Annotated in this window: 47 protein-coding genes (1 of these 47 running past the window's edge); 17 read left to right on the plus strand and 30 right to left on the minus strand. The window is 57.0% G+C overall.

Annotation, left to right across the window (positions count from 1 at the left end; translation table 11 throughout):
• Nucleotides 1-29: 29 nt before the first annotated feature.
• Together rcsC and gyrA are read right to left on the minus strand one after the other, a co-directional pair.
• A complete protein-coding gene (gene rcsC, locus AK59_RS0100005) occupies nt 30-2,876 on the minus strand; it encodes a two-component system sensor histidine kinase RcsC (RefSeq protein WP_020690666.1) in 2,847 nt (948 codons plus the stop codon).
• A gap of 135 nt (nt 2,877-3,011) precedes the next feature.
• Nucleotides 3,012-5,648, minus strand: a complete 2,637-nt coding sequence (gyrA, locus tag AK59_RS0100010) for a DNA topoisomerase (ATP-hydrolyzing) subunit A (protein ID WP_013098009.1) — start codon at nt 5,646-5,648, stop codon at nt 3,012-3,014.
• Between the two features lie 146 nt (nt 5,649-5,794).
• Between gyrA and ubiG the strand changes: the two genes are divergently transcribed.
• The 7 genes from ubiG (at nt 5,795) to AK59_RS0100045 (ending at nt 14,871) form a co-directional block, all read left to right on the plus strand.
• Entirely contained in the window at nt 5,795-6,523 is a 729-nt protein-coding gene (gene ubiG, locus AK59_RS0100015; RefSeq protein WP_020690665.1) for a bifunctional 2-polyprenyl-6-hydroxyphenol methylase/3-demethylubiquinol 3-O-methyltransferase UbiG, read from the plus strand.
• Nucleotides 6,524-6,871: 348 nt separating this feature from the next.
• Nucleotides 6,872-9,157: a class 1a ribonucleoside-diphosphate reductase subunit alpha gene (nrdA, locus tag AK59_RS0100020; protein WP_020690664.1), complete on the plus strand. Its 2,286-nt coding sequence runs from the start codon at nt 6,872-6,874 to the stop codon at nt 9,155-9,157.
• Between the two features lie 107 nt (nt 9,158-9,264).
• Nucleotides 9,265-10,395: a class Ia ribonucleoside-diphosphate reductase subunit beta gene (nrdB, locus tag AK59_RS0100025; protein WP_013098012.1), complete on the plus strand. Its 1,131-nt coding sequence runs from the start codon at nt 9,265-9,267 to the stop codon at nt 10,393-10,395.
• Complete coding sequence (yfaE, locus tag AK59_RS0100030; protein WP_013098013.1) at nt 10,395-10,649, plus strand: class I ribonucleotide reductase maintenance protein YfaE; 255 nt, start codon at nt 10,395-10,397, stop codon at nt 10,647-10,649. The genes nrdB and yfaE overlap by 1 nt, the downstream gene beginning before the upstream one ends.
• A gap of 119 nt (nt 10,650-10,768) precedes the next feature.
• Nucleotides 10,769-12,460: a GMC family oxidoreductase gene (locus AK59_RS0100035; protein WP_029881721.1), complete on the plus strand. Its 1,692-nt coding sequence runs from the start codon at nt 10,769-10,771 to the stop codon at nt 12,458-12,460.
• Nucleotides 12,390-13,910 carry a GMC family oxidoreductase gene (locus tag AK59_RS0100040; RefSeq protein ID WP_029881722.1) on the plus strand — a complete coding sequence of 507 codons (1,521 nt, stop codon included), beginning with the start codon at nt 12,390-12,392 and terminating at the stop codon, nt 13,908-13,910. The genes AK59_RS0100035 and AK59_RS0100040 overlap by 71 nt, the downstream gene beginning before the upstream one ends.
• 31 nt (nt 13,911-13,941) lie before the next feature.
• Nucleotides 13,942-14,871: a LysR family transcriptional regulator gene (locus AK59_RS0100045; protein ID WP_013098016.1), complete on the plus strand. Its 930-nt coding sequence runs from the start codon at nt 13,942-13,944 to the stop codon at nt 14,869-14,871.
• Nucleotides 14,872-14,895: 24 nt separating this feature from the next.
• On the opposite strand, the gene glpQ is transcribed toward AK59_RS0100045, so the two are convergent.
• Nucleotides 14,896-15,954: a glycerophosphodiester phosphodiesterase gene (gene glpQ, locus AK59_RS0100050; RefSeq protein ID WP_013098017.1), complete on the minus strand. Its 1,059-nt coding sequence runs from the start codon at nt 15,952-15,954 to the stop codon at nt 14,896-14,898.
• A gap of 11 nt (nt 15,955-15,965) precedes the next feature.
• Nucleotides 15,966-17,318, minus strand: coding sequence for a glycerol-3-phosphate transporter (glpT, locus tag AK59_RS0100055; RefSeq protein ID WP_013098018.1), 1,353 nt, complete (start codon nt 17,316-17,318; stop codon nt 15,966-15,968).
• Nucleotides 17,319-17,573: 255 nt separating this feature from the next.
• Here glpT and glpA point away from each other — a divergent pair, with 255 nt between their 5' ends.
• Genes glpA through glpC form a run of 3 tightly spaced genes read left to right on the plus strand, consistent with a single transcriptional unit; the run spans nt 17,574 to nt 21,596 of the window.
• Nucleotides 17,574-19,202: an anaerobic glycerol-3-phosphate dehydrogenase subunit A gene (gene glpA, locus AK59_RS0100060; protein ID WP_013098019.1), complete on the plus strand. Its 1,629-nt coding sequence runs from the start codon at nt 17,574-17,576 to the stop codon at nt 19,200-19,202.
• Nucleotides 19,192-20,409, plus strand: coding sequence for a glycerol-3-phosphate dehydrogenase subunit GlpB (gene glpB / locus AK59_RS0100065; RefSeq protein WP_029881723.1), 1,218 nt, complete (start codon nt 19,192-19,194; stop codon nt 20,407-20,409). The genes glpA and glpB overlap by 11 nt, the downstream gene beginning before the upstream one ends.
• Nucleotides 20,406-21,596 carry an anaerobic glycerol-3-phosphate dehydrogenase subunit GlpC gene (glpC, locus tag AK59_RS0100070; protein ID WP_020690658.1) on the plus strand — a complete coding sequence of 397 codons (1,191 nt, stop codon included), beginning with the start codon at nt 20,406-20,408 and terminating at the stop codon, nt 21,594-21,596. Before glpB ends, glpC begins: the two co-directional genes overlap by 4 nt.
• A 32-nt stretch (nt 21,597-21,628) precedes the next feature.
• Here the strand turns inward: glpC and AK59_RS0100075 are convergent, their stop codons facing one another.
• The 4 genes from AK59_RS0100075 to tctD form a co-directional block, all read right to left on the minus strand.
• The gene (locus AK59_RS0100075; RefSeq protein ID WP_029881724.1) at nt 21,629-22,828 is read right to left on the minus strand and encodes a nicotinamide mononucleotide deamidase-related protein YfaY; all 1,200 of its coding nucleotides are present in this window, start codon (nt 22,826-22,828) and stop codon (nt 21,629-21,631) included.
• A gap of 93 nt (nt 22,829-22,921) precedes the next feature.
• Nucleotides 22,922-23,461 (minus strand): YfaZ family outer membrane protein, encoded by a 540-nt coding sequence (locus AK59_RS0100080; RefSeq protein WP_013098023.1) that lies wholly within the window; start codon nt 23,459-23,461, stop codon nt 22,922-22,924.
• A 131-nt stretch (nt 23,462-23,592) separates the two neighbouring features.
• Entirely contained in the window at nt 23,593-25,002 is a 1,410-nt protein-coding gene (locus AK59_RS0100085) for a sensor histidine kinase (protein WP_029881725.1), read from the minus strand.
• A complete protein-coding gene (tctD, locus tag AK59_RS0100090; protein ID WP_013098025.1) occupies nt 24,989-25,663 on the minus strand; it encodes a transcriptional regulator TctD in 675 nt (224 codons plus the stop codon). Before tctD ends, AK59_RS0100085 begins: the two co-directional genes overlap by 14 nt.
• Nucleotides 25,664-25,806: 143 nt before the next feature.
• Between tctD and AK59_RS0100095 the strand changes: the two genes are divergently transcribed.
• The 3 genes from AK59_RS0100095 to AK59_RS0100105 are packed head-to-tail and all read left to right on the plus strand — an operon-like array spanning nt 25,807 to nt 28,753.
• Nucleotides 25,807-26,787, plus strand: coding sequence for a Bug family tripartite tricarboxylate transporter substrate binding protein (locus tag AK59_RS0100095; RefSeq protein WP_029881726.1), 981 nt, complete (start codon nt 25,807-25,809; stop codon nt 26,785-26,787).
• 11 nt (nt 26,788-26,798) lie between these two features.
• Nucleotides 26,799-27,230 carry a tripartite tricarboxylate transporter TctB family protein gene (locus AK59_RS0100100; RefSeq protein WP_013098089.1) on the plus strand — a complete coding sequence of 144 codons (432 nt, stop codon included), beginning with the start codon at nt 26,799-26,801 and terminating at the stop codon, nt 27,228-27,230.
• 11 nt (nt 27,231-27,241) lie between these two features.
• Nucleotides 27,242-28,753 (plus strand): tripartite tricarboxylate transporter permease, encoded by a 1,512-nt coding sequence (locus tag AK59_RS0100105; protein WP_029881727.1) that lies wholly within the window; start codon nt 27,242-27,244, stop codon nt 28,751-28,753.
• Here AK59_RS0100105 and menE read toward each other — a convergent pair whose 3' ends face one another.
• From menE to AK59_RS0100145, 8 genes are all read right to left on the minus strand, one after another.
• Complete coding sequence (menE, locus tag AK59_RS0100110) at nt 28,754-30,115, minus strand: o-succinylbenzoate--CoA ligase (RefSeq protein WP_029881728.1); 1,362 nt, start codon at nt 30,113-30,115, stop codon at nt 28,754-28,756. It lies immediately after the preceding gene.
• A complete protein-coding gene (gene menC, locus AK59_RS0100115) occupies nt 30,112-31,077 on the minus strand; it encodes an o-succinylbenzoate synthase (protein WP_029881729.1) in 966 nt (321 codons plus the stop codon). Before menC ends, menE begins: the two co-directional genes overlap by 4 nt.
• Nucleotides 31,077-31,934, minus strand: a complete 858-nt coding sequence (gene menB, locus AK59_RS0100120; RefSeq protein ID WP_013098093.1) for a 1,4-dihydroxy-2-naphthoyl-CoA synthase — start codon at nt 31,932-31,934, stop codon at nt 31,077-31,079. The genes menC and menB overlap by 1 nt, the downstream gene beginning before the upstream one ends.
• Complete coding sequence (gene menH, locus AK59_RS0100125; protein WP_029881730.1) at nt 31,931-32,707, minus strand: 2-succinyl-6-hydroxy-2,4-cyclohexadiene-1-carboxylate synthase; 777 nt, start codon at nt 32,705-32,707, stop codon at nt 31,931-31,933. Before menH ends, menB begins: the two co-directional genes overlap by 4 nt.
• A complete protein-coding gene (menD, locus tag AK59_RS0100130; protein WP_029881731.1) occupies nt 32,704-34,374 on the minus strand; it encodes a 2-succinyl-5-enolpyruvyl-6-hydroxy-3-cyclohexene-1-carboxylic-acid synthase in 1,671 nt (556 codons plus the stop codon). The genes menH and menD overlap by 4 nt, the downstream gene beginning before the upstream one ends.
• 88 nt (nt 34,375-34,462) lie before the next feature.
• Complete coding sequence (menF, locus tag AK59_RS0100135; protein ID WP_013098096.1) at nt 34,463-35,758, minus strand: isochorismate synthase MenF; 1,296 nt, start codon at nt 35,756-35,758, stop codon at nt 34,463-34,465.
• A 95-nt stretch (nt 35,759-35,853) separates the two neighbouring features.
• On the minus strand, nt 35,854-36,159 hold the full coding sequence (gene elaB, locus AK59_RS0100140) for a stress response protein ElaB (RefSeq protein ID WP_028028061.1): 306 nt from the start codon (nt 36,157-36,159) through the stop codon (nt 35,854-35,856).
• Nucleotides 36,160-36,212: 53 nt separating this feature from the next.
• On the minus strand, nt 36,213-36,674 hold the full coding sequence (locus tag AK59_RS0100145; protein ID WP_029881732.1) for a GNAT family N-acetyltransferase: 462 nt from the start codon (nt 36,672-36,674) through the stop codon (nt 36,213-36,215).
• A gap of 70 nt (nt 36,675-36,744) precedes the next feature.
• Here AK59_RS0100145 and rbn point away from each other — a divergent pair, with 70 nt between their 5' ends.
• The gene (gene rbn, locus AK59_RS0100150) at nt 36,745-37,662 is read left to right on the plus strand and encodes a ribonuclease BN (RefSeq protein ID WP_029881733.1); all 918 of its coding nucleotides are present in this window, start codon (nt 36,745-36,747) and stop codon (nt 37,660-37,662) included.
• Nucleotides 37,663-37,726: 64 nt separating this feature from the next.
• Nucleotides 37,727-38,731, plus strand: a complete 1,005-nt coding sequence (locus AK59_RS0100155) for a chemotaxis protein (RefSeq protein WP_013098100.1) — start codon at nt 37,727-37,729, stop codon at nt 38,729-38,731.
• Nucleotides 38,732-38,823: 92 nt separating this feature from the next.
• Here the strand turns inward: AK59_RS0100155 and nuoN are convergent, their stop codons facing one another.
• The 14 genes from nuoN to lrhA all read right to left on the minus strand — a co-directional run bounded on the left by nuoN (nt 38,824) and on the right by lrhA (nt 55,332).
• Complete coding sequence (gene nuoN, locus AK59_RS0100160) at nt 38,824-40,281, minus strand: NADH-quinone oxidoreductase subunit NuoN (RefSeq protein ID WP_014832756.1); 1,458 nt, start codon at nt 40,279-40,281, stop codon at nt 38,824-38,826.
• Between the two features lie 6 nt (nt 40,282-40,287).
• Nucleotides 40,288-41,817: an NADH-quinone oxidoreductase subunit M gene (gene nuoM / locus AK59_RS0100165; protein ID WP_013098102.1), complete on the minus strand. Its 1,530-nt coding sequence runs from the start codon at nt 41,815-41,817 to the stop codon at nt 40,288-40,290.
• A 76-nt stretch (nt 41,818-41,893) separates the two neighbouring features.
• Nucleotides 41,894-43,735 carry an NADH-quinone oxidoreductase subunit L gene (nuoL, locus tag AK59_RS0100170; protein WP_014832758.1) on the minus strand — a complete coding sequence of 614 codons (1,842 nt, stop codon included), beginning with the start codon at nt 43,733-43,735 and terminating at the stop codon, nt 41,894-41,896.
• Entirely contained in the window at nt 43,732-44,034 is a 303-nt protein-coding gene (nuoK, locus tag AK59_RS0100175) for an NADH-quinone oxidoreductase subunit NuoK (RefSeq protein WP_003861496.1), read from the minus strand. The genes nuoL and nuoK overlap by 4 nt, the downstream gene beginning before the upstream one ends.
• A complete protein-coding gene (gene nuoJ / locus AK59_RS0100180) occupies nt 44,031-44,585 on the minus strand; it encodes an NADH-quinone oxidoreductase subunit J (RefSeq protein ID WP_008500212.1) in 555 nt (184 codons plus the stop codon). Before nuoJ ends, nuoK begins: the two co-directional genes overlap by 4 nt.
• Before the next feature lie 10 nt (nt 44,586-44,595).
• Nucleotides 44,596-45,138, minus strand: a complete 543-nt coding sequence (gene nuoI, locus AK59_RS0100185) for an NADH-quinone oxidoreductase subunit NuoI (protein WP_003861491.1) — start codon at nt 45,136-45,138, stop codon at nt 44,596-44,598.
• 13 nt (nt 45,139-45,151) lie between these two features.
• Nucleotides 45,152-46,129, minus strand: a complete 978-nt coding sequence (nuoH, locus tag AK59_RS0100190; RefSeq protein ID WP_013098104.1) for an NADH-quinone oxidoreductase subunit NuoH — start codon at nt 46,127-46,129, stop codon at nt 45,152-45,154.
• The gene (gene nuoG, locus AK59_RS0100195) at nt 46,126-48,849 is read right to left on the minus strand and encodes an NADH-quinone oxidoreductase subunit NuoG (RefSeq protein WP_023621514.1); all 2,724 of its coding nucleotides are present in this window, start codon (nt 48,847-48,849) and stop codon (nt 46,126-46,128) included. Before nuoG ends, nuoH begins: the two co-directional genes overlap by 4 nt.
• 54 nt (nt 48,850-48,903) lie before the next feature.
• Nucleotides 48,904-50,241, minus strand: coding sequence for an NADH-quinone oxidoreductase subunit NuoF (gene nuoF / locus AK59_RS0100200; RefSeq protein WP_003861487.1), 1,338 nt, complete (start codon nt 50,239-50,241; stop codon nt 48,904-48,906).
• Nucleotides 50,238-50,738, minus strand: coding sequence for an NADH-quinone oxidoreductase subunit NuoE (gene nuoE, locus AK59_RS0100205; protein WP_003861486.1), 501 nt, complete (start codon nt 50,736-50,738; stop codon nt 50,238-50,240). The genes nuoF and nuoE overlap by 4 nt, the downstream gene beginning before the upstream one ends.
• Nucleotides 50,739-50,740: 2 nt before the next feature.
• Entirely contained in the window at nt 50,741-52,543 is a 1,803-nt protein-coding gene (gene nuoC / locus AK59_RS0100210) for an NADH-quinone oxidoreductase subunit C/D (protein ID WP_013098106.1), read from the minus strand.
• A gap of 89 nt (nt 52,544-52,632) precedes the next feature.
• Nucleotides 52,633-53,307, minus strand: coding sequence for an NADH-quinone oxidoreductase subunit NuoB (nuoB, locus tag AK59_RS0100215; RefSeq protein WP_003861482.1), 675 nt, complete (start codon nt 53,305-53,307; stop codon nt 52,633-52,635).
• 15 nt (nt 53,308-53,322) lie between these two features.
• Complete coding sequence (gene nuoA, locus AK59_RS0100220; RefSeq protein ID WP_014171000.1) at nt 53,323-53,763, minus strand: NADH-quinone oxidoreductase subunit NuoA; 441 nt, start codon at nt 53,761-53,763, stop codon at nt 53,323-53,325.
• A gap of 630 nt (nt 53,764-54,393) precedes the next feature.
• Nucleotides 54,394-55,332, minus strand: a complete 939-nt coding sequence (gene lrhA, locus AK59_RS0100225; RefSeq protein WP_029881734.1) for a transcriptional regulator LrhA — start codon at nt 55,330-55,332, stop codon at nt 54,394-54,396.
• A gap of 946 nt (nt 55,333-56,278) precedes the next feature.
• Here lrhA and alaA point away from each other — a divergent pair.
• Together alaA and yfbR are read left to right on the plus strand one after the other, a co-directional pair.
• The gene (alaA, locus tag AK59_RS0100230) at nt 56,279-57,493 is read left to right on the plus strand and encodes an alanine transaminase AlaA (protein ID WP_013098109.1); all 1,215 of its coding nucleotides are present in this window, start codon (nt 56,279-56,281) and stop codon (nt 57,491-57,493) included.
• Nucleotides 57,494-57,610: 117 nt separating this feature from the next.
• Nucleotides 57,611-57,671: the 5' end (the start) of a 5'-deoxynucleotidase gene (yfbR, locus tag AK59_RS0100235; RefSeq protein ID WP_013098110.1), read on the plus strand. The gene runs 539 nt beyond the window's last position; only the first 61 of its 600 coding nucleotides appear in the window; the start codon lies at nt 57,611-57,613; the stop codon falls past the right edge of the window.

A 57,671-nucleotide genomic window follows, 5' to 3' on the forward strand; every position in this document is an offset into this window, starting at 1 on the left:
GAAAAGTAAAAGGCCCTTACGGGCCTTTTTTATGTCCGCGTTTTTCTCACGCGATCCGCGTATATCGACAATGTCTGTTTTAATACGTCCAGCGTAACCGGTTTCGACAGACAGCTGTCCATTCCTGACTCCAGGCAGCGCTGTTTCTCTTCCGCCAGCGCATTCGCCGTGACGCCAACCACCGGCAACGTCAGACCAAGCTGGCGGATACGCTGCGTCAGACGATAGCCGTCCATATTGGGCATATTCACGTCGCTGAGAACGATATCAATATGGTTTTTACTGAGCACATTCAGCGCATCCACACCGTCATTGGCGGTTTTGCATTGATAACCCAGCGAGCCCAGCTGGTCAGCCAGCAGGCGACGGTTAATCGGATGGTCATCCACGACCAGAATCATCATATCGTCGTTCACCGACGCCAGCGATTCCGGTGACGGCAGGGTCGCCGCGCCATCGTTCTCTTCGAGCTGCACGCTGTAGATGCGCGCCAGCAGCCCCAACAGCTCATGTGGCGTCGCTACACTGTGAACCCACTCGCCCGGCGCACGCTCAACCGGAATACCGATGTGGCGACGACAGAACATCACCACGCCCCTTCCCTGCCACGGTTGCGCCAGCGTGTCATCGGTGATCAGCACATCGTCCACGTCCGGCGTCTGGCCTTCATAACGGGAAACCCGCACGCCGCTGTGGTTCAGCAGTGCCGTCAGATAATCATTCAGCGAGGCGTTGTGCACCGCCAGCCAGCAGCGCTTATCGCTCAGGCCGTCAACCGTCGTTTTCGCCGGATACTGCGCAGAATAGAGCGGAATACGAATGGTGAACTGGCTGCCCATACCGGGTTCGGTATCCACCGAGATATCGCCGTCCATCATGCTGACGAGCTTCTCACAAATTGCCAGCCCCAGTCCGGTCCCCTGGAAGTTACGCTGCACGCCGGTACCAACCTGGAAGAACGGGTCAAACAGACGAACCACTTCCTTCGCCGGGATCCCAACGCCGGTATCCCGCACGCGAATGCTCAGGTAGTCCCCTGCCCGGCATACATGCAACACGATACAGCCGATGTCGGTGAACTTGATGGCGTTACTGAGCAGGTTCGAAATGACCTGCTGCAGACGCATAGGATCGCCATGCAGCGTCAGCGGTACGTCTGGCTCAATAAAGCAATAGAGACCCAGCTGTTTACGTACCACCAGCGGCAGATAGTTGGCGCTGATGTGGTTCATCACCTCGCGCGGAGAGAACTCTCGCGGTTCAATTTTCAGCTGCTCGGACTCAATTTTCGAGAAATCGAGAATGTCGCTGATGATTTTCAGCAGCAGGCTTGAGGAGTTGTTCATCGCCGTCACCAGGCGATCAACGCCTTTCGGCAGCTCTTTGGTTTGCAGCAGATCGAGGTTGCCGATAATCCCGTACAGCGGCGTACGCAGTTCGTGACTGACGGTGGCAAGGAACATGGATTTCGACTGGCTGGCCTGCTCTGCCGCCTGGGCCATCTCCTGCAAAGACTCTTCCATCTTCACACGTGCGGAGACATCCACCAGCACGCAAATCGCCACGTTTTCATTGCGATAGCGCGAATGCACGAAGCTTATCTGTAAGTTGGTGTGGGTGCTGGTCAGCACGTCGACAAAATTCACCTGCTGACCACAGATAATTTGCGTCAGCCTTTGCCGGTCCTCGTGCGTCAGCATGTTCAGGTAGTTATGCGCCAGTTCATTACTGAGGATATTGGTGCCGTCCTGGGTGCGCAGGATACAGATCCCCACCGGTGCGGAGGCAACAATCTTACGGTTAAACTGCTCGTGTTCCTCCAGACGCTGGGCATCGCTTTCAGCGGGGATAAAAATCTTCCGCTCATACATCCGCGCCAGGGTAAACAGCGCGCCACCGGCCAGCACGTTCAGTAGGATGGCATTCATGATAAGAATACGGATCCGCTCAAGCACCATATCCACCGGCAGGGAATAGACGATACTCAGCGACGATGGCGGTAAGCTTTTCTTCAGCACCAGCTCACGGAATCCTGAGGTATAGCCAAACCACGAACGCTCCTGCATCCAGTGCGGATCGACGTTCAGGCGATTATCCGGCCCGGTGAGTGAAATCAGGGGATGGCCGTTCTCATCCAGAATGGTCACTCCCATCGGCAGGCTGCCCGGCGTGAAGAAGTTTTCCATGCGGATGGTCTGTTCAATGCCCAGTAGCGCCTGCAGGCGATTGCCCAGATAAACTGGCGTCAGCGCATAGAAATAGCCCACGCCCATGCGCGGCCCCTGGCTTATCCAGAAGATGTTATTCCCGCGCTCGTCCTGCGGCGCATTGCGGTATTTCAAAATGCGTTCATGCAGGCTTTTCAGCGCATCATCACGTTCGACGGGCACATCGCGCAGGCCAAAGTCGGCCATACAGAGGTTTTCGCTGCCAATCAGGAACACGCGGTTCAGGTCATAGGCGGCGGAGAAGTTGTCGCGCCAGTAGCGCATAAACCAGGAGAGCGATTCCAGGGAACCGCGCCAGGTGTTGCTCATGGCGGAGCAGTCGGAATCCGGGAACAGCGGCTCGAAATCCGGTACTTCGGTTTTGTCATTACGCCCGCGGATGGCAAGAATACCGTTTTCCGCCGTCAGGCGATTTTCGGCAATGTACTTCAGCTCCTTCATCACGTCGGAGGTGCGCTGAATATAGCGCTGGGCCTGATCGGAACTTAGGTTAAATTCCTGACGGATCTCCGCTTCTTTCTGGTGCAGCGCGTTGACGATGTAAAACACCGAGGACAAGGCCACCAGTAACCAAAGCAAGAGCGCCAGCGCCCGAAACAGATAGCGAGAGACTTTCAGCGTGGTTCGAAAGGAGACGAGGTATTTCAAAGGGGCGAGGCTCCGCCGTCGGGGTCAAAAAGAATGTGGTTAAGGTAGCGGTAAACGCGGCTTGTCGCAACGTTGACTTGTCTGCATCTGCAAAAGAAAAGGGCCGGAATCCGGCCCTTTATGCGTCAGGAGACATTACTCGTCAGCATCATCCGCTGCATCATCGTCGGTGTCCACTTCCGGTGCGATATCATCATCACCTTCCGCGACGCTACCGTCGATGGAGTCGAGCTCTTCGTCGTCCACTGGCTCAGCAACACGTTGCAGACCCACCACGTTTTCATCTTCCGCCGTACGGATGAGGATAACGCCCTGGGTATTACGACCCACCACGCTAATCTCCGACACGCGGGTACGCACCAGCGTACCGGCATCGGTGATCATCATGATCTGGTCGGCATCGTCTACCTGCACCGCGCCCACAACGGAACCGTTGCGCTCGGTCACCTTGATAGAGATAACGCCCTGCGTGCCACGCGACTTGGTTGGGTATTCCCCTTCCGCGGTACGTTTACCGTAACCATTCTGCGTCACGGTCAGGATAGCCCCTTCCCCGCGCGGAATAATCAGAGAAACGACGCTGTCTTCGCCCGCCAGTTTGATACCGCGAACGCCCGTTGCGGTACGACCCATTGCGCGGACGGCGTCTTCTTTGAAGCGCACCACTTTACCGGCTGCGGAGAAGAGCATGACTTCATCTTTGCCTGAAGTCAGATCGACGCCAATCAGCTCATCGCCTTCGTTCAGGTTCACCGCGATGATACCGGCAGAACGTGGACGGCTGAACTCGGTCAGCGCGGTTTTCTTCACGGTACCGCTGGCAGTCGCCATAAAGACGTTCACGCCCTCTTCGTACTCGCGTACCGGCAGAATGGCGGTGATACGTTCGTTCGCTTCCAGCGGTAGCAGGTTAACGATCGGACGACCACGTGCACCACGGCTCGCTTCCGGCAACTGGTAGACCTTCATCCAGTACAGACGACCCCGGCTGGAGAAGCAGAGGATGGTGTCATGGGTGTTCGCCACCAGCAGACGGTCAATAAAGTCTTCTTCTTTAATACGTGCCGCAGATTTGCCTTTACCACCACGACGCTGTGCTTCGTAGTCAGTTAACGGCTGATACTTCACGTAGCCCTGGTGAGACAGGGTCACAACAACGTCTTCCTGGTTGATCAGGTCTTCGATGTTGATATCTGCGGAGTTGGCGGTGATTTCGGTGCGACGCTCATCGCCGAACTGATCGCGGATCAGCTCCAGCTCTTCGCGGATCACTTCCATCAGGCGCTCTGCGCTGCCCAGGATGTGCAGCAGTTCAGCGATCTGCTCCAGCAGCTCTTTATATTCGTCGAGCAGTTTTTCATGCTCAAGGCCGGTCAGTTTCTGCAGACGCAGATCCAGAATCGCCTGGGCCTGCTGTTCAGTCAGGTAGTACTGACCATCACGCACGCCGAATTCAGGTTCCAGCCACTCAGGACGCGCGGCGTCATCACCGGCACGCTCCAGCATTGCCGCAACGTTGCCCAGATCCCACGGACGGGAAATCAGCGCGGTTTTCGCTTCCGCCGGGGTTGGCGCGCGACGGATCAGTTCAATGATCGGGTCGATGTTGGCCAGCGCCACGGCCAGTGCCTCAAGGATGTGGGCACGGTCACGCGCTTTGCGCAGTTCGAAAATAGTACGACGGGTCACCACTTCGCGGCGGTGACGGACAAACGCGCTCAGGATCTCTTTCAGGTTCATGATCTTCGGCTGACCATGGTGCAGTGCAACCATGTTGATACCGAAGGAGACCTGCAGCTGAGTCTGGGAGTACAGGTTGTTCAGCACAACCTCGCCCACCGCGTCGCGTTTGATTTCAATCACGATGCGCATACCGTCTTTATCAGACTCGTCGCGCAGCGCGCTGATGCCTTCAACACGTTTTTCTTTTACCAGCTCGGCGATTTTTTCAATCAGTCGCGCTTTGTTCACCTGATACGGGATCTCGTGAACAATGATGGTTTCACGGCCGGTTTTGGCATCTGCTTCCACTTCGGCGCGGGCACGGATGTAAATCTTGCCGCGACCGGTGCGGTACGCTTCTTCAATACCACGACGACCGTTGATGATGGCCGCCGTCGGGAAGTCCGGGCCCGGGATGTGTTCCATCAGCCCTTCAATGCTGATGTCTTCATCGTCGATATAGGCCAGGCAGCCGTTGATCACTTCGGTGATGTTGTGCGGCGGAATGTTGGTCGCCATCCCTACGGCGATACCGGACGAACCGTTCACCAGCAGGTTAGGGATCTTCGTTGGCATGACGTCAGGAATTTTTTCCGTGCCATCGTAGTTATCAACGAAATCAACCGTCTCTTTTTCCAGGTCGGCCATCAGCTCATGGGCAATTTTCGCCAGACGGATTTCCGTATAACGCATTGCCGCGGCGGAGTCGCCGTCGATAGAACCAAAGTTACCCTGACCATCTACCAGCATGTAACGCAGCGAGAAAGGCTGCGCCATACGAACGATGGTGTCGTACACCGCGGAATCACCATGGGGATGGTATTTACCGATTACGTCACCAACGACACGGGCAGATTTTTTGTAGGCTTTATTCCAGTCATTGCCCAATACGTTCATGGCGTATAGTACGCGACGGTGTACCGGCTTCAGGCCATCGCGGACGTCCGGCAGCGCACGGCCAACAATGACCGACATCGCATAGTCCAGATAGGAGCTCTTCAGCTCTTCCTCGATGTTAACCGGTGTAATTTCTCTCGCAAGGTCGCTCATCTAACCGCTATCCCTCTACTGTATCCCGGATTCAAAGGTCGCAAATTATAACACAGCCGCGGTGATACAGGTAAACCTATACGCTTTATTCACAGGGATTGCCTGATATACTCATTCGTCTTGCTAAATAAGGAGTAAAAGCGCCCATGAATGCCGAAAAATCCCCGGTGGCTCACAACGTAGACCACGAAGAGATTGCCAAATTTGAAGCGGTGGCGTCCCGCTGGTGGGATCTCGAAGGTGAGTTCAAACCTCTGCATCGCATCAACCCGCTGCGTCTGGGCTATATCGCGGAGCGTTCCGGCGGTCTGTTCGGTAAAAAAGTGCTCGACGTCGGCTGCGGCGGCGGCATCCTGGCAGAGAGCATGGCGCGCGAAGGGGCCACTGTCACCGGCCTGGATATGGGTTTTGAACCGTTGCAGGTTGCCCGTCTGCATGCCCTGGAGTCCGGGATTCAGGTGGAGTACGTGCAGGAAACCGTTGAGGAACACGCGGCAAAACATGCGCACCAGTACGACGTGGTCACCTGCATGGAGATGCTGGAGCACGTTCCCGACCCGCAGTCCGTCGTCAATGCCTGCGCAAAACTGGTGAAACCGGGCGGCCAGGTCTTCTTCTCCACCATCAACCGTAACGGCAAAGCCTGGCTGATGGCCGTCGTCGGCGCAGAATATGTACTGCGCATGGTGCCCAAAGGTACACACGACGTGAAGAAATTCATCAAGCCTGCCGAGTTACTGGGCTGGGTTGACCAGACGTGGCTCAAGGAGCAGCACATCACCGGTCTGCACTACAATCCGCTGACCGATAAATTCAAACTCGCCCCGGGCGTGGATGTTAACTATATGTTGCACACCACCGCCAAAAACGACTAACGTCATCCATTATTCTTATAAAGATTGCGCGACATCATGTTGCGCAATTCTGACCTCCCGTTGAAGAAATCAGCACTCGATCAAATTTTGAATTTTTTTTCTTAATTATTGACATCTCTTCCAGGCCTTACAGCATGAGGACTTAGCCTTTTTTACCCTTTCACAACCTCAATTTAACGTCAAAATCAACCCTTGTACTGAAAAGAATCCTTACTAGAATACTCACCATATAGCGTTTCTCTTATCGCAAACCCCCTATATGTAGTATTTATCCACAGAGTTAGTCACAAGGCGGATCTGTGGATAAACGGGGGATATTTTTTTATTTCACGGACAGGTAAAACCCACATGAATCAGAGTCTGCTGGTGACAAAGCGCGACGGTACTACCGAGCGTATCAATCTGGACAAAATCCATCGAGTTCTCGACTGGGCAGCAGAAGGCCTGAACAACGTATCTATCTCCCAGGTTGAACTGCGTTCCCATATTCAGTTCTACGACGGCATCAAAACGTCTGATATCCACGAAACCATCATCAAAGCGGCGGCGGATCTGATCTCCCGCGAAGCGCCGGATTATCAGTACCTCGCTGCACGTCTGGCGATTTTCCACCTGCGTAAAAAAGCCTACGGCCAGTTCGAGCCGCCTGCGCTTTACGACCACGTGGTGAAAATGGTTGAGCTGGGTAAATACGACACGCATCTGCTGGAAGACTATACGGAAGAAGAGTTCGAGCAGATGAACGGGTTTATCGATCACTGGCGTGATATGAACTTCTCCTACGCAGCGGTGAAACAGCTCGAAGGCAAATACCTGGTTCAGAACCGTGTCACGGGCGAAATCTACGAGAGCGCCCAGTTCCTCTATATTCTGGTGGCCGCCTGCCTGTTCTCTAACTACCCGCGTGACACCCGTCTGGAATACGTTAAGCGTTTCTATGATGCGGTCTCTACGTTCAAGATTTCTCTGCCGACGCCGATTATGTCTGGCGTGCGTACCCCAACCCGTCAGTTCAGCTCCTGCGTACTGATCGAGTGCGGTGACAGCCTGGATTCCATCAACGCGACCTCCAGCGCGATTGTCAAATACGTCTCCCAGCGTGCCGGTATCGGTATCAACGCCGGTCGCATTCGTGCCTTGGGCAGCCCAATTCGCGGCGGTGAAGCGTTCCATACCGGTTGTATCCCGTTCTACAAGCACTTCCAGACGGCAGTAAAATCCTGCTCTCAGGGCGGCGTGCGCGGTGGTGCGGCAACCCTGTTCTACCCAATGTGGCACCTGGAAGTCGAAAGCCTGCTGGTACTGAAAAACAACCGTGGGGTTGAAGGTAACCGCGTGCGTCACATGGACTACGGCGTGCAGATCAACAAACTGATGTACACCCGTCTGCTGAAAGGTGAAGACATTACCCTGTTCAGCCCGTCCGATGTCCCGGGTCTGTATGACGCGTTCTTCGCCGATCAGGACGAGTTTGAACGTCTGTACACAAAATACGAAAAAGACGACAGCATCCGTAAACAGCGCGTGAAGGCGGTCGATCTGTTCTCCCTGATGATGCAGGAACGTGCCTCTACCGGCCGTATCTACATCCAGAACGTTGACCACTGCAACACCCACAGCCCGTTTGATCCGGTTGTTGCGCCAGTGCGCCAGTCTAACCTGTGCCTGGAGATCGCCCTGCCGACCAAACCGCTGGAAGACGTGAACGACGAAAACGGCGAAATCGCGCTGTGTACGCTGTCTGCGTTCAACCTGGGCGCGATTAAGAGCCTGGACGAGCTGGAAGAGCTGGCAGTGCTGGCCGTCCGTGCGCTCGACGCCCTGCTGGACTACCAGGATTACCCAATCCCGGCGGCGAAACGCGGCGCAATGGGCCGTCGTACGCTGGGTATCGGCGTCATCAACTTCGCCTACTGGCTGGCGAAACACGGTAAGCGTTACTCCGACGGCAGCGCGAACAACCTGACCCACGAAACGTTCGAAGCGATCCAGTATTACCTGCTGAAAGCGTCTAACGAGCTGGCAAAAGAGCAAGGCGCATGCCCGTGGTTTAACGAAACCACCTATGCGAAAGGCATTCTGCCAATCGACACCTACAAGAAAGACCTGGATGCGATTGCAAACGCGCCGCTGCATCTGGACTGGGAAGCACTGCGCGAGTCCATTAAGACTCACGGCCTGCGCAACTCCACGCTCTCTGCCCTGATGCCGTCTGAGACCTCTTCGCAGATCTCTAACGCCACCAACGGTATCGAGCCGCCGCGCGGTCACGTCAGCATTAAAGCGTCGAAAGACGGCATCCTGCGCCAGGTGGTGCCGGATTACGAGCTGCTGAAAGACAACTACGAGCTGCTGTGGGAAATGCCAAACAATGACGGCTATCTGCAGCTGGTGGGTATCATGCAGAAATTCATCGATCAGTCGATCTCTGCCAATACCAACTACGACCCGACGCGTTTCCCGTCTGGTAAAGTGCCCATGCAGCAACTGCTGAAAGACCTGCTCACCGCGTACAAATTTGGCGTGAAAACTCTGTATTATCACAACACCCGTGATGGTGCAGAAGACGCGCAGGACGATCTGGCACCGTCAATTCAGGATGATGGCTGCGAAAGCGGCGCATGTAAGATCTAATAAATCCCCTCACCCTAACCCTCTCCCACAGGGAGAGGGAACTCTTTCCCCCTCTCCCTGTGGGAGAGGGCCGGGATGAGGGGGAAATAACACCACAGGACACACTCATGGCATATACCACCTTTTCACAGACGAAAAACGACCAGCTCAAAGAGCCGATGTTCTTCGGCCAGCCGGTCAATGTGGCACGCTACGATCAGCAAAAATATGACATCTTCGAAAAGCTGATTGAAAAGCAACTCTCCTTCTTCTGGCGTCCGGAAGAAGTGGACGTTTCCCGCGATCGTATCGATTTCCAGGCGTTGCCGGAGCATGAAAAACACATTTTCATCAGCAACCTGAAGTACCAGACGCTGCTGGACTCCATTCAGGGCCGCAGCCCGAACGTTGCCCTGCTGCCGCTGATCTCCATTCCGGAACTGGAAACCTGGGTGGAAACCTGGGCGTTCTCGGAGACGATCCACTCCCGCTCTTACACCCACATTATCCGCAACATCGTTAACGATCCGGCGGTGGTGTTTGACGATATCGTCACCAACGAGCAGATTCAGAAACGCGCGGAAGGGATTGCCCACTACTACGACGAGCTGATCGAGATGACCAGCTACTGGCACCTGCTGGGCGAAGGGACCCACAACGTGAACGGCAAAACCGTCACCGTGAACCTGCGCGCGCTGAAAAAGCAGCTGTACCTGTGCCTGATGAGCGTTAATGCCCTGGAAGCCATCCGCTTCTACGTGAGCTTTGCCTGCTCCTTTGCGTTTGCCGAGCGCAAGCTGATGGAAGGTAACGCCAAAATCATCCGTCTGATCGCCCGTGACGAAGCCCTGCACCTGACCGGCACCCAGCACATGCTGAACCTGCTGCGCAGCGGTGCAGACGACCCGGAGATGGCGGAAATCGCTGAAGAGTGCAAGCAGGAGTGCTACGACCTGTTCGTGCTGGCCGCACAGCAGGAGAAAGAGTGGGCAGACTACCTGTTCCGCGACGGCTCCATGATTGGCCTGAACAAAGACATTCTGTGCCAGTACGTTGAGTACATCACCAACATCCGTATGCAGGCGGTCGGTCTCGATCTGCCATTCCAGACGCGCTCCAACCCGATCCCGTGGATCAACACCTGGCTGGTGTCCGATAACGTGCAGGTAGCGCCACAGGAAGTGGAAGTAAGTTCTTACCTGGTCGGTCAGATTGATTCTGAAGTCAACACTGACGACCTGAGCAATTTCCAGCTCTGATGACGCGCGTAACGCTGAGTCTTTCGGGCACAGAAGTGCTGTGCCAGGAAGAGCACCCTTCCCTGCTGGCAGCCCTTGAGGCGAATCAGGTGACGGTAGAGTATCAGTGTCGTGAAGGCTATTGCGGCTCCTGCCGCTGCCGCCTGGTCACCGGCCAGGTGGACTGGCTGACCGAACCGCTGGCCTTTATCAATGAAGGGGAAATTTTGCCCTGCTGCTGCCGGGCAAAAGGTGATATTGAAATAGAAATATAGCGCCAACCCCTCCTTTCGGGTTCGTGATTTACGAACCCGTGATTCGCCTTTCCTCACCTGTTCACCCCTCCTCATGCCGCTTACTCTAACGGTATATCCACCTGAGGAGGCCATCAGCAATGTCCGTTTTATCCTTAGAACAGTTCATGACCACATCCCCTGAGCAGATGCCCTACGATATTATTATCGTTGGCGCGGGCTCTGCCGGGGCAGTGCTGGCAGCACGTCTTAGCGAAGATGAGCAGACACGTGTTCTGCTGCTGGAATATGGTCCGTCATTTGATCCCGATGGCTATCCGGAACTGCTTTACAGCGGCAATATTATCGCGGCGAATGGCGATCAGCGATATGAATGGGGCTATTACGCCAGCCCGGTCAGCCAGCCCGATCCCGTCTATACTCCGCGCGGCAAAACCCTCGGCGGAAGTTCAGCCATTAACGCCGCCGTCGCCTGCCGGGCGCTCCCCTGGGATTTCGAACGCATCACGGCAAAAGGGCTTAAGGGCTGGAAATATGAAGATGTGCTGCCCTACTACAAAAAGATGGAAACCTACCCTTTGGGTGAGGATAAATATCACGGTCGTGAAGGTCCACTTCCGATCCATCAGATGACGTTAGAGGAGATCACCCCAGTTCAGCGGGCCACCCTGGAAGCGGCGTGGCAGCTGGGTTTTGCGCGGGTTGAAGACTTTAACCACCCAGAAGCCAACAACGGCGCCGGGCCCAATCCGATGAATATCATTAACGGCGTTCGGGTGAATACCGGAATGGCATGGCTTACCCGCAAGGTGCGCCAGCGCCCGAACCTGACCATCGTGTATGGGGCGCTCACGGACAAGCTGATCGTTGAGGAGAACCGGGTCAAAGGCGTGCAGCTTGCCGACGGGGAACAGTGCTTTGCCCGCCAGACAATCCTCAGCGCCGGCGCCTATGGTTCCGCCGCGATATTGCTGCGCTCAGGCATCGGCCCACGCCACCATCTGGAATCGCTGTCGATCCCCGTCGTGAAAGAGGCCCCGGTGGGTGAGCGTCTGCGGGATCACGCCTTCTACTGGATAAACTTCGCCGGAAAAGCCGAACTTAAGGGCCACGAGCATCCGGTTGTCGCCGCCCAGATCTGGACGAATTCAAGCTTTGCCAAATCAGCCCGCGAAATGGACATTGCCATTTCCCCTTCGCATCTGTTACCTGCAGACCTCAGCCCAACCGGCGTCGCCTTCTCCCTCGGGCTGGAACTCATGCATTGCAGCTCCACAGGCTACATCCGCCTGAAGAGCCGTGACCCTCACGATGCACCAGAAATAGCGCTTAATCACCTGACGACAGAAGATGACATGCGCCGGATGGTCGAGTGTTTTCGTCTGGCACGCCTGCTGGCGGATATGCCGCCGCTGCGCCAGCTCATTGAGTACGAAATCAGCCCCGGAGCCTCGGTCGGGGATGATGAATCTGACATTCGCCAGGCTCTGGCGCAGGGGGTTAGCACCCTCCAGCACCCCTGCTCCACCGCACCGATGGGGTCCCCTGATGACCCCTATGCCGTGGTGGATGAAAACGGGTGCCTCTATGGTCTGCATGACTTACGGGTCATCGACGCATCGATCTTGCCCGAAATCCCGCTCATCAACCTCAATCCGACCATCATCATGATGGCAGAAAAACTGGCTGATGCGCTGCGTAACGATATTCATGAGGAGAGGAAAAATGGTATCCATCAAGCCGGAAAACAGCGCCAGGATAATGAAACAATCGTACGACGTCATAGTCGCAGGCGGTGGTTCAGCGGGTGCGGTTCTCGCCGCACGTCTTAGCGAGAACCCTGACTGCCAGGTATTGCTGCTGGAGGGCGGCCCCGTCTTTGCCCCCGATGGCTGGCCGGACGAACTGGCGCAAAGCCACTCTGTTGGCGGCGGTGATTACGTCTGGGAACACGGCGCGGCAACGGGAACCGATCATACCTCTGGTCATCTGCGGGCCAAAGTGCTCGGTGGCGGCTCCACGATCAACGCAGGCGCGTTTGTTCGCGCCCCTAAATTCGATTTTGACCGCTGGGTAAAGCGCGGACTGAGCGACTGGTCGTTTGATAGGGTCTTACCGTGGTTCAAACGGCTTGAAAATGCCGACTATGGCGACGATCGCTGGCATGGCCGCCACGGCCCCGTTCCGGTGCGATTACCTGCGCTGGAGACACTCAGTCCGGCAAGTCAGGCGTTTTATCACGCCTGTCGCGCTCACGGCTTTGCCGCCATTGACGATATTAACGGCGCACAACAACACGGCGTCGCCATCTATCCACTGAATGTTGTCAACGGCATCCGGCAAAACACCGGCATGGTCTACCTGACGGCGGAGGTTCGGGCGCGCAAGAATCTGTCAATTGTCGGCATGACGGTTGTGGATAAAGCGCTGATAGACAATTCGCGGGTGAACGGCATACAGCTTGCGGATGGGACACGGATCGCTGCCGACTGCGTGTTCCTTTGTGCCGGTGCGGCCGGTACGCCAGCCATTCTGTTACGCTCCGGCATTGGTCCTGCTGACGATTTACGCCGTCTGGAAATCCCGCTGAAACAGGATCTCCCCGTTGGCCGCAATTTGCAGGAACAACCCGTGAACGGGATCATGCTGGCGACCTCTGCAGAACATGCCAGCTATCCCCCAATAGGTGCAACGCTCTGGACGCAATCTTCGCTGGCCGCAGCCGACGAACTGGATCTGTATATCAGCAATAACCACTTCGTCGATCCAGGACTGTTTCCACACGGGGCGGGTTTCCAGCTCTTTTTCACCGTGGCTCGCCCCTGTGCCCGTGGGCGTCTGACACTGACGAGCCGCAATCCGCTGCTCGCCCCCAGTATCGATCTCAATCTGCTGGGCGACGAGCGCGACGTCATGCGGATGGTCGAAGCGGTGAAGTTGTCCCGGGCACTGGTGCAGGAAGGTCCATTGCAGGCACTGGTTACTGGCGAAGTCCCGGCAGTTAAAGGCGGTAAACTCGCCAAAACAGACCAGCAGATAGCTGAGGAGCAGCGTGCGACGGTGAAAAGCAATCTACACCTCAGCGCGACAGCACCGATGGGTAAAGAAAGCGATCCGGCAGCAGTCGTGGACGCGAGCGGCAACGTCTTCGGCATTAACGGGCTGTTTGTCGTCGATGCCTCGCTGTTCCCGGACGTTCCCTCTCAGGCGACTAACCCGGATGTGATCATGGCGGCAGAATATCTCGCCAGCCGTTTTTCCGGCTCCCTGAACGGCGCATAGTAAACCGAATAAGCCATAAAGGAGCGCCTGTGTGAACAAGTTCGTGGAGATGAGCACGTTTGTTTCGGTTGTTGAGTCGCAAAGCTTTGTTGGCGCGGCGGCAAAGCTGGGAACATCAAAATCGGTGGTCAGCCAGCGCGTCAAGATGCTGGAGAAACGGCTTGGCGCAAGCTTGCTGGAGCGTGGGCCCCGCCTTAGCCTGACGGAAGCGGGTCTGCTTTTTTATCAGGAGTGCGTGCGTATCCTTGACGAAGTCACACAGGCGGAAGAAGCCGTGGCACCCTCACGCAGCGAGCTTCACGGCGAGCTGCGTATCGCCACCTCGCATACCTTTATGACCACCCATTTGTCGACGATCCTGGCCGGATTTATTGGCGCTCATCCGGGGCTGTCTCTCGATATCTCGACAGAAGATCGGCAGATTAATATGCATCAGCCCGACTTTGATATCGCCATCCGCCTCGGTCTCGTCCCGGACTCTACGCTCATCGCCCGCACGCTGGCGCGCAATCTGACCTGGCTGTGCGCGAGCCCGGACTATCTGGCGCAACGGGGCACGCCTGTGCACCCCGTTGAGCTGGAGCAGCATGACGGACTGTTATATACCCACCGTGCGCCAGGCGGTTGCTGGCAGCTACTGCATAACGGGCAGCGCCAGAACTGGCGCGTCAGAAATCGTCTGCGTTCGGATAATGCTTTCAGCCTGCTGGAAGCCGCCAAAGCAGGGCTTGGGATTGTGGTCATGCCGTTATTTTTAGGTGCTGATGCGATATTGCGCGGAGAACTGAATATCATTTTACCCGGCTGGCAACCGGATGGTGGCAACATTGTGGCCCTGTATCGCCAGACGCGTCGCGCCTCGCCGGTGATCCAGGCGCTGGTCAACCTGGTCGCAGAACAGCTAGGGCCAGAGCCAGAATGGGAAAAAAAGCTAAGGCTGGCCGGCCTACTGCCCGAATAAAAAAGGGCCTTACGGCCCCTTGTATTACTTGTTATGCAGGAATGAAACTGCTTTATCCGGGAAATCCGTAAACAACCCGTCTACGTCCGCCTGCTTATACAACACCTCGTAAAGCTGATTCACGTCCGTGGCGTACGGCGGTAACTGGTCAGCACGCACCGTATACGGATGCACCTGCATCTTGCTGGCGTGTGCCTCTTTTACCATCGCCGTCAGCTTCACGTGGCCCGGGGTTGAACCTTCCGCCACCAGCATGTGGTAATCCGGCCCGATCCCGTCGGCGTACTGCGCGATCTGCTTCATGGCACCCGGTTTGAACATCCAGTCGTAGTTGTAGTTTACCCACTTGCCGTCTGCCTGCTTCTCCTGGGTTTCGTTCCAGTCGGTATAGGCAATCAGCTGGACCAGATTGAGATCCATCCCCATCTTAGGCTCCAGCTCGGTTTTGATGCGCTTCAGTTCTGCGGCGTCAAAACACTGGAGATATACTTTGTCCTTCTTGCTGGTGTAGCCGTATTGCTTCAGCACCTCCAGCGTCTTCGCGGCAATATCCTTCCCTTCCTGGTGATGGAACCACGGGGCTTTAATTTCCGGATAGATACCGATATTTTTGCCCGTTGAGTGGTTCAGCCCCTGAACAAACTCAATCTCTTCCTGGAAGGTATGGATACGGAAGTCAGATTTACCCATCGGGAAACGTCCCGGATAAACCTGCACCTTCTTGCCGTTTTCAATCTCGAAGCCTTCGGTAAACTTCAGAGAACGGATTTCATCCAGAGTAAAATCGATGGCGTAAAAACGACCATCTTTACGGGCGCGGTCCGGGAAACGCTCCGCCACATCGGTCACGCGATCAAGATAGTGGTCATGCAGGACGACCAGCTGGTCGTCCTTTGTCATCACCAGATCCTGCTCAAGATAATCGGCCCCCTGCGCGTAGGCCATCGCTTTCGCCGGTAGCGTATGCTCCGGCAGATAGCCGCTTGCGCCGCGATGGGCAATAACGATTTTATCCGCCGCCAGCGCGGAGCCGGTCATCAGGCCCGCCAGCAGCAGACCGGTCGCTAATTGAGTTAATTTCATGGCAATGCTCCTTATTGACGACGCGCCAGCACGTCCGCGTGGTGACGTTTTTCACCAATCATCACAACAATCAGCAGCAGTACCGCCAGCACGCTGCCGCCGATCATCACCATAAAGCCGCCGTCCCAGCCGAAGAAGTCAACGGTATAGCCCACGATGGCGCTCGCCGCAACCGAACCGCCCAGGTAGCCAAACAGACCGGTAAAGCCTGCCGCCGTACCGGCTGCTTTTTTCGGTGCCAGTTCCAGCGCATGCAGACCGATCAACATAACAGGACCATAAATCAGGAAGCCGATGACGATCATACAGGTCATATCCACGCCCGGGTTACCCGGCGGGTTGAGCCAGTAGACGACGGTGGCAATGGTCACGAGCGTCATAAAGAAGACGCCCGTTGCGCCACGGTTGCCCTTAAATACTTTGTCCGACATCCAGCCGCAAATCAGCGTCCCCGGGATCCCCGCGTATTCGTACAGGAAGTAGGCCCAGGAGGATTTATCCAGCGCGAAATGCTTCACCTCTTTCAGGTAGGTCGGTGACCAGTCGAGGATGCCGTAGCGCAGCAGGTAAACAAACACGTTCGCAACCGCGATGTACCACAGCAGTTTGTTTGGCAACACATACTTCATGAAGATCTGCTTTGCCGTCAGCTCTTCTTCGTGCTTCTCGCTGTAATCATCCGGATAGTCGTTTTTGTACTCCTCAATCGGCGGCAGGCCGCAGGACTGCGGTGTATCACGCATCAGCGCAAAGGCGATAATCGCCACCAGAATGGCGCCAAAGGCAGGCATATAGAGCGCAGCGTGCCAGTCGTTAAACCAGGCCATCCCCAGCAGGAACAGCAGAGGCGGAATGCCGCCACCCACGTTATGCGCGCAGTTCCACACCGACACGATGCCACCACGCTCCTTTTGCGACCACCAGTGCACCATGGTACGCCCGCATGGCGGCCATCCCATCCCCTGGAACCAGCCACACAGGAACAACAGCACAAACATAATGGCGATGCTGGACGTTGCCCATGGCACAAAGCCCATAAACAGCATCACCGCCGCCGCCAGGATCAGACCGGCTGGCAGGAACACGCGCGGATTCGAGCGATCCGACACCGATCCCATGATGAATTTCGAAAAGCCGTAGGCGATGGAGATCCCCGACAGCGCGAACCCGAGATCGCCACGTGAAAAGCCCTGCTCAACCAGATAAGGCATGGCGAGGGCAAAGTTTTTACGCACAAGGTAATACGCCGCATACCCGAAGAAGATCCCCAGGAAGATTTGCCAGCGCAGGCGGCGGTAAAGCGGATCTATTTCTGCCTCAGGCAGACGCGCCCGGTGCGGCGCAGGTTTAAAGATACTGAGCATGACAGCCTCCGTGGCCATGTATTGAATTTACAGGGGTTTAACTGCCCCAAACTCCAGCAAGGCGGGGATGTTAAGAAATCACGGTGATTGTTACTGTGAATCAACGCACAGATTGTTACAGAAATATGACAACATGCGCAAAAAAGCGCATGGAATCACGTTTCACTTTCGAATTTCGCTCGTTTGTGTTCGAAATCAAACAAACCACAGTTTTCATGTGGCTAAATGATAAAAAACGAACACAGAGGGATGACAATGACAATTCACGATCCACGCTACAGCGATGTGATTATCATTGGCGGGGGGGCGACCGGCGCTGGCATCGCACGCGACTGTGCGCTCAGAGGGCTGAGCGTCACGCTCCTGGAGCGCCATGATATTGCGACCGGCGCTACCGGACGCAATCATGGCCTGCTGCACAGCGGCGCCCGCTACGCCGTCACCGACGGCGAATCGGCACGCGAATGTATCGCCGAAAATCAGATCCTGCGACGTATCGCCCGCCATTGTATTGAACCGACCGACGGCCTGTTTATTACGCTTCCCGAAGACGATCTCGCCTTTCAGTCAACTTTCATTACTGCCTGCCAGGCCGCGGGAATTCAGGCACAAGCCATTGACCCGGCCCTTGCACGCCGCATCGAACCTTCGGTTAATCCGGCACTGACGGGTGCAGTAAAAGTCCCGGACGGCACCGTGGATCCGTTTCGTCTGACGGCGGCCAACATGCTGGACGCCCGCGAGCACAGCGCGCGGATCCTGACCGGTCATCAGGTCACCGGGCTTATCCGTGAGGGGCATCGCATCGTGGGCGTGCGGGTCCTGGATACGCAGTACAACGAACACAGCGAGCTGTATGCCGCCGTGGTGGTCAACGCGGCGGGGATCTGGGGGCAACGCATCGCAGAATACGCCGATTTATCTGTGCGCATGTTCCCGGCCAAAGGCTCGCTGCTGATCCTCGACCACCGCATTAATAACCATGTCATCAACCGCTGCCGTAAACCGTCTGACGCAGACATCCTTGTCCCCGGCGATACCATTTCGTTAATCGGGACCACCTCCACCCACGTTGACTACAGCGAGATTGACTACAATCGGGTCACCGCAGAAGAGGTCGACATCCTGCTGCGCGAAGGGGAAAAACTGGCGCCGGTGATGGCCCAGACCCGCATCCTGCGCGCCTACGCGGGTGTGCGTCCGCTTGTCGCCAGCGATAACGACCCGAGCGGACGCAATGTCAGCCGCGGCATTGTGCTGCTTGACCATGCCGCGCGCGACGGGCTGGACGGCTTCATCACCATCACCGGCGGTAAATTGATGACCTACCGCCTGATGGCCGAATGGGCGACGGATGCTGTCTGCCGCAAACTGGGCAATAGCGAACCGTGCGTGACCGCAGAACAGCCCCTGCCCGGCTCGCGCCAGTCCACCGAGAAAACGCTGCAAAAAATTATCTCCCTGCCTGCCCCCCTGCGTGGTTCGGCTGTCTATCGCCATGGCGACAGAACACCGGTCTGGCTGGGTGAAGGACGGCTGAGCCGCAGTCTGGTATGCGAGTGCGAGGCCGTTACCGCCGGGGAAGTGCAATACGCCGTGGAGAATCTGACGGTGAATAGCCTGCTCGATCTCCGCCGCCGCACCCGTGTCGGGATGGGTACCTGTCAGGGGGAGCTGTGTGCCTGCCGTGCCGCCGGGCTGCTGCAGCGTTTTCATACCACCACCGCTACCCAGTCGCTCGATCAGCTCAGCGATTTTCTGAACGAGCGCTGGAAAGGCATTCAGCCTGTCGCCTGGGGCGATGCCCTGCGTGAAAGCGAATTTACCCGCTGGGTGTACCAGGGGCTTTGCGGTCTTGAGAAGGAGCAACGCGATGAAATTTGATACGGTGATCGTCGGCGGCGGGCTGGCGGGTCTGCTCTGTGGCATCAAACTCACGAAGCAGGGACTGCGCTGCGCCATTATCACCCGGGGCCAGAGCGCCCTGCACTTCTCGTCGGGCTCGCTGGATCTGGTGGACGAAACGTACCGCGAAAAACTGCCGGCAGAGCATCCTTATCACCTGACTGGCGCGCAGCACATTGACCGCTTTGCCCTGGAGACCGAAGCGCTGCTGGCTGATTGCGGCGCACGTATGCAGGGGAGCGCCAGGCAAAATCACGCGCGCGTCACGCCGCTTGGCACCCTGCGTTCCGCCTGGCTCAGCCCGGAGGAGGTGCCCGTTGCTCCGTTCAAGGCCACGCGCGTGCGGGTGGTGGGCATTAGCGGTTTTCTGGATTTTCAGCCCCATCTGGCAGCGGCCTCGCTCAGTCGCCAGGGGGTCAACGCTGAAACGGCAGAGATTGACCTTCCTGAGCTGGATGTCCTGCGCGACAACCCCAGCGAGTTCCGCGCGGTGAATATTGCCCGTTTGCTCGATAACGAAGAGAAATGGCCGCTGCTGTATGAGGCGCTCAAACCGCTTGCAGAGGGATGCGATGCGCTGTTTATGCCCGCCTGCTTTGGCTTGCAGGACAACCGGCTGTGGCGCTGGCTGTCCGACCGCCTGCCCTGCTCGCTCGGCCTGCTGCCAACGCTTCCTCCGTCGGTGCCCGGCATTCGCCTGCATACCCAGCTTCAGCGCCAGTTTGTGGCCCAGGGAGGCGTGTGGATGGCGGGTGATGAAGTGAAAAAAATCACCCTGACTGACGGCTCGGTGAGCGAAATCTGGACCCGCAACCACGACGATATTCCGCTTCGTACGCGTTACGCGGTGCTGGCAAGCGGCAGTTTCTTCAGCAACGGTCTGCTGAGCAGCCGGGACGGCATTCGCGAGGCGATTATGGGGCTGGACGTCCGCCAGAGCGCCTCTCGCGCGGACTGGTATCAGAGCGATTTCTTTGCCCCGCAGCCGTGGCAGCAGTTCGGCGTAATCGTGAATAACCAGCTGCATCCGCAACTTTCAGGAAAGTCAGTACCGAATCTCTACGCCATCGGCTCGCTTTTGGGCGGATACGATCCTATCGCCCAGGGCTGCGGCGGCGGCGTCTGCGCCATAACGGCGCTCTATGTGGCAGAGCAGATTTGCCAGCGCACGGAGGCTGAACAATGAACGATACCCGCTTTGAAAGCTGCATCAAATGCACGGTCTGCACCACCGTCTGCCCGGTCAGCGGCGTTAACCCGCGCTATCCCGGGCCGAAACAGGCCGGGCCGGACGGCGAGCGCCTGCGTCTGAAGGACGGCGCGCTGTACGATGACGCGCTGAAATACTGCATCAACTGCAAACGTTGTGAAGTCGCCTGTCCGTCGGATGTGAAAATCGGCGACATTATTCAGCGCGCCCGGGCACGCTATAGCACGCAAAAACCGTCGCTGCGCGATGCCATTCTTAGCCATACCGATCTGATGGGCAGCGTCTCCACGCCGTTTGCCCCGCTGGTGAACGCCGCGACCTCGCTGAAACCGGTGCGCCAGCTGCTGGATGCCACGCTTAAGATCGACCATCACCGCAGTCTGCCCAAATATTCCCACGGCACTTTCCGCCGCTGGTACAAATCCGTAGCGGCAGACCAGGCGCGGTATGCCGACCAGGTCGCGTTCTTCCATGGCTGCTACGTGAACTACAACCATCCGCAACTGGGTAAAGATCTGCTGAAAGTGCTGAACGCCATGGGTACAGGCGTGCAGTTACTGAACAAGGAAAAATGCTGCGGCGTGCCGCTGATCGCCAACGGGTTTACCGATAAAGCGCGCAAACAGGCCAGAAGCAACGTCTCGTCGCTGCGCGAGGCCATCGTCGATAAAGGCATTCCGGTGCTGGCCACCTCCTCGACCTGCACCTTCACGCTGCGCGATGAGTATCCGCACCTGCTGGACGTGGACAATACCGGCCTGCGCGAACATATCGAGCTGGCAACCCGTTTCCTGTGGCGCAAGCTGGACAGCGGGCAGACGTTACCGCTGAAAAATTTACCCCTGAAAGTGGTCTACCACACGCCGTGCCATATGGAAAAAATGGGCTGGGCGCTTTACACGCTGGAACTGTTGCGGTTAATTCCGGGGCTGGAACTGACGGTGCTGGATTCGCGCTGCTGCGGCATTGCGGGGACGTACGGCTTTAAGCGTGAAAATTACGAGACATCACAGGCAATTGGCGCGCCGCTGTTCCGCCAGATTGAGGAGAGCGGCGCGGATATCGTGGTGACCGACTGCGAAACCTGCAAGTGGCAGATAGAGATGTCCACCAGCAAGCGCTGCGAGCATCCGATCACGTTGCTGGCGAAGGCCCTGGGTTAGGTATCGCCGGGGCCGCCGCCCCGGCAAACCGGTCACTCAACGAACAGCGATTCCACCACGTTGATCCAGCCGTGCTCGCTGGTCACCTCTTTACCTGCCAGCCAGCGACGCAGCATGTTCAGCGCCATCATGGCGCAGACGTCCTGACGCACCGCCAGGCTGTGGCGGGTGATACTCATTTTGACTCTTAAGGCATGCGTCCCTTCCGGCGTAGCCAGCGCAAAGTTGAGATATTCCTCATCCATCCCCCCGACAAACAGCGCCAGCCCGGCAAAATGGTTGACCCGGCGTTCTGACGCCCAGCGCGCCGTCTGCGCCAGCGTCTCCTGCTGGAACGGCACCACCTCGCTGGCCAGCAGCGGAGCATTAACGCGCGACAGTTGCAGCGCCAGCAGGCCGCCGGTGAACTGCTCGCTGAGGGTGACGCTCAGCTGGCGCGACTGCAGATGCTTCGCAATCTGCGCCGGTAGCCCTTCCGTGCCCTCGAAAATCAGACTTTCGCCCGCCACGCGCTGCACTTCCGGCCAGAGCGCCAGCATCGCCGCTTTCTGCGTGGCAGGCCCGGTGAGCTTGAGTTCAATGATCGGCATGGAAGAGCGATAGCCCATGGATACCCCCGGCGGCAGCGGCAGGTGATCGAGGCTCTGCGCCAGATCGCTTTCCGAACGGCCAAAGGTGGTCAGGCGCAGGCAGACTGGCGGTTCAGGCAGGGTAAAACGTTGACGAAGGCGCGGCAGGATCTGCTGTTCGACCATCACCTTAAATTCAGACGGGACACCCGGCGTGAAGAACATCAGGCAGCGGTTCAGTTGAACGGCGAAACCGCAGGCGGTACCCACCGGGTTATCGACCAGTTCGGCGCTGGCCGGGATTTCAGCCTGTTTGCGGTTGCTGGGTGCCATCACGCGGCCACGTTCGGAGAAGAAACGCTCCATGTGGGCCAGCCACTCCTCGTGCAACACCAGCCCTTCGCCTTTGGCGGTCGCGGCAGCCAGCGCGCTGAGATCGTCGCTGGTAGGGCCGAGCCCACCGTTCACAATCAGCACGTCGCAGTGTTCGCTACGCTCGCGCAGAACGGTCACCAGCGACTCAAGACTGTCGCCTACGGTATTGCGGCGCGTTAACGGTAATCCTTGCTCAAAGAAAAGATCGGCAAGCCAGGCAGCATTGGTATCAATAATCTGTCCATGCAGCACTTCGTCGCCGGTGGATAACATCTCCACGTTAATCATTGTGTTCTCCCGCTTATATGGTGAAAACACTATAGCGCAATCACCGGCATGGAGAGGAGAGAAACTGGCGCGACGGACGCCGCGCCGGAGGAGTTAGAAGCCTGCGCTGACGCCCACGTACGGGCCGTCAGCCAGCGCGTTGTCGCGGTTGCCGTCTTTGCCCGCCAGATTCAGATAACGATAACCCGCTTCAATGGTAATTGGGCGCATGATGGTCCAGCGCGCACCCGCGTTGGCTTCTTCATAGCTGTCGATACCGCTGGAGAGGGAGTCCGGCGAGTAGTAGTACTCACCAAACAGGCCGAAGCTGTCGCCAATTTTCCACTGCAGACCGCCGCCCACCGCTGCCGCGTACCCTTCGTCGCCGTCGTTCGGGTTGGTGTAGATACCTTTACCGCCGACGGTGGCCAGGAACGGGCCAAGAGGAATATTCAGACCCAGGCCGAGGCTTGCCGCATCGCCATCGTCATCGTTATGCGTCCAGCCGCCGGTCATCGCCAGACCGGCGGTCTCGGTACCCAGGCCAAAGCCCAGATGGGTGTAATCCTGACCCGCAGAGCCGTTAAAGCTGATGGCGTTAGCTGCCGCCGAAACGAATATCAGGCCTAAGCCCATCAATGCCACTTTTTTCATTATCGTGTTCCCGCGCAATTTATAGAAAAGTCCCAAAAAAACCGCGAGATTTTAACCTGAGACGCCTGGCGATCAAGCACTCTGCGTGCGGCGGGCAAGTAGATTGTAACGATTTGAAACGCGCGGTTTTTTTACGTCAGCAACAGAAAGCGCATTTTTACGCTCAGCCCTCCCAGTGCCTCACTGCGGGAAAGCTGCAGGTGGCTTCGGTGAAGCCGGGCGATATCGCTCGCCAGCGCCAGCCCGATACCCGATCCGCTGGCGTCCCCGACGTTGTCGAGCCGATGGAAAGGCAGTATTGCCTGATGAATCTGGCTGTCTTCTATGCCGGGCCCGCTATCCTCCACGCTGAGCTCAACGCCGCCCGCGTCGGTGTGCAGGAACACGGTGACGATGCCTCCTGCCGGGGTGTACTTGATCGCGTTCTCAAGCAGGTTGGCGCACAGCTCCCCCAGCAGCACCTCATCACCGTCTATCAAGACGGGTTGCTGAATGCCGTCATAACCCAAATCGATCGCCTTGCTGCGCGCCTGCGTCAGTCTGGAGAAACAGCAGTTCTGCACCACCTGAACCAGGTCCACCGGCGCAAACTGACGATCCCCCTGCTCTTTGCGCCTCACCGTGGAGAGTTGCAGCAGCCGTTCGGTGAGGACGATGGTGTTATCCAGCGTCACGTTCATGGCGCGTAAACTCTCCTGCCACAGGGCCGGATCGTTTCGCGTCAGGGCAACGGAAACCTGGGTTTTGAGCACCGCCAGCGGCGTTTTGAGCTGATGAGACGCATCGGCGTTGAAGCGCTCCTGGCGGGAAAGCACGCCGCGTAATCTGTCGATATAACGGTTAAAAGCCACGATCAGCAGCCGCGTTTCCGACCAGGGCAGCAGCTCCGGCAGCGGGGCCAGCAGCCCAGGCTCACGGCGCACCATCAGCGAGGAGAGCTGACGCATCGGGCGCAGCACGCGGCGCAGCAGCCAGGCGGTTAAGACCAGCGTCAGCAGCACCAGCAATCCCTGCGAAACGAGCGATGAAAACAGAAGCTGAGTGGCGAGATAGCGCCGCGACTGCAAGGTTTCGGCGACGTAGATCTCCGCCATACCGGAAACATTGTCTTCGTTAATTGGCTGGAGCAGCTTCGCCACGCGGATCGCCTGGCCGCGATACTCGGTATGATAAAACCAGGCCAGCGCGGGATAGTGCGTGGTGCGCGACGTGGAGGGGGGCATGTTCGGCAGATCGTCATAGCCGGAGATCACCCGCCCCTCCGGGTCAACCACCTTGTAATAGAGACGATCGTTCATGTTCAGCTCAAAGCTGTCGAGCACCACCCAGGGAACATCAACCAGCAGCTTGCCGTTGTGCACCTCCAGCCGCTCAGAGACGGTACGCGCCGAAGATAACAGCGTGCGGTCGTACGCCTGGGTCGCCGCCTGCAGGGCGCTGACGTAACTGTTAAAAGCCGATAATCCCCACAGCAACAGCAGCGGCAGGCCGAGAAAAAGCAGCAGTTGCAGATAAAGCGACTGAGGCTTAACCCACTTCATCGCCGCACTCCAGCACATAGCCCAGTCCGCGCAGGGTGGTGATCCGCACGCCGCTGCCGCTCAGCTTTTTGCGCAAGCGATGAATGTAAAGATCGAGACTCTCCGGGCTGACGTCGTCGTTCAGGCTAAACACCTGATCGAACAACTGCTGCCGGGAAACGGGGCGGGTGCGACGATGCATCAGCACCTTCAGCAGCGACAGTTCGCGCGGGGTGAGCGAGAGCGGCTCGTCGCGCAGCAGGAAAAAACCGTCGTCGTCATACTCCAGCTCCCCAAGGCGCTGGCGTTCCTGGGTTCTCCCCTCGCTTCTGCGCAGCAGGGCGCGAAGCCTGGCGTCCAGCTCCTCCAGCTCAAACGGTTTTGGCAGATAATCATCCGCCCCGGCGTTCAGGCCTTTTACCCGATCAGCCACGTTGCTGCGTGCGGTGAGAAACAGCACCGGCAAGGTCTGGCCGCGTTTACGTAAACGGTGCACCACCTCCAGGCCGTCAAAACCGGGCATACCGATGTCCAGTATCGCTACCGCGTAGTTTTCCCCCTGCAGCAGATGATCGGCCGCGCGCCCGTCAGAAACGCAGTCTACGGCAAAGCCTTCCTGCACCAGCGCTTTCTCCAGCCAGTGAGCCAGCTCACGATTATCTTCCGCCAGTAAGAGACGCATATCACATCCTGTAAAGTTGGTGTCGCGTTGAAAGGGAAATGAAAGGTTATTGTTTTAACAATCACGCAACGGAACCGCTACAAGGTGGTTCACATAATCAGAAAAAAACCCGTACCCCCGGATCGCCGGCGTGAGGATAAACGATGAAAAAACAATTACTTTCAACGATTGCTGCAAGCGTTTTAATGTTGAGTGCCTCTGTTGTCCAGGCGCAGGACGCCCCGTCCCGCACCGAATGTATCGCTCCGGCCAAACCGGGCGGCGGTTTCGATCTCACCTGCAAGTTGATTCAGGTCAGCCTGCTGGAGACGAAGGCCATTGAAAAACCGATGCGCGTGACCTACATGCCAGGCGGCGTGGGCGCGGTGGCCTATAACGCGATTGTCGCGCAACGTCCGGCGGAAGCCGGCACGGTGGTGGCCTTCTCCGGCGGCTCGCTGCTTAACCTCTCTCAGGGCAAGTTTGGCCGCTACGGCGTGGATGACGTGCGCTGGCTGGCCACCGTCGGTACCGACTACGGCATGATTGCCGTGCGAGCAGATTCCCCGTGGAAATCCCTGAAGGATTTGCTCACCGCCATGGAAAAAGACCCCAACAGCGTGGTGATTGGTGCAGGCGCCTCCATCGGCAGCCAGGACTGGATGAAAGCCGCCCTGCTGGCGCAGCAGGCGAAAGTGGATCCGCACAAAATGCGTTACGTGGCGTTTGAGGGCGGCGGTGAACCGGTGACGGCGCTGATGGGCAACCACGTGCAGGCAGTTTCCGGTGACCTCAGTGAAATGGTGCCCTACCTGAACGGCGATAAAATCCGCGTGCTGGCGGTCTTCTCCGAAAACCGTCTGCCGGGACAGCTGGCAAACGTGCCGACTGCAAAAGAACAGGGTTATGACCTCGTCTGGCCGATTATCCGCGGCTTCTTTGTCGGGCCAAAAGTGACCGATGCCGAATACCAGTGGTGGGTCGATACCTTTAACAAACTGCAGCAGACAGACGAATTTAAAAAGCAGCGCGATCTGCGCGGGCTGTTTGAGTTCAACCTGAACGGCAAGCAGCTGGACGAGTATGTCAAAAAACAGGTGAATGACTACCGCGAGAAAGCAAAAGCGTTTGGCCTGGCCAAATAACCGGAGGCGCTATGAGCGATCGCATTTTTGCCGGGATCTGGTTGTTGCTCTGCATTGGCGGGATGTTCGTCGCCTGGCAGATCCACAGCGAATACAGCTATGAACCCGTAGGGCCCCGCCCCTTTCCAATGGGCATTGTCGGCCTGATGCTGCTTTGCTCGGTGGCCATGCTGTTACGCCACCCGGATACCGTCGAGTGGCCGCCTAAGCGCATTTTGCAGCGGCTGCTGGTGATGGTCATTGTGCTGCTGATGTATGCCTGGGGCTTTGAATGGCTCGGCTTCCCGGTGGCGACCGCCATCCTGACGATGGTCATCGGCACGCTGTTTAATGCCAGCCTGCCTGCGGCGGGGATCTCGGGCGTGGTGATGGGCATTTTCCTGTGGTACGCCTTTGACCGCCTGCTGGATGTGACGTTGCCGCTTGGCGCCTGGCTTAATTAACGGAGCACGCTATGGATACCTGGATTTACCTCTCACAGGGGTTCGCTGTGGCGATGACCCCGGAAAACCTGGTGATCGCCCTGATCGGCTGCTTCGTCGGGACGATCGTCGGTCTGTTGCCTGGGCTTGGGCCCATCAACGGGGTCGCTATTTTGCTCCCGCTGGCGTTTGCCCTGCATCTGCCTGCGGAATCAGCGCTGATCCTGCTGGCGACGGTCTACATCGGCTGTGAATATGGCGGCCGAATCTCATCAATACTGCTCAACGTGCCCGGAGATGCGGCGGCCATTATGACCGCGCTGGATGGTTACCCGATGGCGCGGCAGGGGCGCGGCGGCGTGGCGCTGTCTATTTCCGCCGTCAGTTCGTTCTTTGGCTCGCTGATTGCCATTGGCGGCATCATTCTGTTTGCGCCTGCGCTGGCCCAGTGGTCGCTGGCGTTTGGTCCGGCAGAGTATTTTGCCCTGATGGTCTTCGCCATTGCCTGTCTCGGCAGCATGATGGCGCAAAACCCACTGAAATCGTTTTTGTCTGCGCTGATTGGCTTAGGGTTAGCCACCGTCGGCGTGGATGCCAACACCGGGGTCTATCGCTTTACCTTCGACAGCGTTCACCTGTCTGACGGCGTGCAGTTTATCGTGGTCGTGATTGGTCTGTTCTCTGTCTCTGAGATCTTACTGATGCTGGAACATACCAGCAGCGGGCAGACGCTGGTGCGTAAAACCGGCCGGATGCTCTTTAACGCCAAAGAGGGCGCGCAGTGTATCGGTGCCACGCTGCGTTCAGCGGTCATTGGCTTCTTTGTTGGCATTCTGCCGGGTGCCGGGGCGACCATCGCCAGCGCCATCACCTACATGACGGAGAAAAAACTCAGCGGTAACAGCGACAGCTTTGGTAAAGGCGATATTCGCGGCGTCGCCGCACCCGAGGCGGCTAACAATGCCTCGGCCTGTGGCTCGTTTATTCCCATGCTGACGCTCGGCGTGCCCGGCTCCGGTACCACGGCGGTGATGATGGGGGCGCTGACGCTCTATAACATCACGCCAGGACCGGCGATGTTCACCGAACAGCCGGATATCGTCTGGGGGCTGATTGCGGCACTGCTGATTGCCAACGTAATGTTGCTGGTCATGAACATCCCGCTGATTGGCCTGTTCACCCGTATGCTGACCATTCCGCTGTGGTTCCTGGTACCCGCAATCGCGGCCGTCTCGGCGGTAGGGGTGTATGCGGTGCACAGCACCACCTTCGACCTGATTCTGATGGTGGTGCTGGGGGTGTTCGGCTACATCTTGCGTAAAATGCACTTCCCGATGTCGCCGTTGATTCTGGGCTTTGTGCTGGGTGAGATGCTGGAACAGAACCTGCGCCGCGCCCTGTCCATTAGCAATGGCAATATCGCCATTCTGTGGGACAGCAATGTGGCGAAGATCCTGCTGGCGCTGGCTATTGTGGTGTTGGTCGTGCCACCGGTGCTGCGCCTGCTGCGTCGTCAGCGTAAGCCGCAGCCCGATATCGGCTAATTAACCTGACAGCTGGGCATTAACCCACTGTTTTAACGCCTGGCGGGAGATCTTAATCCCGCCATTTTTTAACTCCGCAGGCAGTACCAGCCAGTGCACGGGCTGCTCAAATCGCGCCAGTTTGCCCTGTACCCATTCCGGCAAGCGGGTGATATCTGTTCCCGGTTCACACTCCACCACCGCTACCGGACGCTGACCAAATTCGGCGTCATTCAGCGGAACAATGAAGACCTGGCTGATGTGCGGATGGGTCGCGATAATCCGCTCAAGACTCTCCGGCTGAATGCCCTCGCCTCCGCTGAAAAAGAGGTTATCCATCCGACCGAGGATCGTCAGGCGACCGTCATGCAGTTCGCCGCGATCGCGGGTGGCAAACCAGCCCTCTGAATTCGTGAGCGGCAGCAACGCGCCGTCGCGCCAGTAGCCTGAGGCCATGCTTTGCGCCTTGATCCACACTTCACCGTTAACGACCTGAACCTCCCTGCCCGGCAATGCGCTGCCCACGTCCGGCTCACCGTCAGCCTCTTTCGCGCAGACGGTAGAGGCAAACTCCGTCAGGCCATAGCCACAAAACGTAGAAATACCCTGCGCGCGCGCCTGTTGCGTCAACTCAACGGGGATGGCGGCCCCGCCCAGCAGTACCGCTTTCAGCGCGATCCGCTGGTGGGTATTGAGCAGACGCCAGAGCTGGGTTGGCACCAGCGAGGCATGCGTACACCCCTGCAAGGCCTGCTCCAGCGGCTGCTTCTCGCGTACGGTTAAGCGCGCGCCAGCCTGCAGCCAGCGCCATAAAATCCCCTGCCCGGAGACATGAAACAGCGGCAGCGAAAGCAGCCAGTCGTCATCCTCGCCGTAGGGCATCAGCGCGAGGACGCCCTCAGCGCTGGCAAGATGCGCCCCGCAGGTATGAACGGCCGCTTTCGGCAGCCCGGTGGAGCCGGAGGTGAGCGTCATTGAGGCCAGCCGCTCAGGCTGCCATGCCACGCTGTATTCGCCGGACGGAGCATGTACGCTAAGCGCGGCGAGCCCGTCATAGTGACCGTCCAGCACCAGCGCAAAACGCAGCGTCATCTGCGGAAGTAATACCTCCAGCAGCGGTTGCGGGAGCTGGGGATTAACCGGAAGAATTCGCGCGCCGCACTGGAGCAGCGCCAGCCATGCCAGCAGGGTCTGCGGGTGATTATGGGCGAGCAGCAGCACGCCGTCACCCGCCTCCACACCCTGCTGATGAAACCCTGCGGCCAGATTGTCGATGCGGGTGCAGAGCTGTTGCCAGCTCAGCACCTCGTCGTTGAGACGCAGAGCCGGTGTATCAGCACGCTGCTCGCGCCAGTGCCGCCACGGCCAGTCGCTAAAACTCATTGCAACGGCTCCAGCGCCTCAACGCCCGCGCACGGCAGCGCGCTCCCCGGCCACGGGCGAATGAGCTGGGTTTGCATCAGGTTTAACGTATCCAGCCCCGGGATGGTGTCGGGCGTTAACCAGGCGGCAATGCGCGCCAGCTGTGTCAGCCCAAGGCTGGATTCGATGGAGGAGCTGATCACCGCCGTCAGCCCTGCCTCATGCGCTGCCGCCACCTGTTCGCGCACCTTCACCAGACTGCCCGTTAGCGTCGGTTTTATGACCACGGCGCTGACGCCAGGCTCGGCGCTAAAGGCAAAGTCCGCCTCGCGCAGGCTTTCATCCCAGGCGATGGCAATGCCGGTTTCTCGGGCAAAAGCGCGTGAATCCTCACGGGTTTTGCACGGCTCTTCCAGAAAAGCGATGCGGCTGCGGTTCGCCGGGTTGACGTACTTCGCGAACTGCTGCGCCTTAAGCGGCGTCCAGGCGCGGTTGGCATCCAGACGCAGGCGCAGATCGGGGATCGCCTCCAGCAAGAGGTTAGCGACCATGCCGTCGCGTACCGCTTCGTAAAGACCGACTTTGATTTTCGCCACTTTCTCGCCGGGCATTGCGCTGAGCAAGGCAAACAGCTCGTCCGGATCGCCCGTGCAGAGCGGCGCGGCACGGTAATCGGCCTCATCAGGCAGGCTGCCGTCGAGCTCCGCGAGCGCGCAGCTGATGCCAAACGCGGCGGAAGGGAGATCGGGCAGCGGCGGATTCAGGCCTGTACGCCATTCCTCTACCCATGCCATCAGCGCAGCCTGCGCCTCCTCCAGCGACTCCAGGCTAAAGCCCGGCAGAGGCGAAATCTCGCCCCAGCCCTGCCCTTCGCCCTGCTGTAGTTGCACGAAGAAGCCATCACGGGTTTTTAACCGCCGTTCACGCAGCACCACGCCCGCGTCCATCGGTATCTGCCAGCGGTAAACCTGCGCGCGACGCATTACGGGTTCCGTTTGTATTTACTGAAGTCCGGCTGGCGTTTTTCGTTAAACGCGTTGCGCCCTTCCTGCCCCTCTTCGGTCATGTAGAACAGCATGGTGGCGTTACCCGCCAGCTCCTGCAGACCCGCCTGACCGTCACAGTCAGCGTTCAGGGCCGCTTTCAGGCAGCGCAGCGCCATTGGGCTGTTCTGCAGCATTTCGCGACACCAGCGAACGGTCTCTTTTTCGAGATCGGCAATCGGCACCACGGTGTTAACCAGGCCCATATCCAGCGCTTCCTGGGCGTTATACTGACGGCACAGGAACCAGATTTCGCGGGCTTTTTTCTGACCGACAATGCGCGCCATGTAAGAAGCCCCCCAGCCGCCGTCAAAGGAGCCGACTTTCGGGCCCGTCTGACCGAAGATGGCGTTCTCTGCGGCAATGGTCAGATCGCACATCATGTGCAGCACGTGGCCGCCGCCGATGGAGTAGCCTGCCACCATGGCCACCACAGGTTTTGGGCAGGTGCGGATTTGACGCTGGAAATCAAGCACGTTCAGGTGATGGGTACCCGCATCGTCCTGGTATCCGCCGTAGTCACCGCGTACTTTCTGATCGCCACCGGAGCAGAAGGCTTTTTCGCCTTCCCCGGTCAGGACGATAACGCCGATGTTGTCGTCATAGCGCGCATCCGCCAGGGCCTGAATCATCTCTTTTACGGTCAGGGGACGGAAGGCGTTACGCACCTGCGGACGATTAATGGTGATTTTGGCGATACCGTCAGCCGATTTGTGGTAACGAATGTCGGTATAACCTTCGGAGCAGTCTTGCCATTCAACCGGTGCATAGAGCATGTTTTCATCAGGATAGATCATAGAGTGTCCTTTATTCGACGACGCAGTATCTGAGCCAGACTCGCGCTAACCGCCCCGGGATTTTCCCGGTGGGCGTTGTGTCCGGCGTTTGGAATGACATGGCGAACAGCGTTCAGTTCAGCGGCCAGGGCCGCGAACTTCTCGTCACGTTCGCCATAGAGATAATCAAAAGGGAAATGTCGCGCGCAGAGGGCGGCACGCAGGTCTGGTTGCACGGCGAGCGAGGTTGCCTCAAGCATCATCGCCAGGTTTGTGCCCGCGTTGCGACAGCGCAGGGCGATGAGCGCCCTGCGCTGGCTGTCCGTCAGGGAGGCAAAGACAGGCTGTTGATACCAGTCGGCAAAGACGTTTGAGAGGGGCTGCGTGCGAAAACGCTGCGCCCACAGATGGTCGGATGCTGCTCTTGCCTCTCGTGCTGCGACCCCCTTCAGGCCCGGATGTCCGCCTTCCACGATGATGCCGCAAAGCCCCGCAGGATCCTGGCAGGCATGAAACATCGCAATGCGGCCGCCAAGGGAGTACCCCACCAGCCAGTAGTTAAGTATGTTGTAACTAACAAGGGTTCGGGTAAGCACGTCACTCATCTCGTCGAACCCCGTGACGGCCATACTGGCGGACCGGCCATGCCCCGGCAGGTCGAGATAAAGCCGGGGATAATCGCTGAGCGCCTCGCCGACCGTCTGCCACTCGCGGCAATCGCCAGAAAATCCATGCAAAAAGACCAGCCAGGGGTAACCTGGCTTACCGGCCTGTTGCGCGCCTGCGAGGATCACAGGTGGCTCACCTGCGCCAGCAGACTTTGCAGCTTCTGCGCACCGTCAGCCTCGTTGACGACCAGTTCAATCAGCGTTGCACCGGGCTGTCGCCAGGCGCTGCTCAGGGCTGCATCCAGCGCTTCCCAGTTTTCCGGGCGGTGGTATTTCAGATTAAACATCGCTGCGGCATGTTCAAACTGCACGTTCTGCGGCATCAGATAGAAGCGCTCGCGTTCGCTCTGCGGTGTCGGCAGCAGGGAGAAGATCTGCCCGCCGTTATTGTTGACCACAATCAGCACAAACGGCGCCGACACCTGCCGCAGCAGCGCCAGCGCATTGAGATCGTACAGCGCTGAAAGATCGCCCACGATCGCCAGCGTGGATTTCGCGCTGGCTCGCTGCACCCCCGCCGCCGTGGAGATCAGCCCGTCAATGCCGCTGGCTCCCCGGTTACTGTAGACCGGATAGCCCGCAGGCAGTTTTGAGAACGCATCAATCAGACGCACCACCAGGCTGTTGCCGACAAACAGTTGCCCCTGCTCCGGCAGATACCGGTAAATACGGTGCGCCAGCTCCGCTTCACCAAATTCTTCGCATTGTGCGTCGGTCAACTCCCACGCCTGACGCGACAGCGCCGGGATCTCAACGGCCCACGGGGCGCGCTTTTCCGCCGGGTGGAGCGCCAGCCAGGCGTCAATGTCGCTCACCAGACGACGACCGCGATGGTGCGCCGGATCGAGCCGCCCTTCCAGCGGATCCACCAGCCAGTACTCTTCCGGGCTACAGGTTGCCTGCCACTGCAGTAACCGTTTGCCGGTCAGGCTTGCGCCCAGCTGAACCACAATCTGCGCCTGCGCCAGTTCAGTCACCGCTTTCGCATTCCCGAGCCAGAGATCGGCACACGGCAGCGGCTGTCCGGTCTGGGACAGCACGTCGCCAATCAGCGGCCAGCCAAGGGTGTGTGCCCATTCGGCCACCTGCCTGCCTTCGGCGGCGCTCATGCGCCCGGCAATAACCACGCCGCGTTTTTGTCGCCAGAAGAACCAGTCACGTTGCTTTGCGCTCTCAAGGTGTGTCTGCTCGCGCAGCCACGGCTTTTCGCTTTCCCACCAGTCGCCAAGCTGCTGCTGCCAGGCAAGACCGGTGTCGTCCATTTCGCCGTACAACGGCTCGGCAAACGGACAGTTAATATGTAACGCCCCGCTGCGCAATGTCTCCATGGCATGATCGACGGTCGAGACCAGCCAGCTTGCGGGAATGTCCTGCGTGGGTCGGGGTAACGAAACCGTCTGCGAAGGATGCGAGGCAAAGAGGCCCGGCTGACGAATAGCCTGGTTCGCTCCGCAGTCAATAAGCTCCGGCGGGCGATCGGCTGTCAGCAGAACCAGTTTCTCACCGGTCAGCCCGGCTTCGATAAGGGCCGGATAGAGGTTTGCCACGGCAGTACCGGAGGTGACGATCACCGCCACCGGTTCCTTGCTGACCTTTGCCAGCCCCAGAGCCAGGTGGCCCAGGCCGCGCTCGTCAAAATGGGTGTGGTGAATAAATGCCCGGTTCTCTGCTGCCGCCAGCGTCAGCGGTGTGGAGCGTGAGCCCGGCGCAATACACACATGCCTGACGCCATGGCGAGTCAGGGCTTCAAGGATCACCGTCGCCCAGCGTCGGTTAAAAGAACTTACTGACATGAGATTGTCCGGTATCAAGAATGCGACACAGTATAAATAATAGAAAAAAATAGAATTTTGATATGAATCGGGATTGCGCGAATCAGTACTAATCCTTCAGGAGCAGAGAGCGCAAGCCTGCGGCTTTATTTTCGATCTCCTGCCACTCCTGTTCCGGATCGGAACCGCTGACGATCCCCGCCCCGGCGTAAAGACGGACGGTGGCGTCATGGACGCGCGCCGAGCGCAGGGCCACGCAGAACTCGCTTTGTTCTGGCGACAGATATCCGGCGGATCCGGCATACCATTCCCGGTCGAAAGGTTCAACGCGGTGTATGAATTCGCGTGCTGGCTGGCGCGGTAACCCGGCAACCGCAGCCGTCGGCTGCAGCACATGCAGACATTGCTCATCATCCGCATGCTTGAGCTCGGTCCAGATGCAGCGGCGAAGATGCTGCACTTTGCGCAACCGCATAACCTGTGCTGGCAGGACCTCCAGCGTCCGGGTATGGTGCTGCAGCCGCTGGCAGATATCCTCCACCACCAGCATGTTTTCACGCTGGTTTTTATCATCGTTCATCAGCCAGTCGCCCAGAAGGCGGGCCTGCTTGTCGTCGGGATGGCTGGCGACGGTACCGGCCAGCGCTTCGGTACGCAGCAGGTTGCCGCGCCGCCGCCACAGGCGTTCAGGTGTGGAGCCAAGAAACGCGTTGCTGGCATCGAAAACCATGCAGAAATGATAGCAGTTGAGATTCAGGGCACGGCTGGCCGCCATCAGCGCCACGGCATTCACCGGCTGACTGAACTGCAGATCGGTTGCCCGGGCGAGCACCACCTTTTCGACTTCGCCGCGCGCGATGGTCTCTGTCGCCTGGCGGATAAGGCGCAGCCATTCCGGTTTTTGCGGCTGATGGGTCTCCTGCACTACCTGGGCTGAGAGCGGGCGGATTGGTCGGGCATCGCGAAGCTGCTGTAAGAACGCCAGCGCCGCATCGGCATCCTCCTGAAGGGAACGGTCACTCCACAGCTGCAGACGCAACGTGGCGGTCCCGGCAGAACGTCGCCACAGCAGGCGGGGTAAAAAGAGACTGCCCTGCTCCGGGGTGAAGGCATTCAGGCCGCAGATCCGCGTGTCGTTCGCTACAGGCTGTTGCTGTAAAAACTGCGAAGCCTGAGCCAGGGAGGAAAAATGGATGACGGCGCCCAGCGCAGCCAGCTCTTCATCACCGTTACGCTGCTGCCAGTAAAACTGGGGAAACAGGCACTGAGCACCAAGCCAGGCGAGAGGGTCGAAAGCGTCGTTTAGCGGGAAAGAGACGTCAACGTGACGTAAGCCGGGTGTAGCGGGTAACGCTTGCGCAAGCTGAGTACGCAGACGTTCCAGCGCGTTGGAAATCGAATGCACGCGAACCTCTCCCTGTAAAAACGCTTAGTATACGGGGTACCATCAGAAATATCAGTACCCACGTATAGGGAGGGGTTAAGCGTCTGATTCAGGGGTTAACGACGGGCCAGAAGCAGCCCCAGCACCAGACCCACCGCCGCACCGACACCAATGCCTTGCCACGGTTTTTCATGGACGTAATCATCGGCGCGATACACCGCTTTTTTTGCGCGGTAGTAGTAATTGTCGGAGGCATGGCTGACGCGGGTTTTGACGTCATGTAGCGCCTGTTCGGCACGCGCCTTGAGTTCGATATATTTCTGATCGGCAGGGTCGCCGGACGAACGTAACACCTCTTCCAGCGTTTCGCTCAGTAACGTCAGGTCGTCATCGACACGGGTATCCCAGGATTGAAATGACATATTTTGCTCCATGTTAGTACACCAGTCCGCTAACTATAGCCAACGACCTGCCATTACGCCTGTTTCACTTCCCGCGCCATACCGATATGAGGAATGCCGTCTTCGTCGTACACGTCCGTGACCGGCATAAAGCCAAAGTGGCCGTAGAAAGACTGAAGGTGCGCCTGTGCACCAAGGTATAACGCCTTGTCTGGCCACTGTTTTTGGCATGCCTCCAGCGTTTTTTCCATCAGCTGATAGCCCAGTTTTTCACCGCGCGCCTTGCCGCTAATAATGACGCGACCAATAACGACAGGCTCAAAATCGTCCCCGCTTTTCAGAATCCTCGCATACGCCACCAGCTCGTTATTCCTCCAGCCGAGAATATGACGGTTCTCGCCCACCAGATCATCACCATCGATGTCCTGATACGGGCAGGTTTGTTCCACAACAAACACTTCGCAGCGCAGTTTGAGCAGGGCGTACAGTGTCTGAACGGTGAGTTCACTATGGTGTAAATCTTGCCACTGGATCATGTCGGTCTCCTTCCTGGGTTCATCACGTTATACTAAACCCTCCCCCATTCGGCAAAGGGCTGATTGCGTTATGGAACTGATTTTTCTGGGTACGTCCGCTGGCGTGCCAACACGCACACGAAACGTGACCGCGATCCTGCTGGATCTGCAGCACCCAACCCGTGGCGGACTGTGGCTGTTTGACTGTGGCGAAGGAACGCAGCATCAGCTGTTACACACCGCTTATCATCCCGGTAAGCTGGATAAGATCTTTATCACCCATCTGCATGGCGATCACCTGTTTGGCCTGCCGGGCCTGCTGTGTAGCCGTTCGATGGCGGGTAATGCCAACCCGCTGACGATTTACGGGCCGGCGGGTACTGGTGAGTTTGTTGAAACTACGCTGCGCCTGAGCGGGTCGTGGACAGATTATCCGCTGGAGGTGATTGAGATAACCGAGGGGCTGGTTTTGGATGACGGGGACTATACCGTCACCGCCCGGCCGCTCAACCATCCGGTTGAGTGCTATGGCTACCGCATCGAAGCGCATGATAAGCCCGGCGCGCTCGACGCCGCTGCGCTGGTTGCCGATGGTGTGAAGCCCGGACCGCTTTTCCAGCGACTGAAACAGGGCGAAACCGTCACGCTTGAGGACGGCCGCACGATTAATGGCCAGGACTATCTCGCCCCACCGCAGCCAGGGAAAAAACTGGCGATTTTTGGCGATACCGCGCCCTGCCCTGCGGCCCTGCAACTGGCGCGAGAGGTGGATGTGATGGTGCACGAAGCCACGCTTGAAACGGCGATGGAAGAGAAAGCCAACAGCCGGGGTCACAGCTCCACGCGTCAGGCGGCGGCGCTTGCCCGTGAAGCGAACGTTGGAAGATTGATTGTCACCCATGTCAGCTCGCGCTATGACGCCCACGGCTGTGAAAAACTGCTGGCAGAGTGCCGCGACGTGTTCCCGGCGTGTGAGCTGGCCAACGATTTCACTAAGGTCAGCGTTTAGTCCTTCATTTTTCTCTCAGGATGCCGATAACGATTAAAAGGGCAGCGTTTCACTTGAGGGTAGAATGGATAATTTCCAGAAAGATATTGATGACAGGGCAAATCTCACCCTGTCGAATCGTTTTGAGCTGTTGCTGTTCCGTCTGGGCACGTCTCTGAATGAAAATAAATCCGAGCTGTTTGGCATTAACGTTTTTAAGCTGCGTGAAATTGTGCCGATGCCGGAGTTCACCAAACCCGCAGGGATGAAGTCCCCGCTGATGGGGATGGTGAATATCCGCGATCAGGTGATCCCGGTGATCGACCTGGCCGCCGTGGCGGGCTGTAAGCCGACGACGGGGCTCAACATCCTGCTGATCACCGAATATGCCCGCAGCGTGCAGGCGTTTGCGGTGGAATCGGTTGAGAACATCATGCGCCTCGACTGGAAGCAGGTTCACGCGGCGGAAACCGCCGTCAGCGGACGTTACATCACCAGTATCGCCTGTCTGGACGAAAAGACCGATACCAACGAGCTGGCGATGGTGCTGGACGTTGAGCAGATCCTGTATGACATCACGCCGGCCAACCACGATCTGCACGCCACGAATCTGCAGACCACTAAGTTCCACATCAAGCCTGGCGCTGTGGCGATTGTAGCGGAAGATTCCAAAGTCGCGCGCTCCATGCTGGAGAAGGGATTACAGGCTATGGAGATCCCGGCGCAGCTGCATATCACCGGTAAAGACGCATGGGAGAAAATTGGCGTGCTGGCCGCGCAGGCGCAGGCTGAAGGGGTGCCGATCACCGATAAAATTGCCCTGGTGCTGACCGACCTCGAAATGCCAGAGATGGACGGTTTCACGCTGACGCGCAAAATCAAAACCGATCCGCTGCTGAAAGATATTCCTGTTGTGATCCACTCTTCGCTTTCGGGCAACGCCAACGAAGATCATATTCGTAAAGTGAAGGCCGACGGCTACGTGGCGAAGTTTGAGCTGAACGAGCTGTCGTCGGTGATTGAAGAGGTGCTGGACCGTTCGATGAAGAAGATTGACGGGCCGTTGATTAGCAGGAAACAGCTGGCTTAAGTCTGGTGCGGGCTGGTGCCCTCACCCCGCCCCTCTCCCTGTATGAGAGGGCGAAAACCATAAAAAAACCCGCCGAGGCGGGTTTTTTGCTTTTACATCAGCGGCATTGCTCGCTGCACGATATCAATCAGCGGCTGCGGATAGATACCGAAGATCAGCACCAGCAGCGCGGAGATCAGCACCACAATACCACCGGCGCTGTACTGCCAGTTGCCTGGTGCGTCGCGGTTGAGCTGCTGAGGCGCGCTCAGGTACAGGCTCACGGCCACACGCAGATAGTAGTACAGACCGATTGCCGAGCCGATAACCACGCCCGCAGTCAGCCACCACAGGTGCGCCTGCACACCGACAGCCAGCACGTAGAACTTACCGATGAAGCCCAGCGTCATTGGGATACCCGCCAGAGAGAGCATCATCACGGTCATCACCGCAGACAGGATCGGACGGTGCCAGAACAGGCCACGGTAGGAGAACAGTGAATCTGCATCCGGGCCACGGTACGGGCTGGACATCAGGCTCACCACGCCGAACGCGCCGAGGCTGCTGAACAGGTAACCGGCCAGGTAAACGCCTACGGTTTCCATCGACATCTCACCGCTCTGCAGCGCAATCAGTGCCACCAGCAGGTAGCCCAGATGAGAGATGGAGGAGTAACCCAGCAGACGTTTAATGTTGGTCTGGCTCAGCGCCATCAGGTTACCGAAGATGATGGAGACGAACGCGATAATTCCCAGCACCGTGCGAACTGCTTCGCTGTCACCTACCGGTGCGTACAGGAACAGGCGCATGACCACACCGAAGATAGCGATTTTGCTCGCCGTCGCCAGGAAGGTAGAAACCGGCGCCGGTGCGCCCTGGTAAACGTCCGGGGTCCACAGGTGGAACGGAACCAGAGAGAGTTTAAAGCCGAGGCCAACAATCATCATGCCCAGACCCGCCAGCAGCAGCGGCTCGTGCAGCATGCCGTCGCCGAGGCTCTTGCCAAGCGCCATGAACGAAAGGTTACCGGTCTGCGCGTACAGCAGCGCAATACCAAACAACAGGAAGGACGAGGCAGCAGCAGACAGGATGGTGTACTTGATGCTCGCTTCCAGAGAGCGCTTCTGACGGAAGGCGTAACCAATCAGGCCGAACAGCGGCAGAGAGATAAGCTCAATGCCGAGGAACAGCGCAGCCAGATGGTTTGCATTCGCCAGCAGAATGCCGCCGAGTGCGGCAATCAGTACCAGCAGGTAAAACTCTTCTTTGTTGTCGTTGTAGCCTTCGAGCCACGGATAGGCAAAGGTACAGGTCGCCAGGCTCGCCAGCAGAACCAGCCCCGTGTACAGCATGGCATAGCCGTCAACGCGCATCAGCGGGGTGACGTCCATCGCCCCGCCCTGGCCAACAAACCAGAGAGAGACTAACGCGGCGTTCAGTCCGATGACCGACAGCGTGGCATTCAGGAAGTGATTGCGTCGCCACGCAATGGAGAGCATCACAACCACCACCGTCAATCCGACGATCAGCAGCGGTAGCAGCGCGATCAGTTGTTGTGGAGTTATTGTCATGGCGAATTACGGCCTTGTAGTAGAAGCAGAATTAACAAACCACTGCTGGATATTACCCATCGCGGAGTGCGAGGTATCCAGAATCGGCTGCGGGAAGAAGCCCAGCAGCACCAGCAGTACGACCAGCAGCAGGATGATGAACAGCTCACGCAGCGACATCCCCGGCAGTTCTTGTGCAGCAATTTCGCTCTTCGCTTTACCGAAGTAAGCACGGTGCAGCATCGCCAGCGAGTAGACGGACGCGAACACCAGACCAAAGGTGGAGATGACGGTAATCATCGGTACCACTTTGAAGCTGCCGAACAGAATCATAAATTCGCCGACGAAGTTACCGGTACCTGGCATACCCAGGGTCGCCACCGCGAAGAACATGGACAACGCCGGCAGCCACTTAATTTTGCTCCACAGACCGCCCATCATACGCATGTCACGAGTATGCAGACGTTCGTACAGCTGACCACAGAGGATGAAGAGACCGGCTGCGGACAGACCGTGCGCAATCATCTGGATCACCGCGCCCTGGTACGCCAGCTGGCTGCCGGTGTAGATAGCAATCAGCACGAAGCCCATGTGGGAAACGGAGGTGTACGCAATCAGACGTTTGATGTCGTACTGCGTGAACGCCATCCAGGCACCGTAGAAGATACCAATCACACCCAGCCACATGGCAATCGGTGCGAACTCAGCGGACGCGTTCGGGAACAGTGGCAGCGCGAAACGCAGCAGACCGTAGGCTGCTGTTTTCAGCAAGATGCCCGCCAGGTCAACAGAACCTGCGGTTGGCGCCTGAGAGTGCGCATCTGGCAGCCAGCCGTGCAGCGGTACGACCGGCATTTTCACCGCGAAGGCGATGAAGAAGCCGAGCATCAGCAGGTATTCCACACCGTGAGACATCGGGGTCTTCAGCAGGTCTTCGTAGTTGAAGGTCCAGACACCGGTCGCATTGTGGTGCACAAACACCAGCGCCAGAATGGCAATCAGCATCACCAGACCACTCGCCTGGGTATAGATGAAGAACTTGGTGGCCGCCGTGATACGCGTTTTACCGTCGGACGCCTTATGGCCCCACAGCGCGATCAGGAAGTACATCGGCACCAGCATCATCTCCCAGAAGAAGAAGAACAGGAACATGTCGATGGCAAGGAACACGCCGATTACGCCGCCCAGGATCCACATCAGGTTCAGGTGGAAGAAGCCCTGGTATTTTTCAATTTCTCGCCAGGAGCAAAGTACCGCCAGAACGCCGAGCAGACCGGTCAGCACCACCATCAGCAGCGACAGACCGTCAATCGCCAGGTGGATCGTAATGCCGAAACGCGGGATCCACGGCAGGATAAACTCAGACTGCCACTGCGGAATGCCCGCAGACTGGGTCAGGGAGTAGCCACCCTGCAACCAGAGTTGCAGACCAAGCGCGAGCGTCAATCCCATGGTGATCAGCGCGATCCAGCGCGGCATCTTCACGCCAAAGCGTTCAGTCTGCCAGCACAGGAAGCCGCCGATGAAGGGAATTAATATTAGCCAGGGTAGTAACATGGCGATTTACATTCCTTTTTAAGGCCCCCAGCAGGGGCCTGATTTTCAACGAATTCGAATAAAATTCACTTTACGATCAACGCAACACCATCAGCAGCGCCAGCACGACAACCGCACCGATGCTCATGGACGCCACATACCAGCGCAGGTAACCGTTCTCGCTGTACAGCAGGCCTTTACCTGCAAAGCGGGAGAGGATCGCCGGGATATTCATCAGGCTGTTCAGTGGGTCGCGCTTCAGCAGCCACGCAATGCCCAGGAACGGCTTAACGAAGATCATGTCGTACAGCCAGTCGAAGCCCCACGCGTTGTACCACCAGGTGCCCAGCAGGCGGCCTGGCGCACTGTTGGCAACGGCTGTCACCAGCGTGCGTTTGCCCAGCCACAGCCATGCAGCAATCAGGATACCCGCGATAGCGACCACACCAGAGGTGATTTCAAGCGTCAGAACGCGGCCGTGCTCAAGCTCGGTGGTATCTGGCAGTACACCCTGCAGCGGCGGCACAATCATCGCGCCAACGAAGGTGGACAGGACCAGCAGCACAATCAGCGGCAGGTGGTGAGTAATCCCCTTCCCTGCATGAGCGTGAATTTGTTCTTTACCGTGGAATACGATGAAAATCATACGGAAGGTATACAGGGAGGTCATGAACGCACCGACCAGACCCGCAACCATCAGATTGATATGACCATTCGCCATGGCACCGGCAAGGATTTCGTCCTTACTGAAGAAGCCCGCGGTAATTAGCGGCAGTGCCGCCAGCGCCGCGCCGCCCACCAGGAAGCAGACATACACCAGCGGGATGGACTTACGCAGTCCGCCCATCTTGAAGATGTTCTGCTCGTGATGGCAGGCCAGGATCACGGAACCGGATGAGAGGAACAGCAGCGCTTTAAAGAACGCGTGCGTCATCAGGTGGAAAATCGCCGCGTCCCACGCCTGAACGCCCAGCGCCAGGAACATGTAGCCAATCTGGCTCATGGTGGAATAAGCAAGAACGCGTTTGATGTCGGTCTGCACCAGCGCGGCAAAGCCTGCCAGCACCAGCGTGACCGCACCGACGATACCCACCAGATGCAGAATTTCCGGGGTCATCAGGAACAGGCCATGGGTACGCGCAATCAGATACACACCGGCGGTAACCATGGTCGCGGCGTGGATCAGCGCGGAGACAGGGGTTGGACCCGCCATCGCGTCGGCCAGCCATGTCTGCAACGGCAGCTGTGCAGATTTACCCACAGCACCACCCAGCAGCATCAGCGTTGCCCACCACAGCATGTTGTTGCCTGCTGCGAAGTGTGCAGGCGCCAGTTCCACCATTTCGCGGAAGTTCAGCGTGCCCAGTTCGTTATAGAGAATGAACAGCGCGAACGCGAGGAAGACGTCACCCACACGGGTCACGACGAACGCTTTCATGGCCGCTGCGCCATTCTTCGGATCGGTGTAGTAGAACCCGATCAGCAGGTACGAACAGAGACCCACGCCTTCCCAGCCCAGATACATCAGCAGCAGGTTATCGGCCAGCACCAGAACCACCATGCTGGCGATAAACAGGTTGGTGTAGGCGAAGAAGCGGGAGTAGCCCTCTTCACCGCGCATGTACCAGGAGGCGAACATATGGATCAGGAAGCCCACGCCGGTCACCACGGAGAGCATGGTCAGCGAGAGACCATCCAGCACCAGGTTAAAACCGATGTTGAAATCACCGACCGACATCCAGGTCCACAGCGGCACGCTGAAGGCCTGACGCCCGTTGTTGAAGAAATCGATACCCGCATACGCTGTTACCAGCGCAGCCAGACCGACAGATCCCATGCCGACGGTCGCAGACAGATTCTCAGACCAGCGGCCGCGAGAAAACGCCAGCAGCACGAAGCCAATCAGCGGAAAAATAATGGTTAAGGCAAGCATGTTCATCCACGCAACTCACTTACTGAATCGATGTTCAGGTTCTGGCGGCGACGATGGAGCTGCAGCAACAGCGCCAGGCCAATACTCGCTTCGGCAGCCGCGAGGCTGATGGCGAGAATGTACATCACCTGGCCATCGGTCTGGCCCCAGTAGCTACCGGCGACCACGAAGGCCAGCGCGGAGGCGTTAATCATGATTTCCAGACCGATCAGCATAAACAGCAGATTGCGGCGGATAACCAGACCGGTTAAGCCCAGAACGAATAAAATCGCAGCGAGGATCAGTCCATGTGTTAAGGGGATCATGCGCGTTCCTCCGTTTTTCTTTTCGCGCGGTCGTCAGTGCGGTTGCTCAGCACCTCACCAGCACGCTCTTCGCGACCAACGTGGAAGGCAACAACCAGACCCGCCAGCAGCAGCATAGAGGCCAGTTCAACCGCCAGAACGTATGGGCCAAACAGCGTGATACCCACTTCTTTCGCGCCGATTGGCGTACCGTCGATGCCCTGGTCGTTCACGCCGAGAATGGCATAAACAATTACCACCAGCATGATGGCCGACAAAATTGCCGGGCCAATCCACACCTGCGGTTTTAACCACTGACGTTCCTGCTCAATTTCAGAGCCGCCCAGGTTCAGCATCATCACCACGAAGACGAACAGCACCATGATGGCACCGGCGTAAACGATGATTTCCAGCGCACCGGCAAAGTGCGCGCCGAGCGCAAAGAACACCCCGGAAATAGCCAGCAGCGAAATGATTAAGTACAGCAGCGCATGCACCGGATTGGTGTGCGTAATCACTCGTAGCGTAGCCAGGATGGCGATAAGGCCACAGATATAAAAAGCGAATTCCATTGCCCTCTCCTTACGGTAACAGGCTCTTAACGTCGATAGGCTTGGCTTCGTTCTCTGCTTCGCCCTTATCTTTGCCGTCGATTGCCATACCCGCCATCCGGTAGAAGTTATATTCCGGGTATTTGCCCGGACCGGAAATCAGCAGATCCTCTTTCTCGTACACCAGGTCCTGACGCTTGTACTCACCCAGTTCGAAGTCCGGGGTGAGCTGAATCGCCGTGGTTGGGCACGCTTCTTCACACAGACCACAGAAGATGCAGCGTGAGAAGTTGATGCGGAAGAACTCAGGGTACCAGCGGCCGTCTACCGTCTCTGCTTTCTGCAGAGAGATACAGCCTACCGGACACGCTACCGCACACAGGTTACAGGCAACGCAGCGCTCGGAACCGTCCGGGTCGCGCGTCAGCACGATACGGCCACGGTAGCGCGGCGGCAGATATACCGGCTCTTCCGGGTACATCCGGGTTTCGCGTTTGGCAAACGCGTGCAGGCCGATCATCCAGATACTGCGTACCTGGGTACCGAAGCCTACCAGTAATTCTTTTAAGGTCATGGTCTATAGCCCCTTATGGCTGCTGCCAGAGAATGACAGCCGCCGTTACCAACAAGTTGACGAGCGTCAGCGGCAGGCACACTTTCCAGCCGAAGGACATTACCTGGTCATAACGCGGACGCGGTAACGCTGCGCGAATCAAAATGAACATCATCATGAAGAACGCGGTTTTCAGCGCGAACCAGATGAACGGCGGTAAGAACGGGCCATGCCAGCCACCAAAGAACAGCGTTACCATCAACGCGGAAATGGTGACGATACCGATGTACTCGCCCACGAAGAACAGACCGAATTTCATACCGGAATATTCAATGTGGTAACCGTCGGCCAGTTCCTGTTCGGCTTCTGGCTGGTCAAACGGGTGACGGTGACACACCGCCACGCCCGCGATAGCAAAGGTAACAAAACCAAAGAACTGCGGGATAACGTTCCAGATGTCGGCCTGGTTGTTAACGATGTCGGTCATGTTGAATGAACCGGCCTGCGCCACCACGCCCATCAGGGAGAGCCCCAGGAACACTTCGTAGCTCAGCGTCTGCGCGGAAGCACGCATCGCACCCAGCAGCGAGTATTTGTTGTTACTGGACCAGCCTGCGAACAGTACCGCGTAAACCGCGAGACCTGCCATCATCAGGAAGAACAGAATGCCGATGTTCAGGTCAGCCACCACCCAGGTCGGGCTGACAGGAACGATAGCAAACGCCAGCAGCAGCGAGGTGAAGGCGATCATCGGTGCCAGCGTAAAGATCACGCGATCCGAGAAGCGTGGGATCCAGTCCTCTTTGAAGAACATCTTGATCATGTCCGCAACCAGCTGGAGTGAACCACCCCAGCCAACGCGGTTTGGTCCATAACGGTTCTGGAACAGACCAAGCAGACGACGTTCACCAAAGCTCATGAACGCACCACAGGTGACCACCACCAGCAGAATGACAATCGCTTTCAGAATGCTCAGCAGGATGTCGATAAGATCCGGCGTTAACCAACTCATGCTTTTGCCTCCTGCAGGTTATCAAGACGCGCACCCGCCAGTACCGGCGCGATGCCAGGCATACCCATCGGCAGACCGACCTGCCCTGCTGTCAGGCTTTCAGAGATAATCAGCGGCAGGCTGATGGTCTGGCCCTCGTAGCTAAAGGCAATGTTCGCACCCGCGTTCACGCCAAGCTTCGCGGCGTCTGCCGGGTTGAGCTTGATGTACGGCTGCGGCATACGCTGCTGGAATACCGGTGAACGCTGGGACAGCTCGTCGCTACCAAACAGATGGTAGTACGGTGCAATACGCCAGCTACCGTCCTGCGCCTGGAAGCTCGCCGGAACGGTCGTGAAGAAGTCCAGACCGGTTTCGGAGGCTTCAATCAGACGCACGCCCGGATCGCCGTGACGCAGTGAACCGCCCACTTCCGCCTGGAACTTGTTCCACGCCTGCGGGGAGTTCCAGCCCGGCGCCCATGCGAATGGGATCTGTGAACGCGGCGCAGACGGCTGGTTGTTCCCTTCCATGGAGAAGGCGAACATGGTGTCTTTATCCTGCGGCTGACGCGGTTCGTGCACGCTGATATTGGCACGCATCGCGGTACGGCCACTGTAACGGTGCGGTTCACGCGCCAGTTTCTGGCCGCGAATACGGAAGCTCGCTTCAGGCGCGGCATCTTTAATACCCGCCAGCTGAGGCAGTTTTTCGACTACCGCATCGATAACATGGTCGAGCTGCGTCCAGTCCACTTCACGGCTCTGCACGGTGCTGTGCAGGGAGTGCAGCCAGCGCCAGCTTTCCAGCATCACGGTGTTGCTGTCGTAGTACGCCGGGTCATAAACCTGGAAGAAACGCTGTGCGCGGCCTTCGTTGTTGATAACCGTTCCGTCGCTTTCTGCGAAGCTTGCCGCAGAGAGCACCAGGTGCGCTTTATCCATAATCGCGGTGCGCTGATGGTCGATTACCATCACCAGCGGTGCTTTAGAGAGCGCAGCGTCAACGCGCGCGGCAGAGGCATGGCGATGCAGATCATTTTCCAGCACCACAACGGCGTCAGCGGCACCGGACTCCAGTTCGCTTAACGCTTCTTCCAGCGAGCCACCGCCAATCATACCCAGACCGATACTGTTCACCGCACGGGCAATCATGGTGACACCAACGTCCGCACCGCGGCCTTTCAGGGCTTTGGCGACGTTCGCTGCAGCCTGAATGATTTCGGCGCTACCGGCGTTAGTCCCGGAGATAATCAGTGGTTTCTTCGCCCCCGCCAGCGCCTGAACAATCACGTCGACTTTGCTTTGCAGGTCACGATCCAGTTCAACGGCCGGAGAGTTATTGTCCAGCGCATGGGCAATGGCAAAGCCAAGACGTGCCTGATCTTCAACCGGCGCGCAGTAGGTCCACGCGGCGATATCGTCCAGACGGGTGTTGTCGACGTTCGTCACAAACAGAGGATGCTTCGCGCGCTGGCCGATGTTGAGGATTGCCGCAATCTGCCAGTCAGCCACTTTCTGTGCCGCTGCCATTTCACGTGCTTTACCCTTCACCGCCTGGCGAACCGCCAGAGCCGCGCGAGCGCCGGTCTGCGTCAGATCTTCGCCCAGCACCAGAACCGCATCATACGATTCGATTTCGCGCAGCGCAGGGGTATGAATACCGCCTTCGCGCAGCACTTTCAGTACCAGCTGCAGACGTTCCTGCTCGCCCTGAGCGATACCGGTGTAGAAGTTTTCCGCCCCCACCAGCTCACGCAGCGCGAAGTTGCTTTCGATGCTGGCACGCGGGGAGCCGATACCGATCACTTTCTTCGACTGGCGCAGAATATCTGCCGCACCCTGCATCGCCTGTTCAGCGTTCAGGGTGATAAAGTCGTCGCCACGGCGCTGAACCGGCTGACGCGGACGGTCTTTCAGGTTCACATAGCCATAGCCGAAACGACCGCGGTCGCACAGGAAGTAATGGTTTACGGTACCGTTGTAACGGTTTTCGATACGACGCAGTTCGCCGTAGCGCTCACCCGGGCTGGTGTTACAGCCCAGCGAACACTGCTGGCAGATGCTTGGTGCAAACTGCATGTCCCACTTACGGTTGTAACGCTCGGAGTGAGTTTTATCGGTGAATACGCCGGTCGGACAGATTTCTACCAGGTTACCGGAGAATTCGCTCTCAAGCGTACCGTCTTCCGGACGACCGAAGTAGACGTTGTCATGTGCGCCATACACGCCCAGATCCTGACCGTCTGCGTAATCTTTGTAGTAACGCACGCAGCGGTAGCAGGCGATGCAGCGGTTCATTTCGTGAGAGATGAACGGCCCCAGGTCCTGGTTACGGTGAGTACGTTTAGTAAAGCGATAGCGACGGAAGCTGTGACCGGTCATTACGGTCATATCCTGAAGGTGGCAGTTACCGCCCTCTTCACAGACCGGGCAGTCGTGCGGGTGGTTGGTCATCAACCATTCCACAACGCTTTCACGGAACTGTTTTGCTTCTTCGTCATCAATCGAAATAAAGGTGCCTTCGGTGGCTGGCGTCATACAGGACATCACCAGGCGACCACGCGTGTCTTCCGCGTTTTGATATTGCTTCACCGCACACTGGCGGCAAGCACCGACGCTGCCCAGCGCCGGATGCCAGCAAAAGTACGGAATATCGAGGCCAAGAGACAGACAAGCTTCCAGCAGGTTGTCCGCCCCGTTGACTTCGTATTCTTTGCCGTCTACATGAATCGTAGCCATTAGCATGCTTCCAGTTGTCTCGAATTGCTTCGAGCGTTAATCAAAATTCTGTTTTTACCAGCGTGCTTTCAGCAGGTTCGGCTGAATACCATTGATTGAATGGGTATTGCTGAACGGCTGCTTGATGCCTGCTTCGAATTCGTCGCGGAAATATTTAATCGCGCTCTGCAGCGGCTCGACGGCACCCGGTGCGTGGGCACAGAAGGTTTTGCCCGGCCCTAAGAATCGACACAGTTGCTCAAGTGTCTCGATATCACCAGGCTGGCCTTCGCCGCGTTCGATAGCACGCAGGATCTTCACGCTCCACGGCAGACCGTCACGGCACGGTGTACACCAGCCGCAGGACTCACGGGCGAAGAACTCTTCCAGGTTACGCACCAGCGAGACCATGCCGATCTCGTGGTCGACGGCCATCGCCAGCGCAGTACCCAGACGGCTACCTGCTTTACCAATGCTTTCGAATTCCATCGGCAGGTCAAGGTGGGCTTCGGTCAGGAAGTCTGTCCCTGCCCCACCCGGCTGCCAGGCTTTGAATTTCAGGCCATCGCGCATGCCACCGGCGTAGTCTTCAAGAATTTCGCGGGCGGTAGTACCGAACGGCAGTTCCCAGACGCCAGGGTTTTTCACGCGGCCGGAGAAGCCCATCAGCTTGGTACCGGCATCTTTGCTTGAGGAGATACCCTGATACCACTCCACGCCGTTGGCGAGGATAGCCGGAACGTTACACAGGGTTTCGACGTTGTTCACACAGGTCGGTTTACCCCACACGCCGGAGCTTGCCGGGAACGGCGGCTTGGAACGCGGGTTCGCACGGCGGCCTTCCAGGGAGTTAATCAGCGCGGTCTCTTCACCGCAGATATAACGCCCTGCACCGGTGTGCACGAACAACTCGAAGTCAAACCCGGTGCCGAGAATGTTTTTGCCAAGCAGGCCCGCTTCGGTCGCTTCGGCAATCGCGCGACGCAGGTTTTCCGCCGCTTCGATGTACTCACCGCGCAGGAAGATGTAACCACGGTACGCTTTCAGCGCGAACGCGGAGATCAACATGCCTTCCACCAGCAGGTGCGGCAGTTGCTCCATCAGCAGACGGTCTTTATAGGTACCCGGCTCCATTTCATCCGCGTTACACAGCAGGTAACGGATGTTCATGGATTCATCTTTTGGCATCAGGCTCCACTTCAGACCGGTGGAGAAGCCCGCGCCGCCGCGGCCTTTCAGACCCGACTCTTTCACCGCATTAACGATGTCGTCTGGCGCCATGCCGCCCAGGGCTTTACGCGCCCCGGCATAGCCGTTTTTGCTCTGGTATTCGTCGAGCCATACCGGCTGTTTGTCATCGCGCAGACGCCAGGTCAGCGGATGCGTCTCAGCAGTACGAATTACAGTTTTCATTTGTACTGCTCCAGCAGGTCAGGAATGGCTTCCGGCGTCAGATGGCTGTGAGTATCCTCATCAATCATCATGGTCGGCCCCTTGTCGCAGTTACCCAGGCAGCAGGTTGGCAGCAGAGTAAAGCGACCATCGAACGTGGTCTGGCCCGGCTTGATATTGAGTTTTTTCTCAATCGCAGCCTGAATGCCCTGATAACCGGTAATGTGGCAGACAACGCTGTCACAGTAGCGGATCACATGGCGGCCCACCGGCTGACGGAAGATCTGGCTGTAGAATGTGGCTACGCCTTCTACGTCACTGGCCGGGATACCCAGCACTTCTGCGATCGCATAGATCGCCCCATCCGGCACCCAACCACGCTGTTTCTGTACGATTTTCAGCGCTTCAATGGACGCCGCACGCGGGTCTTCGTAGTGGTGCATCTCGTGCTCAATGGCGGCACGCTCTGCTTCACTCAGCTCAAAAGCCTCGGTTTGTGGTTGTTGATTCTCGTGCATAATTAGCGGTCCACATCTGACATAACAAAATCGATACTACCCAGATACACAATCAGGTCGGAGACCAGACTGCCGCGGATGGCGGACGGGATCTGCTGCAGGTGCGCAAAGCTCGGCGTACGCACGCGGGTACGGTAGCTCATGGTGCTGCCGTCACTGGTCAGGTAGTAACTGTTAATACCCTTGGTCGCTTCGATCATCTGGAAGGATTCTTGTGCCGGCATGACCGGGCCCCAGGAAACCTGCAGGAAGTGGGTGATCAGGGTTTCGATATGCTGCAGCGTGCGCTCTTTCGGTGGCGGCGTCGTCAGCGGGTGATCCGCCTTGAACGGACCTTCCGGCATGTTGTTGAGGCACTGCTCAAGGATGCGCAGACTCTGGCGCAGCTCTTCTACTTTCAGCATCACGCGGGTATAGCAGTCGGAAACACCGCCGCCAACCGGGACTTCAAAGTCGAAGTTCTCATAGCCAGAGTAAGGACGCGCTTTACGCACGTCGAAATCAATACCGGTCGCACGCAGGCCAGCACCGGTGGTCCCCCACTCCAGCGCCTCTTTCGCGCCGTAGGCAGCAACGCCCTGGGAACGGCCTTTCAGGATGGAGTTACGCAGCGCGGCTTTCTCATACGAGGCCAGACGTTTCGGCATCCAGTCGAGGAATTCACGCAGCAGACGGTCCCAGCCGCGCGGCAGATCGTGTGCCACACCGCCGATACGGAACCAGGCCGGGTGCATACGGAAACCGGTAATCGCTTCCACCAGATCGTAAATTTTCTGACGGTCGGTAAAGGCGAAGAAGACCGGGGTCATCGCGCCAACGTCCTGAATGAACGTGGAGATGTACAGCAGATGGCTGTTAATACGGAACAGTTCTGACAGCATAACGCGAATCACGTTAACGCGATCCGGCACGGTGATGCCTGCCAGTTTCTCAACGGCCAGCACGTAAGGCATTTCGTTTACGCAGCCGCCGAGGTACTCGATACGGTCGGTATACGGAATATAACTGTGCCAGGACTGGCGCTCGCCCATTTTCTCAGCACCACGGTGGTGGTACCCGATATCCGGAACGCAGTCGACAATCTCTTCGCCATCAAGCTGAAGAATAATACGGAATGCACCGTGCGCAGACGGGTGGTTTGGACCGAGGTTGAGGAACATGAAGTCCTCGTTTTCGGTACCGCGCTTCATGCCCCAGTCTTCCGGCTTGAAGGTCAGCGCTTCCATCTCCAGATCCTGCTTGGCTTTGGTCAGCTCAAACGGATCGAATTCAGTCGCACGTGCCGGGTAGTCTTTACGCAGCGGGTGGCCGGTCCAGGTCTGCGGCATCATGATGCGCGTCAGATGCGGGTGGCCGTCGAAGGTCATACCGAACATTTCCCAGGTTTCACGCTCGTACCAGTTGGCGTTCGGGAAAAGTTTGGTGAGCGTCGGCAGATGCATGTCGTTTTCAGACAATGCCACCTTGAGCATGATATCCGTATTGCGGTCTATTGAGATCAGGTGGTAGAAAACGGAAAAATCCGCAGCAGGGAGACCCTGGCGGTGCGTGCGCAGACGTTCATCCATGCCGTGTAAATCAAACAGCATGACGTAAGGTTTTGGCAATTTCTTGAGGAAATCGACAACTTCCAGCAATTGTTCACGCTTCACCCAAACAACGGGTACCCCGGTGCGGGTCGCCTGAACAGTAAAGGCATCCGGCCCAAAACGGTTGCGCAGTTCGCCAATGACGGGGTCATCCAGATGATCCCGGGTCTGCCAGGCGGCTTCTTGCGCGGTTAAGTCGGTCATATTGTTCACCATTGCAAATGGTCCGTGGTGACTGTTAAGCCTGGCTTCGCGCTATTTGAGTAGTGATATGCGAAGGTGTTCTCCAGGCCCACAGGCGCAAATTAAATTTCGTCAGGCGTACGCAGGTTGGTGACGGCAATACGTTCACCACGTTTACGCTCGCGCTCAGACTGCATGTTCGCGCGATAGACACCCTGATCGCCAACAACCCACGACAGCGGGCGGCGTTCTTTACCGATAGACTCCTGCAGCAGCATCAGCGCTTGCATGTAAGCTTCCGGACGTGGCGGGCAACCCGGGATGTATACATCCACTGGAATAAACTTATCTACGCCCTGCACAACGGAATAAATGTCGTACATACCGCCAGAGTTTGCACATGCGCCCATGGAGATAACCCATTTTGGCTCCAGCATCTGGTCATAAAGACGCTGAATAACCGGTGCCATCTTGGTAAAGCACGTACCGGCCACCACCATCAGGTCAGCCTGACGTGGGGATGCACGCAGTACCTCTGCCCCAAAACGCGCAACGTCATGCACCGCAGTGAATGACGTCACCATTTCAACGTAGCAGCAGGAAAGGCCAAAGTTGTATGGCCAGATGGAGTTCTTACGACCCCAGTTGACCATATCGTGCATGGCATGTTCGAGCTTGCCCATGTACACGCTTTTATTGACTTCTTGCTCCAGGGGGTCGGTTACGATCTCCTGTTTTTGCAGGGGGTAACGGTCATTCTCACCGTTAGGATCTATGCGGGTGAGCGTATAATCCATCTTATTGCCTCGCTGTTACTGCTGACGATTAGAGATACTGTTTTCCGGGTTGATGTGTTCACGACGTGAACGCGCAGGCGTCCAGTCAAGCGCGCCAATACGCACCAGATAAACCAGACCGGCCAGTAGCACTAAAATGAAAATTGCGGCCTCGACAAAGCCTACCCAACCACTTTCGCGGATGGAGGTCGACCATGCGAAAAGGTAAAGCGCTTCCACGTCAAAGATGACGAAGAACATGGCTACCAGATAGAACTTGGCAGACAGGCGTAAGCGAGCGGAACCTACTGAATCAATACCTGATTCGAAAGGGGTGTTTTTGTGCCTTGCGCGGGCGCGACCGCCCAGGAACCAGCCGCCGACTAACATCAGGCAGCACAGGCCAATGGCTACAATAAGAAAGATTGCGAATGCCCAGTGATGAGCGATGACTTCTGTGGATGTTGACATACTCATTGCTTACTCATCAAAAGTGATACCAACGATACTGCTCTTGCTGGCAGATGGGCATCACATCGATTCATGGGGAGGAACAAATAACCTTACACTAACTGTCAGAAATGAGACGTAGACAGCAAAATGATGGGGTTTTTTACTCCTTTCTATAACCTATTGTCAACTTTAACAAAGGTTTCTTCACATTAAATTACATCGAGCGATTCTCATTAACATTTGGTGCCCTTTAACCCTGGTGGTTACCTGACTTTTCGTCAAATGCATGTTGTTGAATCGTGTCCGTTTTGGAAGTAAAAAAAATAACCCTCCTATTTTGACAGGATTTGCCAACGATTCCTCCCCCTAAATGGGAGTATTTTCTTGATCTGAGACACGCTTTTGTTAATTCAACCAGTAAAACGGCAACATCTTTCCTGTTTTATTAACATGCCTGGCGCGGGAAGGAAGTGAGAAAAGAATTTGTTCAGAATTTAATCAACTGTATTTTACTCATTGATAATTAAGAACTCTTTTCATTTAACTCGCTTTAGCGGAGAGAATTTGTGCAAAAAAAAAGCCACTCCATGCGAAAATCGCACGAGTGGCATTTTTTTACACTTACATTTTGTTACCAGAATTTTGAGCTCTCGATCACTCAAAGTCACCTTCAACGATCAGGGAGTCATCCCCCCCTTCGTGGGTAACATGCTCGAACTGCCACGGGTTATGGTAGTTCTCCATTGCTTCGAACACCACTTTCGCCAGCTCGTTGTTACTGGACGTGTTGTGGCACAGCAGATACTCCGTATCCGGCAGCGGAGGGAGTCCATCGGATTTTCCCAGCACCCGCAGATCCGGGCTCATCATCTCCACCGGACGCGCCGTTACGCCAAGGCCGGCTTTGACCGCTGCGCGAACGGCAGGCAATGTGGAGGCCACATACGCCAGCCGCCACGGAATGTTGGCCTCGTTGAGCGCCGCCAGCACCATATCGCGGAATGGGCTCGGATCGTCCAGTAAGACCAGAGGAACAGGCTCGCCTTGCTGAAGCACATATTCCGCCGCGCAATACCAGTGCGTAGGAGACGTTCGCAGCGTCAGGCAATTAAATTGGCCGGGACGATGCGTGGTGACCACGAGGTCAACCTCGTTCTCTTTTAACATCTCGATCATAAAAGCATTACGCTTCACGCTAACATCCAGCGCAAGCTTCGGATAAACCGAACTGATTCGATTAAGAAGGAACGGCAATATAGTATCCGCTGACTCATCAGATGCACCTAACGTTAGCACACCCTGAAGGTTGCTAAACATTAATGACATACATGCTTCGTCATTAAAGCGAAGTATTTTCCTGGCATAACCCAGTAGCTGAATACCGTGTTCCGTTAAGAGCTTATTACGGCCATGACGGGCAAAAAGCTCTTTACCAACCAGTTGTTCCAGACGCTGCATTTGCTGACTGACGGCGGACTGGGTTCGGCAAACTGCGGCAGCAGCTGCTGCAAAAGTGTTGAGGTCTGCGACCGCAACAAACGTTCTCAGCAGATCGAGGTCGAGATTCATTATCGGACGATTTGCATTTATCATATCTATTCACTTTCAGGTTGCTCGTGCGGAGCTGCCCGGGTTGAAGCTGTGTGTAACAGTTAAGCAATTCCTTCTGGAGTTTTCCCTCGCATCCCGGCCCGGCAGACTGCCTGACAGATAGTTATTGTGCTGCTTTAGTGTATATATCAACAGTCAGAAAGCACGTTTCATGACGTTATTTTTATTCTCTTAAACGTTCAGGATATTTAGATGATCGCAGGTTAATGTAAATTACATTAAAGGTATGACACCTTTTCTGCCATCTTTATCGCAGCGCTGTCAACGTTGCAGGTTGTGCTTTGCACACGCCAGCCAGAGATAACTCCAACAATAACAATCAATTAATTCAGAAAATCAGGGCAAGATATACAAATCACATACGTCTTTCCTCTGCTTTCCTTAAAGACATCTTAACTCAAATCCACTTTATTTATAAGTCTTATCGCAATATTCAGGATTAAAGGTTGTTGTTAGGCTTCTAAACTAATTTTATTAAAATTAACTAAAGTTGCATTTTGTAGGTTAATAATAAATAAATTTTAATTTAGATTAAGGCCAATCATTAATAACACTTAACATTAATTTCACATGAGCAACTTTTAACCAAAGCCTGCTATTACAGCGTGATCTATTGAAGCACTCAGATTTTACGAAAAGTCACTCAGGTAAACTTCCGCCTTAACCCTGGCCGCTATTTTATTTTTAATAGCACAATATGCAACAAAGATTAAAATTAACAGCACAATTAACCTAATAAAACGCTTTCATGCATAACTTTAGACCAGAAAATTTCAACGCAGGCAGCGAAAGAGATTCAACAGAATTTTTTCTATTGCACAAAATCTTCTTCTGTTTACCCTTCAAAACGAAGCGAGGGGGGAGTACATTGTTCCGTGCTGACTTCCACGGCAGGGAGCGGCAATAATAGCGAAAAGGTTAAAGGTTCATGTCCCCTATCGAAAAATCCAGCAAGCTAGATAACGTCTGTTACGACATCCGTGGCCCGGTTCTCAAAGAGGCAAAACGCCTGGAAGAAGAAGGCAATAAGGTTCTGAAACTCAACATTGGTAACCCTGCGCCGTTTGGTTTTGAAGCGCCGGATGAAATCCTGGTTGATGTGATCCGCAACCTGCCTACTGCACAAGGCTATTGTGATTCAAAAGGACTCTACTCCGCACGCAAAGCCATTATGCAGCACTACCAGGCACGCGGTATGCGTGACGTTACCGTTGAGGATATTTATATCGGCAACGGCGTCTCTGAACTGATCGTGCAGGCCATGCAGGCATTGCTGAACAGCGGCGACGAAATGCTGGTACCCGCCCCGGATTACCCGCTGTGGACGGCGGCCGTATCACTCTCCAGCGGTAAGGCGGTGCACTATCTCTGCGACGAATCCTCTGACTGGTTCCCGGACCTCGATGATATTCGTGCAAAAATCACCCCGCGTACGCGCGGCATCGTGATTATTAACCCGAACAACCCGACGGGTGCCGTCTACTCTAAAGCGCTGCTGATGGAGATCGTGGAGATCGCCCGTCAGCATAACCTGATCATCTTCGCTGATGAAATTTACGACAAGATCCTGTATGACGCCGCGCAGCACCACTCTATCGCCGCGCTGGCGCCAGACCTGCTGACCGTCACCTTTAACGGCCTGTCTAAAACTTACCGTGTGGCCGGTTTCCGCCAGGGCTGGATGGTCCTGAACGGTCCGAAAAAACATGCGAAAGGTTACATTGAAGGGCTGGAGATGCTGGCTTCCATGCGTTTGTGTGCCAACGTTCCGGCCCAGCACGCGATCCAGACGGCGCTGGGCGGTTATCAGAGCATCAGCGAGTTCATCGTGCCCGGCGGCCGCCTGTACGAACAGCGTAACCGCGCCTGGGAGCTGATCAACGACATCCCTGGCGTCTCATGCGTGAAGCCTAACGGTGCGCTTTACATGTTCCCGAAAATCGACGCGAAGCGCTTCAACATTCACGATGACCAAAAAATGGTGCTTGATTTCCTTCTGCAGGAAAAAGTGCTGCTGGTTCAGGGCACGGCCTTTAACTGGCCATGGCCGGATCACGTTCGTATCGTGACGTTGCCGCGCGAAGACGACCTCGAAATGGCCATCAGCCGCTTCGGGCGATTCCTCTCTGGCTACCACCAGTAACACAATCATTCTGCCGGGTGGCGCTGCGCTAACCCGGCCTCCAAAATCCGCAAATTTGCATCTTCCCTCCCCTCCCCGCACAATGAAGTCTGTCGCAGTGAAGACAAAAGGTAACCTATGAGTCAGAGTCATTTTTTTGCCCACCTCTCCCGCCTGAAACTCATCAACCGCTGGCCTT

It is taken from the genome of Enterobacter sp. T1-1 (assembly GCF_000710795.1).
GTDB lineage: Bacteria > Pseudomonadota > Gammaproteobacteria > Enterobacterales > Enterobacteriaceae > Enterobacter > Enterobacter cloacae.

What these genes read in the sequence shown, in the direction of transcription:
- gyrA (WP_013098009.1), bottom strand. Translation starts at nt 5,648, where the DNA reads ATGAGCGACCTTGCGAGAGAAATTACACCGGTTAACATCGAGGAAGAG.
- ubiG (WP_020690665.1), top strand. Translation starts at nt 5,795, where the DNA reads ATGAATGCCGAAAAATCCCCGGTGGCTCACAACGTAGACCACGAAGAG.
- nrdA (WP_020690664.1), top strand. Translation starts at nt 6,872, where the DNA reads ATGAATCAGAGTCTGCTGGTGACAAAGCGCGACGGTACTACCGAGCGT.
- nrdB (WP_013098012.1), top strand. Translation starts at nt 9,265, where the DNA reads ATGGCATATACCACCTTTTCACAGACGAAAAACGACCAGCTCAAAGAG.
- yfaE (WP_013098013.1), top strand. Translation starts at nt 10,395, where the DNA reads ATGACGCGCGTAACGCTGAGTCTTTCGGGCACAGAAGTGCTGTGCCAG.
- AK59_RS0100035 (WP_029881721.1), top strand. Translation starts at nt 10,769, where the DNA reads ATGTCCGTTTTATCCTTAGAACAGTTCATGACCACATCCCCTGAGCAG.
- AK59_RS0100040 (WP_029881722.1), top strand. Translation starts at nt 12,390, where the DNA reads ATGAAACAATCGTACGACGTCATAGTCGCAGGCGGTGGTTCAGCGGGT.
- glpQ (WP_013098017.1), bottom strand. Translation starts at nt 15,954, where the DNA reads ATGAAATTAACTCAATTAGCGACCGGTCTGCTGCTGGCGGGCCTGATG.
- glpT (WP_013098018.1), bottom strand. Translation starts at nt 17,318, where the DNA reads ATGCTCAGTATCTTTAAACCTGCGCCGCACCGGGCGCGTCTGCCTGAG.
- glpA (WP_013098019.1), top strand. Translation starts at nt 17,574, where the DNA reads ATGACAATTCACGATCCACGCTACAGCGATGTGATTATCATTGGCGGG.
- glpB (WP_029881723.1), top strand. Translation starts at nt 19,192, where the DNA reads ATGAAATTTGATACGGTGATCGTCGGCGGCGGGCTGGCGGGTCTGCTC.
- glpC (WP_020690658.1), top strand. Translation starts at nt 20,406, where the DNA reads ATGAACGATACCCGCTTTGAAAGCTGCATCAAATGCACGGTCTGCACC.
- AK59_RS0100075 (WP_029881724.1), bottom strand. Translation starts at nt 22,828, where the DNA reads ATGATTAACGTGGAGATGTTATCCACCGGCGACGAAGTGCTGCATGGA.
- AK59_RS0100080 (WP_013098023.1), bottom strand. Translation starts at nt 23,461, where the DNA reads ATGAAAAAAGTGGCATTGATGGGCTTAGGCCTGATATTCGTTTCGGCG.
- AK59_RS0100085 (WP_029881725.1), bottom strand. Translation starts at nt 25,002, where the DNA reads ATGAAGTGGGTTAAGCCTCAGTCGCTTTATCTGCAACTGCTGCTTTTT.
- tctD (WP_013098025.1), bottom strand. Translation starts at nt 25,663, where the DNA reads ATGCGTCTCTTACTGGCGGAAGATAATCGTGAGCTGGCTCACTGGCTG.
- AK59_RS0100095 (WP_029881726.1), top strand. Translation starts at nt 25,807, where the DNA reads ATGAAAAAACAATTACTTTCAACGATTGCTGCAAGCGTTTTAATGTTG.
- AK59_RS0100100 (WP_013098089.1), top strand. Translation starts at nt 26,799, where the DNA reads ATGAGCGATCGCATTTTTGCCGGGATCTGGTTGTTGCTCTGCATTGGC.
- AK59_RS0100105 (WP_029881727.1), top strand. Translation starts at nt 27,242, where the DNA reads ATGGATACCTGGATTTACCTCTCACAGGGGTTCGCTGTGGCGATGACC.
- menE (WP_029881728.1), bottom strand. Translation starts at nt 30,115, where the DNA reads ATGAGTTTTAGCGACTGGCCGTGGCGGCACTGGCGCGAGCAGCGTGCT.
- menC (WP_029881729.1), bottom strand. Translation starts at nt 31,077, where the DNA reads ATGCGTCGCGCGCAGGTTTACCGCTGGCAGATACCGATGGACGCGGGC.
- menB (WP_013098093.1), bottom strand. Translation starts at nt 31,934, where the DNA reads ATGATCTATCCTGATGAAAACATGCTCTATGCACCGGTTGAATGGCAA.
- menD (WP_029881731.1), bottom strand. Translation starts at nt 34,374, where the DNA reads ATGTCAGTAAGTTCTTTTAACCGACGCTGGGCGACGGTGATCCTTGAA.
- elaB (WP_028028061.1), bottom strand. Translation starts at nt 36,159, where the DNA reads ATGTCATTTCAATCCTGGGATACCCGTGTCGATGACGACCTGACGTTA.
- AK59_RS0100145 (WP_029881732.1), bottom strand. Translation starts at nt 36,674, where the DNA reads ATGATCCAGTGGCAAGATTTACACCATAGTGAACTCACCGTTCAGACA.
- rbn (WP_029881733.1), top strand. Translation starts at nt 36,745, where the DNA reads ATGGAACTGATTTTTCTGGGTACGTCCGCTGGCGTGCCAACACGCACA.
- AK59_RS0100155 (WP_013098100.1), top strand. Translation starts at nt 37,727, where the DNA reads ATGGATAATTTCCAGAAAGATATTGATGACAGGGCAAATCTCACCCTG.
- nuoN (WP_014832756.1), bottom strand. Translation starts at nt 40,281, where the DNA reads ATGACAATAACTCCACAACAACTGATCGCGCTGCTACCGCTGCTGATC.
- nuoM (WP_013098102.1), bottom strand. Translation starts at nt 41,817, where the DNA reads ATGTTACTACCCTGGCTAATATTAATTCCCTTCATCGGCGGCTTCCTG.
- nuoL (WP_014832758.1), bottom strand. Translation starts at nt 43,735, where the DNA reads ATGAACATGCTTGCCTTAACCATTATTTTTCCGCTGATTGGCTTCGTG.
- nuoK (WP_003861496.1), bottom strand. Translation starts at nt 44,034, where the DNA reads ATGATCCCCTTAACACATGGACTGATCCTCGCTGCGATTTTATTCGTT.
- nuoJ (WP_008500212.1), bottom strand. Translation starts at nt 44,585, where the DNA reads ATGGAATTCGCTTTTTATATCTGTGGCCTTATCGCCATCCTGGCTACG.
- nuoI (WP_003861491.1), bottom strand. Translation starts at nt 45,138, where the DNA reads ATGACCTTAAAAGAATTACTGGTAGGCTTCGGTACCCAGGTACGCAGT.
- nuoH (WP_013098104.1), bottom strand. Translation starts at nt 46,129, where the DNA reads ATGAGTTGGTTAACGCCGGATCTTATCGACATCCTGCTGAGCATTCTG.
- nuoG (WP_023621514.1), bottom strand. Translation starts at nt 48,849, where the DNA reads ATGGCTACGATTCATGTAGACGGCAAAGAATACGAAGTCAACGGGGCG.
- nuoF (WP_003861487.1), bottom strand. Translation starts at nt 50,241, where the DNA reads ATGAAAACTGTAATTCGTACTGCTGAGACGCATCCGCTGACCTGGCGT.
- nuoE (WP_003861486.1), bottom strand. Translation starts at nt 50,738, where the DNA reads ATGCACGAGAATCAACAACCACAAACCGAGGCTTTTGAGCTGAGTGAA.
- nuoC (WP_013098106.1), bottom strand. Translation starts at nt 52,543, where the DNA reads ATGGTGAACAATATGACCGACTTAACCGCGCAAGAAGCCGCCTGGCAG.
- nuoB (WP_003861482.1), bottom strand. Translation starts at nt 53,307, where the DNA reads ATGGATTATACGCTCACCCGCATAGATCCTAACGGTGAGAATGACCGT.
- nuoA (WP_014171000.1), bottom strand. Translation starts at nt 53,763, where the DNA reads ATGAGTATGTCAACATCCACAGAAGTCATCGCTCATCACTGGGCATTC.
- lrhA (WP_029881734.1), bottom strand. Translation starts at nt 55,332, where the DNA reads ATGATAAATGCAAATCGTCCGATAATGAATCTCGACCTCGATCTGCTG.
- alaA (WP_013098109.1), top strand. Translation starts at nt 56,279, where the DNA reads ATGTCCCCTATCGAAAAATCCAGCAAGCTAGATAACGTCTGTTACGAC.